This is a genomic window from Burkholderia savannae (assembly GCF_001524445.2).
Taxonomy (GTDB): domain Bacteria; phylum Pseudomonadota; class Gammaproteobacteria; order Burkholderiales; family Burkholderiaceae; genus Burkholderia; species Burkholderia savannae.
This window is the reverse complement of sequence record NZ_CP013417.1, coordinates 3,374,492-3,432,162: the sequence shown is the minus strand read 5'-3', so window position 1 is coordinate 3,432,162 and position 57,671 is coordinate 3,374,492. Positions and strand designations below refer to the sequence as shown.

43 protein-coding genes and 1 pseudogene (1 of these 44 cut by a window edge) are annotated in these 57,671 nt (G+C 67.8%); 12 read left to right on the top strand and 32 right to left on the bottom strand.

Annotated features, from left to right (window positions below):
* Nucleotides 1–222: 222 nt before the first annotated feature.
* Nucleotides 223–1,308, bottom strand: a complete 1,086-nt coding sequence (locus tag WS78_RS16810) for an AI-2E family transporter (RefSeq protein WP_059575826.1) — start codon at nt 1,306–1,308, stop codon at nt 223–225.
* A gap of 218 nt (nt 1,309–1,526) precedes the next feature.
* Complete coding sequence (gene uvrA / locus WS78_RS16805; protein ID WP_059575829.1) at nt 1,527–4,394, bottom strand: excinuclease ABC subunit UvrA; 2,868 nt, start codon at nt 4,392–4,394, stop codon at nt 1,527–1,529.
* Nucleotides 4,395–4,606: 212 nt separating this feature from the next.
* Between uvrA and WS78_RS16795 the strand changes: the two genes are divergently transcribed.
* Entirely contained in the window at nt 4,607–5,794 is a 1,188-nt protein-coding gene (locus tag WS78_RS16795; RefSeq protein WP_038744436.1) for an MFS transporter, read from the top strand.
* A 113-nt stretch (nt 5,795–5,907) separates the two neighbouring features.
* The gene (locus WS78_RS16790) at nt 5,908–6,456 is read left to right on the top strand and encodes a single-stranded DNA-binding protein (RefSeq protein WP_038744435.1); all 549 of its coding nucleotides are present in this window, start codon (nt 5,908–5,910) and stop codon (nt 6,454–6,456) included.
* Nucleotides 6,457–6,550: 94 nt separating this feature from the next.
* Here WS78_RS16790 and WS78_RS38105 read toward each other — a convergent pair whose 3' ends face one another.
* From WS78_RS38105 to WS78_RS16680, 22 genes are all read right to left on the bottom strand, one after another.
* The gene (locus WS78_RS38105) at nt 6,551–6,994 is read right to left on the bottom strand and encodes a MoaD family protein (protein WP_269434498.1); all 444 of its coding nucleotides are present in this window, start codon (nt 6,992–6,994) and stop codon (nt 6,551–6,553) included.
* 29 nt (nt 6,995–7,023) lie between these two features.
* A complete protein-coding gene (gene moeB, locus WS78_RS16780) occupies nt 7,024–8,196 on the bottom strand; it encodes a molybdopterin-synthase adenylyltransferase MoeB (protein ID WP_059575831.1) in 1,173 nt (390 codons plus the stop codon).
* Nucleotides 8,197–8,362: 166 nt separating this feature from the next.
* On the bottom strand, nt 8,363–9,040 hold the full coding sequence (locus WS78_RS16775; protein WP_052145004.1) for an O-methyltransferase: 678 nt from the start codon (nt 9,038–9,040) through the stop codon (nt 8,363–8,365).
* A gap of 35 nt (nt 9,041–9,075) precedes the next feature.
* Complete coding sequence (locus tag WS78_RS16770) at nt 9,076–10,074, bottom strand: methyltransferase (protein ID WP_059575833.1); 999 nt, start codon at nt 10,072–10,074, stop codon at nt 9,076–9,078.
* A 49-nt stretch (nt 10,075–10,123) separates the two neighbouring features.
* Nucleotides 10,124–11,464: an MFS transporter gene (locus WS78_RS16765; RefSeq protein WP_059575835.1), complete on the bottom strand. Its 1,341-nt coding sequence runs from the start codon at nt 11,462–11,464 to the stop codon at nt 10,124–10,126.
* Nucleotides 11,461–12,075 (bottom strand): hypothetical protein, encoded by a 615-nt coding sequence (locus WS78_RS37110; RefSeq protein ID WP_038744430.1) that lies wholly within the window; start codon nt 12,073–12,075, stop codon nt 11,461–11,463. Before WS78_RS37110 ends, WS78_RS16765 begins: the two co-directional genes overlap by 4 nt.
* Nucleotides 12,072–12,680 (bottom strand): TIGR02466 family protein, encoded by a 609-nt coding sequence (locus WS78_RS16760; RefSeq protein WP_161788635.1) that lies wholly within the window; start codon nt 12,678–12,680, stop codon nt 12,072–12,074. The genes WS78_RS37110 and WS78_RS16760 overlap by 4 nt, the downstream gene beginning before the upstream one ends.
* Nucleotides 12,670–13,437: an aKG-HExxH-type peptide beta-hydroxylase gene (locus WS78_RS37105; protein ID WP_038744429.1), complete on the bottom strand. Its 768-nt coding sequence runs from the start codon at nt 13,435–13,437 to the stop codon at nt 12,670–12,672. The genes WS78_RS16760 and WS78_RS37105 overlap by 11 nt, the downstream gene beginning before the upstream one ends.
* Nucleotide 13,438: 1 nt before the next feature.
* A complete protein-coding gene (locus tag WS78_RS16755; RefSeq protein ID WP_059575837.1) occupies nt 13,439–14,089 on the bottom strand; it encodes a TfuA-like protein in 651 nt (216 codons plus the stop codon).
* Complete coding sequence (locus tag WS78_RS16750) at nt 14,086–15,312, bottom strand: YcaO-like family protein (protein WP_059575839.1); 1,227 nt, start codon at nt 15,310–15,312, stop codon at nt 14,086–14,088. Before WS78_RS16750 ends, WS78_RS16755 begins: the two co-directional genes overlap by 4 nt.
* Nucleotides 15,313–15,469: 157 nt before the next feature.
* Nucleotides 15,470–15,784, bottom strand: a complete 315-nt coding sequence (locus WS78_RS16745) for a hypothetical protein (RefSeq protein WP_038744427.1) — start codon at nt 15,782–15,784, stop codon at nt 15,470–15,472.
* Between the two features lie 847 nt (nt 15,785–16,631).
* Nucleotides 16,632–16,907, bottom strand: a complete 276-nt coding sequence (locus WS78_RS16740; RefSeq protein WP_038744426.1) for a hypothetical protein — start codon at nt 16,905–16,907, stop codon at nt 16,632–16,634.
* Nucleotides 16,908–17,072: 165 nt separating this feature from the next.
* Entirely contained in the window at nt 17,073–17,390 is a 318-nt protein-coding gene (locus WS78_RS16735) for a hypothetical protein (protein ID WP_038744425.1), read from the bottom strand.
* Nucleotides 17,391–17,517: 127 nt separating this feature from the next.
* The gene (locus WS78_RS16730; protein ID WP_059575841.1) at nt 17,518–18,486 is read right to left on the bottom strand and encodes a hypothetical protein; all 969 of its coding nucleotides are present in this window, start codon (nt 18,484–18,486) and stop codon (nt 17,518–17,520) included.
* Nucleotides 18,483–18,926 carry a hypothetical protein gene (locus WS78_RS16725; RefSeq protein WP_038744423.1) on the bottom strand — a complete coding sequence of 148 codons (444 nt, stop codon included), beginning with the start codon at nt 18,924–18,926 and terminating at the stop codon, nt 18,483–18,485. Before WS78_RS16725 ends, WS78_RS16730 begins: the two co-directional genes overlap by 4 nt.
* Before the next feature lie 422 nt (nt 18,927–19,348).
* On the bottom strand, nt 19,349–25,447 hold the full coding sequence (locus tag WS78_RS16715; RefSeq protein ID WP_059575848.1) for a toxin TcdB middle/N-terminal domain-containing protein: 6,099 nt from the start codon (nt 25,445–25,447) through the stop codon (nt 19,349–19,351).
* A gap of 21 nt (nt 25,448–25,468) precedes the next feature.
* Nucleotides 25,469–28,750, bottom strand: a complete 3,282-nt coding sequence (locus tag WS78_RS16710; RefSeq protein WP_059575850.1) for a Tc toxin subunit A-related protein — start codon at nt 28,748–28,750, stop codon at nt 25,469–25,471.
* Nucleotides 28,723–28,938, bottom strand: coding sequence for a hypothetical protein (locus WS78_RS38220; RefSeq protein WP_081989341.1), 216 nt, complete (start codon nt 28,936–28,938; stop codon nt 28,723–28,725). The genes WS78_RS16710 and WS78_RS38220 overlap by 28 nt, the downstream gene beginning before the upstream one ends.
* Nucleotides 28,939–29,921: 983 nt before the next feature.
* Nucleotides 29,922–30,263 (bottom strand): hypothetical protein, encoded by a 342-nt coding sequence (locus WS78_RS16695; RefSeq protein ID WP_038744420.1) that lies wholly within the window; start codon nt 30,261–30,263, stop codon nt 29,922–29,924.
* A gap of 58 nt (nt 30,264–30,321) precedes the next feature.
* Nucleotides 30,322–30,699 (bottom strand): hypothetical protein, encoded by a 378-nt coding sequence (locus WS78_RS16690; RefSeq protein WP_038744477.1) that lies wholly within the window; start codon nt 30,697–30,699, stop codon nt 30,322–30,324.
* Between the two features lie 623 nt (nt 30,700–31,322).
* On the bottom strand, nt 31,323–31,502 hold the full coding sequence (locus WS78_RS38215) for a hypothetical protein (protein ID WP_082717533.1): 180 nt from the start codon (nt 31,500–31,502) through the stop codon (nt 31,323–31,325).
* Complete coding sequence (locus WS78_RS16680) at nt 31,499–31,852, bottom strand: hypothetical protein (protein ID WP_059575854.1); 354 nt, start codon at nt 31,850–31,852, stop codon at nt 31,499–31,501. The genes WS78_RS38215 and WS78_RS16680 overlap by 4 nt, the downstream gene beginning before the upstream one ends.
* Nucleotides 31,853–32,120: 268 nt before the next feature.
* Between WS78_RS16680 and WS78_RS16675 the strand changes: the two genes are divergently transcribed.
* The 6 genes from WS78_RS16675 (at nt 32,121) to WS78_RS16650 (ending at nt 41,232) form a co-directional block, all read left to right on the top strand.
* Nucleotides 32,121–33,119 carry an FHA domain-containing protein gene (locus WS78_RS16675; protein WP_052145001.1) on the top strand — a complete coding sequence of 333 codons (999 nt, stop codon included), beginning with the start codon at nt 32,121–32,123 and terminating at the stop codon, nt 33,117–33,119.
* Between the two features lie 10 nt (nt 33,120–33,129).
* Nucleotides 33,130–37,230 carry a TOMM system kinase/cyclase fusion protein gene (locus tag WS78_RS16670; protein ID WP_059575856.1) on the top strand — a complete coding sequence of 1,367 codons (4,101 nt, stop codon included), beginning with the start codon at nt 33,130–33,132 and terminating at the stop codon, nt 37,228–37,230.
* Nucleotides 37,227–37,589 (top strand): BMA_0021/BMA_0022 family TOMM bacteriocin, encoded by a 363-nt coding sequence (locus tag WS78_RS16665; RefSeq protein ID WP_038744416.1) that lies wholly within the window; start codon nt 37,227–37,229, stop codon nt 37,587–37,589. The genes WS78_RS16670 and WS78_RS16665 overlap by 4 nt, the downstream gene beginning before the upstream one ends.
* Nucleotide 37,590: 1 nt before the next feature.
* Nucleotides 37,591–37,950 carry a BMA_0021/BMA_0022 family TOMM bacteriocin gene (locus WS78_RS16660; protein ID WP_038744415.1) on the top strand — a complete coding sequence of 120 codons (360 nt, stop codon included), beginning with the start codon at nt 37,591–37,593 and terminating at the stop codon, nt 37,948–37,950.
* A gap of 94 nt (nt 37,951–38,044) precedes the next feature.
* Nucleotides 38,045–40,357: a TOMM precursor leader peptide-binding protein gene (locus WS78_RS16655; protein ID WP_059575858.1), complete on the top strand. Its 2,313-nt coding sequence runs from the start codon at nt 38,045–38,047 to the stop codon at nt 40,355–40,357.
* Between the two features lie 101 nt (nt 40,358–40,458).
* Nucleotides 40,459–41,232: a class II aldolase/adducin family protein gene (locus WS78_RS16650; protein WP_038744413.1), complete on the top strand. Its 774-nt coding sequence runs from the start codon at nt 40,459–40,461 to the stop codon at nt 41,230–41,232.
* 371 nt (nt 41,233–41,603) lie between these two features.
* Here WS78_RS16650 and WS78_RS37635 read toward each other — a convergent pair whose 3' ends face one another.
* Nucleotides 41,604–41,831, bottom strand: a complete 228-nt coding sequence (locus WS78_RS37635) for a hypothetical protein (protein ID WP_226377159.1) — start codon at nt 41,829–41,831, stop codon at nt 41,604–41,606.
* On the opposite strand from WS78_RS37635, the gene WS78_RS16640 reads away from it, so the two are divergent.
* Nucleotides 41,752–44,091, top strand: coding sequence for a putative bifunctional diguanylate cyclase/phosphodiesterase (locus tag WS78_RS16640; RefSeq protein WP_059575891.1), 2,340 nt, complete (start codon nt 41,752–41,754; stop codon nt 44,089–44,091). The two genes, WS78_RS37635 and WS78_RS16640, sit on opposite strands and share 80 nt — an antisense overlap.
* 200 nt (nt 44,092–44,291) lie before the next feature.
* Here the strand turns inward: WS78_RS16640 and WS78_RS16635 are convergent, their stop codons facing one another.
* The 5 genes and pseudogenes from WS78_RS16635 to WS78_RS37630 form a co-directional block, all read right to left on the bottom strand.
* Nucleotides 44,292–45,560 carry an oligosaccharide flippase family protein gene (locus WS78_RS16635; RefSeq protein ID WP_059575860.1) on the bottom strand — a complete coding sequence of 423 codons (1,269 nt, stop codon included), beginning with the start codon at nt 45,558–45,560 and terminating at the stop codon, nt 44,292–44,294.
* A gap of 76 nt (nt 45,561–45,636) precedes the next feature.
* The gene (locus WS78_RS16630) at nt 45,637–46,833 is read right to left on the bottom strand and encodes a glycosyltransferase family 4 protein (protein WP_059575862.1); all 1,197 of its coding nucleotides are present in this window, start codon (nt 46,831–46,833) and stop codon (nt 45,637–45,639) included.
* A gap of 32 nt (nt 46,834–46,865) precedes the next feature.
* Nucleotides 46,866–48,458: a mannose-1-phosphate guanylyltransferase/mannose-6-phosphate isomerase gene (locus WS78_RS16625; RefSeq protein ID WP_059575863.1), complete on the bottom strand. Its 1,593-nt coding sequence runs from the start codon at nt 48,456–48,458 to the stop codon at nt 46,866–46,868.
* Complete coding sequence (locus WS78_RS16620; protein ID WP_038744408.1) at nt 48,455–49,081, bottom strand: GNAT family N-acetyltransferase; 627 nt, start codon at nt 49,079–49,081, stop codon at nt 48,455–48,457. Before WS78_RS16620 ends, WS78_RS16625 begins: the two co-directional genes overlap by 4 nt.
* Before the next feature lie 17 nt (nt 49,082–49,098).
* Nucleotides 49,099–49,438, bottom strand: a pseudogene (locus WS78_RS37630) (hypothetical protein).
* 18 nt (nt 49,439–49,456) lie between these two features.
* Here WS78_RS37630 and WS78_RS16610 point away from each other — a divergent pair.
* The 3 genes from WS78_RS16610 (at nt 49,457) to WS78_RS16595 (ending at nt 53,599) form a co-directional block, all read left to right on the top strand.
* Nucleotides 49,457–50,746 (top strand): glycosyltransferase family 4 protein, encoded by a 1,290-nt coding sequence (locus tag WS78_RS16610; protein ID WP_038744406.1) that lies wholly within the window; start codon nt 49,457–49,459, stop codon nt 50,744–50,746.
* 27 nt (nt 50,747–50,773) lie between these two features.
* On the top strand, nt 50,774–51,463 hold the full coding sequence (locus WS78_RS16605; protein ID WP_038744404.1) for a phosphatase PAP2 family protein: 690 nt from the start codon (nt 50,774–50,776) through the stop codon (nt 51,461–51,463).
* Between the two features lie 747 nt (nt 51,464–52,210).
* Nucleotides 52,211–53,599 carry a sigma-54 dependent transcriptional regulator gene (locus WS78_RS16595; protein WP_038744401.1) on the top strand — a complete coding sequence of 463 codons (1,389 nt, stop codon included), beginning with the start codon at nt 52,211–52,213 and terminating at the stop codon, nt 53,597–53,599.
* Between the two features lie 49 nt (nt 53,600–53,648).
* On the opposite strand, the gene WS78_RS16590 is transcribed toward WS78_RS16595, so the two are convergent.
* Together WS78_RS16590 and WS78_RS16585 are read right to left on the bottom strand one after the other, a co-directional pair.
* Nucleotides 53,649–55,601, bottom strand: a complete 1,953-nt coding sequence (locus WS78_RS16590; protein ID WP_059575865.1) for an alpha/beta hydrolase family protein — start codon at nt 55,599–55,601, stop codon at nt 53,649–53,651.
* Nucleotides 55,598–57,671, bottom strand: partial view of a glycoside hydrolase family 2 protein gene (locus WS78_RS16585; RefSeq protein ID WP_059575867.1) — the 3' portion only. It continues 446 nt past the right edge of the window; the window shows 2,074 of its 2,520 coding nt (coding positions 447–2,520); the start codon falls outside the window, past its right edge; it ends in the stop codon at nt 55,598–55,600. The genes WS78_RS16590 and WS78_RS16585 overlap by 4 nt, the downstream gene beginning before the upstream one ends.

The window sequence follows — 57,671 nt, the reverse complement described above, 5'->3', positions numbered from 1 at the left end:
GCTTCGCCGCGGCCGAACCGCGACCGAAATAAAGAAGGCCGCGTCCGGTGACGGACGCGGCCTTTGCCTTCTTTGGGTTCGCCGCGGCGCGTTCGCGATGACGCGTTCGCGCGACGCAGCGTCTGCGCGGGCGCGTTCGCGACGATGCGTTCGCTACAGCGTTCGCGCCCGCAACGGAATTCGCCGACGCATCCCGCCGGACGGCCGCGCGGCGCGCGCCGCTCAGATGAGCCGCAAGTAGATCAGCTCGCGCTTGATGTACGCATAGAAGATCGGCGCGGCGATCACGCCGGGCACGCCGAACGCGGCTTCCATCACGAGCATCGCGAGCAGCAGCTCCCATGCGCGCGATTCGATCTGCCCGCCGATGATCCTCGCGTTCAGGAAGTATTCGAGCTTGTGGATCACGACGAGGAACACGAGCGACGCGATCGCCGTGCCCATGCTGACCGACAGCGACACCGCGACGATCAGCGTGTTCGAGATCAGATTGCCGACGACGGGCAGCAGGCCCGCGATGAAGGTGACGAGCACGAGCGTCTTCGACAGCGGTAGCCGCTGATGGAAGACCGGCAGCGCGGCGAGCAGGTAGATCGCCGTGAAGAACGCGTTGAGCGCCGAAATCTTGATCTGCGCGAACACGATCTGGCGGAACGCGTCGGCGAAGCGCGAGATCCGCGTGACGAGCGCGGTCGACAGCGGCTGGCGCGGTTTGTGGCGATCGACGCCGATCGCGATCATCGCGCCGATGATCATCCCGAACAGCACATGCCCGAACCCGCGCGCGACGCTCTTGCCGCCTTGCTGCAGCTGATCCATATGCTTGTTCATCAGGCCCGCCGCCTTCGCGCGCATCTGCTCGGCGTCCACGGGCAGCAGGTTCGCGATCCACTCGGGGGTGCGGGTGCGCGCCTGGTCGATGATCTGCATCACCTGGCCGAGCAGATTCTGCGCGTTCGGCACGGTGTGCTCGAAATGCTCGATGACCGCGATCGTGAGGCTCGCGAGCCCGCCGACGATTGCGGCCGACAGCAGCACGACCGCGAGCCAGCGCGCGCGCTGGCTCGACATGTGGCGTTCGATCGCGGGCGCGATCATGTGGACGAGCTGATAGACGAGCAGGCCGGCCAAGAGGCCGCCGAGCAGCTTCAGGTGCAGGACGAGCCACAGGCCGACGAGGGCGAGGAGGTAGCTGCCGATCTCGATCGCCGAAAGCTTCGGCAGGCTGAAATCGCTCGTCAGCCGGACGCTGCGCAGGTGCGGCTCCCGCGTCTGCGGCTCGCGCGGCGGCTCAGATTGCTTCTCCATGACTATCCCTGTATTCGGAGGCTACTCGGCGCGCTTGTGGCCGCAAGCGGGCGTAACCCTGTATCGCCGCGAAGTATAGCAACGATTATCGACCTAAATATTAGGATCTTGTAAGGAAGAATGTAGCGCCGTATCGGCCGCGCGAGGCCGGCACGGCGCCGCGCGCCGCGCGCGAGCCGGGCGGCCGCCGGACGTTGCGCCCGGCGGCCGCGTCCCGCTTACTTGCCGCGCTTGAGGAGCGGCGCGAGGTACTTGCCGGTGAAGCTCGCCTTCGTCTTCGCGATCTGCTCGGGCGTGCCTTGCGCGATGATCTGGCCGCCGCCCGCGCCGCCTTCCGGCCCGAGATCGATCACCCAGTCGGCCGTCTTGATCACGTCGAGGTTGTGCTCGATGATCACGACCGTGTTGCCCTGGTCGCGCAGCCGGTGGATCACTTCGAGCAAGAGCGCGATGTCGTGGAAGTGCAGGCCGGTCGTCGGCTCGTCGAGGATGTACAGCGTGCGGCCCGTGTCGCGCTTGGAGAGCTCCAGCGACAGCTTCACGCGCTGCGCCTCGCCGCCGGACAAAGTCGTGGCCGACTGGCCGAGCCGGATGTACCCCAGGCCGACGTCGAGCAGCGTCTTCAGCTTGCGCGCGACGACGGGCACCGCGCCGAAGAACCCGTACGCGTGCTCGACCGTCATCTCCAGCACTTCGCTGATGTTCTTGCCCTTGTATTGGACTTCGAGCGTCTCGCGGTTGTAGCGCTTGCCGTGGCAGACGTCGCACGGCACGTAGACGTCCGGCAGGAAGTGCATCTCGACCTTCAGCACGCCGTCGCCCTGGCACGACTCGCAGCGCCCGCCCTTCACGTTGAACGAGAAGCGGCCCGGATCGTAGCCGCGTTCCTTCGACGCCGGCACGCCCGCGAACAGCTCGCGGATCGGCGTGAAGACGCCCGTGTAGGTGGCCGGGTTCGAGCGCGGCGTGCGGCCGATCGGCGATTGATCGACGTTGATCACCTTGTCGAAGTGCTCGAGGCCCTCGATCGACTCGTGCGGCGCCGGCTCCGTGGCCGAGCCGTACAGGTGGCGCGCGACCGCGTTGTACAGCGTGTCGTTGATGAGCGTCGACTTGCCGGAGCCCGATACGCCGGTGATGCAGGTCAAGAGGCCGACGGGCAGATCGAGGTCGACGTGCTTCAGGTTGTTGCCGTGCGCGTCGACGATGCGCAGCATCCGCTCGGGATCGGGCCCGATTCGCTCGTCCGGATACTCGATCGTGCGCTTGCCGACGAGGTACTGGCCCGTCAGCGAATCGCCGTTCGCCTGAACCTGCTTCGGCGTGCCTTCGGCGACGATCGCGCCGCCGTGCTCGCCCGCGCCCGGGCCCATGTCGACGACGTAATCGGCCGTGCGGATCATGTCCTCGTCGTGCTCGACGACGATCACCGAGTTGCCGAGGTCGCGCAGGTGCTTGAGCGTCGCGATCAGGCGGTCGTTGTCGCGCTGGTGCAGGCCGATCGACGGCTCGTCGAGCACGTACATCACGCCTGTCAGGCCCGAGCCGATCTGCGACGCGAGCCGGATGCGCTGCGCCTCGCCGCCCGACAGCGTTTCCGCGCTGCGCTCGAGCGACAGGTAGTCGAGGCCGACGTTGTTCAGGAACGTGAGCCGCGCGACGATTTCCTTGATCACCTTGTCGGCGATCTCGCGCTTCGCGCCGTCGAGCGTGAGGCCGTCGAAGTAGCCGAGCGCGTCGCGCAGCGGCCAGCCGCTCACTTCGTAGATCGCGCGCGCGTAGTCGCCCTGGCCGACGCGCACGAAGCGCGCCTCGCGGCGCAGGCGCGTGCCGTCGCACGACGGGCACGGCTGGTTGTTCTGATATTTCGCGAGCTCCTCGCGCACCGCGGCCGAATCGGTCTCGCGGTAGCGTCGCTCGAGGTTCGGGATGATCCCTTCGAACACGTGCTCGCGGATCGTCGTGCGGCCGCGCTCGTTGATGTACGAGAACGGGATCGTCTGCTTGCCCGAGCCGTACAGCAGGATCTTCTTGATCTTCTCGGGCAAGTCCTCGAACGCGGTGTCGATGTCGAAATCGTAGAACGCCGCGAGGCTCTGCAGCATCTGGAAGTAGAACTGGTTGCGCCGGTCCCAGCCCTTCACCGCGCCCGCCGCGAGCGACAGCGACGGGTGCGCGACGACCCGCTTCGGATCGAAGAACGTGATCTGGCCGAGGCCGTCGCATTCGGGGCACGCGCCCATCGGGTTGTTGAACGAGAACAGGCGCGGCTCGAGCTCCTGCAGCGAGTACGAGCACACCGGGCACGCGAACTTCGAGCTGAACAGGTGTTCGCGGTCGGTGTCCATCTCGAGCGCGATCGCGCGGCCGTCGGCCAGGCGCAGCGCGGTCTCGAACGATTCGGCGAGCCGCTGCTTCATGTCCGGGCGAACCTTCAGGCGATCGACGACGACGTCGATCGTGTGCTTGTCGTTCTTCTTGAGCTTCGGCAGCGAATCGACTTCGTGGATCTTCGCGACGCCTTCGTTCGCCGCGCCGCCGCCCGAGCGGACGCGAAAGCGCACGAAGCCCTGCGCCTGCATTTCCTCGAACAGCTCCGCATGCTCGCCCTTGCGGTTCGCGACGACGGGCGCGAGGATCATCAGCTTGGTTTCCTCGGGCAGCGCGAGCGCCGCGTCGACCATCTGCGACACGCTCTGCGCCTCGAGCGGGATCTCGTGATCCGGGCAGTACGGCGTGCCCACGCGTGCGTACAAAAGCCGCAGATAGTCGTGAATTTCGGTGACGGTGCCGACCGTCGAGCGGGGATTGTGCGACGTCGCCTTCTGCTCGATCGAGATCGCGGGCGACAGGCCCTCGATCAGGTCGACGTCCGGCTTCTCCATCAACTGCAGGAACTGGCGCGCATACGCCGACAGGCTCTCGACGTAGCGCCGCTGGCCTTCGGCGTACAACGTGTCGAACGCGAGCGACGATTTGCCCGAGCCGGAGAGGCCCGTGATCACGATCAGTTTGTGCCGCGGAAGGTCGAGATTGACGTTCTTCAGGTTGTGGGTGCGCGCCCCACGGATACGTATTTGTTCCATGAACCCGGCGGAAGATGAGAGAACCAAACCTGCTACTATAACGACTTTTCGAGTCCGTCGTTTCAGGCTCCCAACCAATTCCCGCGCCACCCGGCAGCGGGCTTTCGCGACGCCCGGGCCGCAGCGAGGCGGCGCGCGGCGGCAGGCGGCCGGCCCGGATCTCCCGCCGCCCGGCAGCGGGCGGACCACCGATTCAATCGAACACACGCCCGATGTCCAATCCGTCCGCTACCTCCACTCGCATGAGCGCACCCGAGCTGCGCGCGACCGCGTCGCTCGCGGCGATCTTCGCGCTGCGCATGCTCGGTCTGTTCATGATCATGCCGGTGTTCTCCGTCTACGCGAAGACGATCCCGGGCGGCGACAACGTCGTGCTCGTCGGCATCGCGCTCGGCGCTTACGGCGTCACGCAATCGCTGCTTTACATTTTTTACGGCTGGGCGTCGGACAAGTTCGGGCGCAAGCCGGTGATCGCCGCGGGCCTGCTGATCTTCGCGCTCGGCAGCTTCGTCGCGGCGTTCGCGCACGACATCACGTGGATCATCGTCGGCCGGGTCATCCAGGGAATGGGGGCGGTATCGTCGGCGGTGCTCGCGTTCATCGCGGATCTGACGTCCGAGCACAACCGAACGAAGGCGATGGCGATGGTGGGCGGCTCGATCGGCATGTCGTTCGCGGTCGCGATCGTCGGCGCGCCGATCGTGTTCCACTGGGTCGGAATGAGCGGGCTCTTCGCGATCGTCGGCGCGCTGTCGATCGCGGCGATCGGCGTCGTGCTTTGGGTCGTGCCGGACGCGCCGCGGCCCGTGCACGTGCCGGCTCCGTTCGCCGAAGTGCTGCACAACGTCGAGCTGCTGCGCTTGAACTTCGGCGTGCTCGTGCTGCACGCGACGCAGACCGCGCTCTTTCTCGTCGTGCCGCGCCTTCTCGTCGACGGCGGGCTGCCCGTCGCGTCGCACTGGCAGGTCTATCTGCCGGTGATGGGGCTCGCGTTCGTGATGATGGTGCCGGCCATCATCGTCGCGGAAAAACAGGGAAAGATGAAGCCCGTGCTATTGGGCGGAATTGCGGCTATCCTGATCGGCCAACTGTTGCTCGGCATGGCAACGCATACGATATTGATTGTCGCGGCAATCCTGTTCGTCTACTTCCTGGGCTTCAACATTCTGGAGGCGTCGCAGCCGTCGCTCGTGTCGAAGCTCGCGCCGGGTTCGCGCAAGGGCGCGGCCACGGGCGTGTACAACACGACGCAGTCGATCGGGCTCGCGTTGGGCGGCGTGGTCGGCGGCGTGCTGCTGAAGCACGGCGGCGCGGACACGGTGTTTTTCGCGTGCTCGGCGCTCGTAGCCGTGTGGCTTATAATCGCGGCCGGCATGAAACAGCCGCCGCGCAAAGCCTGACACGCGAACGCCCTTCGAAGCGCACGGCGTGTTGCCGCTCCGGCACACGCCGGCCGATGAAGCCGTGAACGGTTTTGCCGCGCTGTTTGGCATCGAATCAACTGGAGAAACACATGGCATCCGTCAACAAGGTCATTCTCGTCGGCAATCTCGGCGCCGATCCCGAAGTGCGTTATCTGCCGAGCGGCGACGCGGTGGCGAACATCCGCCTCGCGACGACCGATCGCTACAAGGACAAGGCGTCCGGCGAATTCAAGGAAATGACCGAATGGCACCGCGTCGCGTTCTTCGGCCGCCTTGCCGAGATCGTCAGCGAGTATCTGAAGAAGGGCTCGTCGGTGTACATCGAGGGCCGCATCCGCACGCGCAAGTGGCAAGGCCAGGACGGCCAGGACCGTTACTCGACCGAAATCGTCGCGGACCAGATGCAGATGCTCGGCGGCCGCGGCGGTTCGGGCGGCGGCGGTGACGAAGGCGGCTACGGCGGCGGTGGTTACGGCGGCGGCCGCGATACGGAGCGCAGCGGTGGCGGTGGCGGTGGTCGCGCGTCGGGCGGCGGCGCGGCGGGCGCGCGCAACGGCGGCGGTGGCGGTGGCGCGAGCCGCCCCAGCGCGCCGGCGGGCGGCGGTTTCGACGAGATGGATGACGACATTCCGTTCTAAGACGCCCCGACCGTCTCTCTTCGAAGCGGTAGCCAGAAAGCTCGCAGCCCTCGTGGTTGCGGGCTTTTTTGTTGGCAGTGCGTCGCGGCGCGGGCTAGCCGCCGGCCACGGCCGGCAGGATGGTGATCGTATCCCCGTCCCTCAGACGAGCAGAAAGGCCGCCGTTGAAGCGGATGTCGTCGTCGTTGACATAGATGTTGACGAAGCGATGCAGTTGATCGCCCTGCATCAGTCGTCGTTGTAGGCCCGGGTAGTTCCGCTCGAGGTGGGCGATGGCTTCGATGACGGTCTGGCCGTGCGCTTCGACGTATTTCTGATCGCGCGTCAGCGAGCGCATGATGGTCGGAATCTGAATCGTAATAGTCATGGCGGGCAAGAAAAGGGAATCGGTTGGGCGGGAAGCGGGGGCGTCGGCAACACGGCGAGGTTGCCGACCGATGCCTTCCGCAGTTGTTTCGGCCGCGCGAACGCTCTGCATGTGCCTTCGCGCGCGCCCCGGCCGCAATGCGTCGGCGTCGCGCGCCGGATTCGTCTGCATCGCAACGGTTGCGTCGACGCCCGACGCGCTCAATATGACGGCAGCGACGGATCGATCAGGCGGACCCAGGCGAGCACGCCTCCGTCGAGATTGCTGACGTCCGTGAAACCGGCGCGCCGCATCGCCTGCACGACTTCTTGCGAGCGGGCGCCGCCTTTGCAGTAGATGACGGTTCGCCGAGATTTGTCGAGCGTCGTCATGCCGCCGGCGAGCATCTGCTGTTTCGGGACGAGCCGCGCGCCCGGAATGCGAACGAGATCCCACTCGTTCGGCTCGCGCACGTCGATGAGCTCGAGCGGCGCGCCGGCGTCCAGCAAGCGCTTGAGTTCCGCAACGTCGACGCCGGGCGCGATCGTCTCCCCGTTCGGCGGCTGCCGCACGGCGGGATTGCAGAAGTGCCGATAATCGGCGAGCGCGGTGATCGGCTGGCGCCCGGGCGCACGCCGCAGCGGCAGGAACCGGCAGCGCATCTCCAGCGCGTCGTAGACCGCAAGCCGGCCGAGCAGCGAATCACCCGCACCCGTGATGAGCTTGACGGTTTCGGTCGCCATGATCGACGCGATCGATGCGCACAGCACGCCGAGCACGCCGCCTTCCGAGCACGACGGCGCCAGTTCCGGCGGCGGCGGCTCGGGATACAGATCGCGGTAATTGACGCCGGTGCCGCCCGGCGCCGCTTCCCAGAACACCGACGCCTGCCCCTCGAAGCGATAGATCGATCCCCAGACATACGGCCTGTCGGCCAGGACGCAGGCGTCGTTGACCAGGTAGCGGGTCGCGAAATTGTCGGTGCCGTCGACGACGATGTCGTATTGCCGGAACAACGGCACGGCGTTGTCGTTGTCGAGCCGTTCGTCGTGAGCGCGCACGTCGACATGCGGATTCAGATCGAGAATCGCGTCGCGTGCGCTGTCGGTCTTCAAACGGCCGACCGTCGACATTCGGTGGATGACTTGCCGCTGCAAATTGGAGATATCCACGCGATCGAAATCGACGATGCCGAGCGTACCGACACCCGCCGCCGCGAGATAGAGCAGCACGGGCGAGCCGAGCCCGCCCGCGCCCACGACGAGCACCCGGCTTCCCTTGAGGCGCTGCTGACCTTGCAGGCCGATCTCGGGAAGCAGGATGTGCCGGCTGTAGCGGGACAATTCCTCGCGGGATAACGGCGGGCGTCTCGTGACGAGCGGGGGCAGTTTCATGGGGCGTGGTCCGATTGCGATTGAAGGCGGTGGGGGGCGCGATGAGCGAGCCGATTCGCTGCCCGCGCGCCCGCGATCGCTCCGGACGGGCGAGCTGCCGAGAACCGCGGATGCGGAGGTTCGACGAGCGCATGGGATCGGCGATCACGATGTCGATGGCGGCGTCCTAGTTTTCCCGCTTCAGAAACCAGTCGCTTTGCGACAACGCCGAATCCCCCATGCCGATTTCCATGTACGCCTTGCCGCTTCGGCGGCCGATCTGCAGGCAGGGAAACGGGTATTTCCCGAGCGGGTTGTTCGTATAGAAAAACGGGATTCGGCTGCGATGCGGCTTCAATATGTCGGGCCCGCACACCACGTCGTCGTAGTGATCGAATGCGAATCGCGGGTGCCCGATATCGAAGTCGTCAATGCAGATCACGCCGCGATCGATCAGCTCCAGCTCTTGCCCGAGCGGCCAGTCGTCGTACCAGTGCGCGTCGAGATAGACGAAGGGGCGCTGATATTTCGGCAGATGGCGGCGGAGAAATTCGCGGGAATCCGCATGTGTGGCGGTGACGTTTGCCTGCGCGCGCAACCGGACTTGCGCGAACTTCGCGTTGTCGGGATCGATGTCGCAGGTCAAGACGGGCAGGTCCGGGTAAGCGTGGCTGAGATAGGCCGTTGTGTCGCCGCGGAAGCTGCCGGTTTCCAGTATGGCGTCGCATCGATGGAAGCGAATGAGGTAATCGGCCTGGAGCGCCACGGTGATGTCGAAGCCGAACGGCCCTCCGCCGTCGCTCAGATGATCTCCGCCCGTTCGCTCGACTTTGTAGAAATTGCTGTAGACGTTGGATGCGTTCATGGTGGCAGCCTAAGCAGTGAGTGGATCGATGGGGACTAGCGAGAGAAGAGCCAGGTTCGTTCGTTGATCTGCGTGCGTACCGGATAGCCGGCATCCGAGAAGATCGATCCGATTTCGGACTCGGTGTAGCTTTCCCAGTGCGGCGAGGTGGCGGCCATGTACGCGTTGTCGATGAAGCAGGGGCGGGGCCCGGTGCGCGCGTCGTTCAGGAATCGATTGATGACGAGCATCTTGTCGACGTGCTCGAACGTGTTCCGGGCCCGCTCGAGCAGCATCCGGACTTCGTCGGGCGGAAGATAGTGGAGCGTTTCGCGGAATATCGCCATGTCGACCGCGGGCAGCGGCGCACGGCGATCGTCCTCGCGGGCTGCTCGCCGCAATTCGAACGGATGGCATTGCACGCGCTCGCCGACGCGCATCAGCGACGCGACGCGCCGCGCGACGCTCAGGACGTCGGGCCGATCGAGCAGCACGACGCGGCAGCGCTCGGAAAATTGCGCGAGCGCCATGCCGAATACCCCCGCGCCGCTCGCGAAGTAGGCGACGCGGCTGTCGGGACGCACCTGGCCTCGAGCAATGAGGTCGCTCCAATCCTGCATCGCGAGTCTCGCTTCGTCCGGCCAGGACACCAGGCTCTTTCTCGCATAATGAACCCACTCGGGCTGAAAGGCCGCAGACGTGACGTCGATCGCGGGCGCGTCGTCCCGCAATGCCGAATCGAGGTTGCGCAGCGCTTGGAGCCACTTGTCGTAGATGGCCGCGCAATAGCCCGTCCCGTCCGGATGCAGGAACGTCGCGGCTTCTTCGCTCGCGCTATAGCGCGTGTCCGAATCCCGTTTGACGAGCCCGATCAGGACCTGCGAGTCGAGCAGCACGCTGGCCGCGCGCCGCGATAGCCCGAGCTTCCGCGCGATCGCCTCCGCCGGCGCCGGCGCGCGCGTGAGCGCCGAATACAAGCCGACGCGCAAGGCGGCGAAGAATGCATGAGGCAGGATGCTTTGCGCAAAGATGATTTCCAGGGAGTTCGGGCTCATGGTATGGGTCGATGGAGTGGCGAACCGGATTGCCTGCCAGGCTGATCCGTCAGCCGGCCATCTCGCGGCCGCCGGCGTCAGGCTTGAGGAACGCAGCGGGATATAGCCGCTGATACGCGTTTTCGGCGTCGCGCTCGGTCATCTCGAGAACCTTGCGCGAGTTCGGAATGAAGTAGATCGCGACCGCCGACACGATGCAGATGCCCGCGATCGATCCGAGCGCCGCGTCGATTCCCGCGCGTTGCGTGGCGAACGTGACGAAAGCGATTCCGGGCGTGATCGAAAGAGAGACGAGAAACGATGCGGTGGCGAACATGCGGGTGCGATAGTGCTTCGGCGTGGCCACCGCGCGCAGTCCGCCGATATTGACGAAGATCGTCATCATGAACATCCCGCCGATGAACAATGCGCCGCTCATGACGACGGGCTGACGCGTGACGGTGAACGAAAAGATCATCGCGGCGAGCGCGGCCATCGACAGAAACACGGCATGCTGCTTGCCGACGGCCCGGTTGAGCCACATCACCACGCGCATGCCTCCGACGAACATGCCGGCGCAAAAAATGCCGTCGAAGATGCCGAGCATGCTGGCGGGGAAGTTGAGCACCTGAATGACCAGGTAAGGAAGCGCGACCAGAAAAAACGCGGGGAGCGCGAAGTTCGCCATGCACGTCATGACGCAAAAATAGAAGTCGACCTTCACTTGATAGAAGGTGCGGAGGCCGGCGGCGGTCTTGCGCGCCCATGACGAGAGAAACGACATCGCGCCGGGCTGCTCGGCGCGATTGTCGTCGTCGATTCGAAGCGGAACGAAGATCAAGCAGGAGGCGCCGGCGAATGCCGCCGAGGCGAGCAGGGTTCCGGCCGCGCCGAAGACCGACACCATTGCGCCCGCCATGAGCGGGCCCAGCAGCTTCGTTCCGCTTGCGAGCGCGCCCCGTTGCGCCATGACTCGCGTGACCTGCCCCGCCGGCGCGATGGACGCGATCGCAACGTTGGTCAACGGTTCGATCGCGCCGACGAACAGCGACAGGACGATCGACAAGAGCATCGCGAGCGGGAAATGATACGGACCGAATCCGGCCCACGCCGCGAGGATCGCAATCGTCGCGCCCTGAAGGCACACGGCCGATCGCAGCACCTTCATCGGATTCCACATGTCGCCGAGGGCGCCCACGCCGAGCGTCGACGTGGTCTGGGCGAAGGTCATCGCGGCGAGCAGGCTGCCGAATTCGACCACCGAGCCGTTGATCTTCAGCACCCACCATGCGAACGCGTAACGGAACGCGTCGCTGGCGAGCCCGACGCAGACGAGGCCGATCTGGAGCCGCGTCACGTTGACCGAGATCGATTCGATCTTCAGGATCTTCAGGATTCGATTGGCGTTCATGCCGAGGCGCGCGAACGGTCGGCGCGTTCGATGTCGTTTACGTCCGGGCGCCCGTCGAGATCGAGTTGACGGTGCTCGGGCCGATCGTGCGCGCCGGGCCGCTTCATGACCAGTTTGGCGCGCAACAGGCGGATCTCGTGACCGGCGTTGACGGGGAGAACCGCGCAGCGCAGCCATGCCGGGTAGCAGACGTATGCGCCGGGCCGCGCGACGAATTCGAACGGCCGGCCATACGGCAGGCCGGGAACGAAGACGCTGGCGCAGCCCGCGCGGGGGTCGCGGATCATCAAGGTGCCCGAATAATTCGCCGGTGGCGCGGCCTCGTCGCTCGACACGTCGAGCACGACGATGACGATGTGCGTCGCGTCGGGCATGTCGTCGCACAGCGCTTCGAGGTGTCCTGCGTACCAGGTCTCGATCCGCGGCTCGCGGAGTTCGGCGTCGCCGAGCGCCCGCGCGTGCGGCGCGTCCGCGACGATCGGGCCGATCGCGTCCTCGAGACGCAGGATGCCGGCCGGATCGGCGGCGCGCTTTTGGGCGGCGGCCAGCGCATCCGGCGGCATCGTTCCCGACAGGATGTAGGTGGGCCATTCGAGTATCAGGTCGATCATCGGCTCATCCTCGGCATCAGGTAGATGTTGAACGGCACGCAGATGCGCTCGCCGGCCTCGTAGTGAGGATGCACCCAGTGCTCGAGCCAGCTCGGGAACAGCAGCAGCGATCCGCCGACCGGGCGGATCGTCCGGATGCTGCGCGCGGTCACGGGCGCGGCATGGCGAGGGTCGATGAATTCGATCGCGCCGTCTCGCGCGGCGGATGCGCAGCCGGCCGGGGTGCGAACGTAATACACGCCGGACCAGACCGAGCTGTGGTGGATGTGATGGTTGTGGTGATGCCCCGCGCGATTGATGACGCTCCACCCTTCCAGGATGACGTCGAAGTCGTCGGTGGTGATGCCGGACAGCCGGTTCATCTGGCGCATCGCGGTGGTGATGCGCTCGACGAGGAACGTCCTGTCGGCGTCGTCGTGACCGAAGAAGTCCGCCGCGGATTGCCATGCGTCGGCGTTGCTGGCCTTCGCGCTCGGCTCGGTCGACGCGCGCTTCGAGATCGCGTCGGCGAGCCGCGCGTTGATCTCGGCCGCGTCGTCGAGCACCTGCCGGTAAATGAACACGGGCCAGCACTGCCACAGTGACGGAGCAATTTCACGAAACAAGATCGCCTCTCCTGGGGAATCGTTCATTGGATCGGGCAAGGAGCGACGCGATTTCGGCGCCGGCCGGCAGCAATGAATCGTGCGGCAGCGCGCGCAGAATGCCGACGCAGCCGTCCAGATAAGTGAGCAGGTCGCGGACGCGCCGTTGCGACGGCGCATCGGCCTGCCTCGCGTACCAATGCGCGAGCGTCGCGGCGACGTGCGCCGCGCCGATGACTTCCGTCGGATTGCGATTGGCGGTTCCGGAAGGCAGGACGAAGACTTCCCGGTAGTCGATTCGATGAAACGGCATCAGTTCCTCGAGGAAGTACATCCAGTTATGGCAATGCTCGTGGATGATCTGCTCGCAGAGTTCTCGTGGCGTGGCGAATGCGGCGTCGGAGAGGAACACGCGTTGCGGTGTCGCGTAGCACGAGCACCCGATCACGTCGCTGCTGTCGAGCCGGTGGTATTTCACCGGGAACAGGATCAGCCGCTGCCATTCGGGCGCCGCTTCGACGATGCTCGCGCGCGCCGATCGCACCTGCTGCAATTGCAGGGCGGAGAGCGGGAGCAACGGGAGATCGCAACCGATGCCGGCGGCGCCTCGAAGCTTCAGGGCTTGATCGGGATCGAGCCAGTCGGCGTCGATGGCGGGACCGACGATGTCGTCGCCCAGGATTTTTCGCACCCGGCCGATCAGCGTCAGCAGCAGGTCCGATTTGAACGGCTCGTCGAGGAAAGGGAGTCCGTGAAAAATCTCGTCGATTTTTTTCATGTCAACTTGCCCAGGGCTCGTCATGGAGGAAGTTCTCCAGGTCCCGCGACTTGACCCGGTAGCGCTGCGGATCGCCGAGCGCGCGAAGGAGCGCGCTTCGGTCGACGCCCTGTTGCGCGGCCGAATCGATCAGCGTCTCCCAGGTCCGCTCGCCGAACCATCGTTCGCGCAGATCGCCGATGATTCGCGCTGCCTGTTCATCGGACAAAATTTCGCGGGCGACCAGGTGGCGCGCACCTTCGCGCAAATGAACCAGCGGCTCCGAAATCGGCGCGTACGGAGGGCGAGGCGAGTGAAGCATCATCACTTCGTCATCCGGAAGATCGGGATCGTCGACGAAGCGCTGCGCTACCGAGCCATACGGCGTCATGCCGTACCGTTGCAATTCCGCGGCGCGTATGGCTCCCATCGAGGACAGCCCGAAGACGCGCACGCCGGCGTCGAGCATTTCCAGAATCTCCCAATGGGCGACGGACGGCACGTCTCCAAAGCGGCCGTCGATCAATGCGACGGCCGCGCCGCGCGAAAGCGTGCCGCCCAACGCGCGGATGTCGCCGCGCGCGGCCGGTCCGTGAATCACCAGATCCGGGCGGACCAGGAGCCGATTTGGCAAGCCGAACGCGGTGGGGCCGACGAACACGTGGCAGATCACGGCCGCCCTCCCGTCGAGCGAATGTAATCCAGCAGGCGCCGCCCCACCTTGCCGGTGGCGCGGGAGAAGTGCTCCATTTGCGGAATGACGACGCGCACCACCTGGAGAGGATCGTCCGGCTGCGTGAAACGATGGCGCAGGACCCGCGCAAAGCCGGCCGAGCGGATCTCGTCGATCAGCCGCGTGACGGCGTGCTCGGGCGAGCGCATGCGGATGTCCTGTTCCGTGACCTCGATGCCGCTCGAATACGCGTCGAGGATGTGTTCGATCTCGGCTTTGCTGGCGTCGTACGTCTTGCTTTCCGATGGCGCGAGACGTTCGTCGAGATCGTCGCGGCCGCCGTGGATCACCGTCAGGCGGCTTTGAACCGCTTCCAGCAGGGCGGCGCGAGCGGCCGACTGGAAATCCGAGTGGCACGCCGTCCCGCCGTTCACGTACGACAAGCTGGCGCCCTCCGTGGCCGCCACGACGGCGTCGACGAAAAAGAGGCCCATGTCGTACCGGGAGCGCATCTTGAGCGTCAGTCCCGCCGCGTCGATCCGCTGCGCAAGCCCGGCCGCGTCCCCGGCCAGCAGGCGCAGCGGCGTCGCGCGGGAGCGGGGCGAGACGGTGTCGAACGACTGCTGATGCCGTTCGACCACCTCGCAGATCGCGTGCAAGGTTGCTTGTTCGATCGTCGTTCCGCACGCCATCCCGCAACTGGTGGCCCGCAGGAAGTTCGCTCCGTACGGGGGCGGGCACGGCATGAACACGCACTCCATCGGCACGAATACGTTGCCCGCGCCCGAGAGGTTTTCGAGCGGCACCCAGCCGATGGGTTGCGTGCGCTTCAACGTCGCGCCCAGTTCCGGGCAAAAGTCGAGTATCGAAATGCCGTGCTCGGCCTGCATGGCGGCCGAGGACGCAAAATGCGCGGTCTCGGCCGGTATCCGCTCCGCATGCCAATACTCGATCGCCTCCATGATCGCGCTGATCCTGGCCGCTTCGCGCGTCATGCCTTTGCCGGCATTGACGGCGAGCGTCAGCGACAGCGGGCGAATGGCCGAATACACCGGCACGCCGATGACGTCCATCCGCGTGATATCCGTCACCCGCGTGATTCCGCAGCGTTCGAGATAGGGTTGCGTCAATGCCAGCGTTTCGGCCAGGTCATGTGACGACGGCGGCATGAACGACTGATTCGAAGATGAGGATGTCTCGAAATAGACCGGATGTTCTTGCATCACACTGCCTGTATGAAAAGCAAATGTGGCATGTCAGTCATGCGCAATAAAGATGGAAATCATTGAGGCGATAAATGAATCGATAATCGCCCGACAGTAAATGCTGCACTGCGGGGCGACTTGAATCATTTAGGGGTGATTCGTCGAGACGAAAGGATCAGTTCTTGAAGACCTTTTTCGATTCGATCGTTTCGTCGATGGTGCTGCGACTGACGATTTCCTCGACCCTGGCGCCGTCCTCGCTCTGGATCGGCCGGGACAGGCGGACGGAAACCTCGGCGCGGATCTGGAAGTTGTTTTGCACGGCGGCGCTGTGAAATTGCGCCGTTTCGCGCAGGCCGTCGCGGAACAGATCGACGAGACGTTCGATGTCGCCGTCGTTCAGATCGATGCGTTCGATTTGAGCACGTTCCTCGTCGGTCGTGCGGCGCGTGATGTTTTCATACGGGAAAGGTCCAGCGACGATACTCATATATTGCTCCTCAATGGATAGATCAACATAAGAAGACATCAGTCAGCATGAAGTCGGATTGCCGCCATGGAATTTTTGTAAATAATCAAAAAAATTGATTATCCGGTTTGACAAATATCCAAGGCCTGGGAAGGCTAGCATGTTAAATAAACAAACAGCAAGCTAATTTAAAGGTTCCTGTCTAAGATGACAGGTTATTGATTCGGCGCCTGAATTGAATCGAAAGACATGGCCCTAATTCACGGTAATGGCGAGTTGCACGAAAACCGCGATGTTCGGAGGGCGGCGTGCCGTGTGAAATCGGTTCGACGGCGCTTCGGCGGCGTGCATGGATCGCACGCGTGCGGCCTTGCGCGATACGCGGCGTGAAACGATCGGCCGGTTAGTGAGGACGGGTGGTCCGGCTGGCGCCGCGCGTGCTCGCATGCGGCATTCGGAATATTCCGCGTTTGTCGAGATTGTCGCGTTTATTGCGTTGATCTCGTTGATCGACGCGCATCGGGAACGAGAGATCCTCGGATTTGTGCGACGCGTAACCGGCGACGGCCGAACGTTCAACAGGATGTCGCCGAGTTACGCGGTGCGCGCGGCGCCGCGCCGGGCACAGGCGCGCCGAGCGCATGTTCGATTCAAGTGTCGGCGATGGCCAAGGTTGCCCGTCTGCATTGAACGTTCGCGAATGAGTTTGCTGCGGTCGTCGCGCGATCGATGGCGGCCCGCCGACGGCATGCGGGACGTTTCCGGTTCGGATGATGTCGGAGCCGTCGAGATGCCGGCTTCGCGCATGCAGCGGCGGACGATTTCGGCGTACGCGTTCGGGCGGCAACGCATCGCGTGCCGGTCACGCTCAGGTGTGCTGGCTGTCGTTCGCTTCGTCGAACGCGCCCGTTTCTAAATCGTTCTTGAAGTGCTGGAGCCAGTCGCTCGCGTCGCCGAGCGGATATTCCTTCGTCACGTGCGTCGAGCGTCGGGTGATCGTGACGAAGCCCATCTGGCCGAAGTTTTCGTCGCTCTTCGGGTCCGTCGTGTCCGTTTCGCGAAGCGCGAAATCGCTTCCCGACAGGCCGCGGCCGTGCAGCGCCGCGAGATAGTCCTTGTGTTCGTTCGGTTCGATCAGTCGCATGGTCGTTCTCCCGTGCGTTCGATGTTCAATGAGCGCGCCGCGCGTTTCGCCGCGCCGACGCGATCGGCGTCGCGCGCCTCACGCGCGGCGGGGCCGACGATCGACATACGTCGTCTCGCGTGGCGGGGCGTCGTGCGGGGCGGCTTCGTGGCGCGGGAAGGGGCGTCACCGACGCAGGCCCTTCATGTTTTCCGCTTCCATGGCCGCTCGCCATTCCTCGTTTGCCTCGATGGGGTCCATCTCGTCTTCCACCGACGACATCGCGCGTTCGGCGACCGCTCGCGTCTCGTCCGACAGGAAATCCGCCGCGCCGGCATCTTCCTCCGGCGGCAGCATCATGTCGCGAATCATCGCCTGCAGTTCAGGCGTGTCCCACGGTAAGCCGCGCTGAGTTCGAATCTTGATGTAATGCCTTACTTCAGCGTTCTGCTCGGGCGTCAACGGCAAGCCGCGGAAGGTGCTTTCAGGGTCGGGAGGAATCATGGTGTGTTCTCCGGCTTTGGCGCCTTTAGTTTAGCGCTGTGGGACGGCCGGAGGGGATAGCGGAAGTTGATCCATGCGGAGATTCGCGCCTGTTCGGCCGTCGGTCGGCATGCGCACCGGTGTGTCGTCACGCGCCGTTCGTCGTTCGCGTCTTGCCTTCGTCGCCGGCTTTCGGATGCACGTACGGCAATTCATGGGGAATCCCTTGGCGCAGGAAATTGCTGATCGCCTGGTTGATCCGCCTCTCGGAGGCCAGGTTGTCGGCCATCGGAAAATGCAGCCCCTTGACCATGTCGAACCGGTGGATGTCGATGGCCGCATTCATCACCGCGCCGAAGGCGGCGGCCGATTCCACCGCCGCGCGGTAGCCGAGGCACGCCATCGCGACGAACCCGAAGGGCACCAGAAGCCAGTATCCGTGACGCAACAGGAATCCGAACGACACGAGTGCGCAGACGACGAACGTGGGCACGAGACGAACGGAAACGTCGAGCTGGTTGCGGGCGCTATCGACGAGGCGGCCCAGCCCCTCGCCGATGTGCGGGTAGAGCCTCGGCCAGACGGTCACGGCGTCGAGCCCGTAGCGGCTGGTCGCGAGATCCTCGGCCGCTCGGAGTGCGTTGCCGAGGCTCGTAGGAAGCAGCCGGTCTTCGGCGGGGTAGTACTTGAGCAGCCGGCGCGCCGCCGAGTCGACTTCCGATTTCCGGCTCGGTGTCGGCGGCTGTTCGATGTTTTGCACGATGGCGACCAGCGCGTCTCTTTTCTTCTTCTGCCGATTCAAAAAGAGCTTCCCGAGGCGGCTGGATGACGCCAGTTTTCCCCAATAGCCCTCGAGCACCCGCACCAGCGCTTCCTGCAACGGCATGGTGAGGAGAGACAATACGAGCACGGCGAATATCAGCCCGAGCGATTGGGTCAGGTCCAGTTCTCGTATCGCCTTCGCAAAACTCGCCCATGACGGGGACGCCGCAGGCGCGCCCGACGCATTCAGTCCCACGATCAACACGGCCACCGACAGGATCGGCAGGAACGCGACGAGGAAGAACCTGGCGCCCAGCTCCTTGAATCCCGCTTCGAACAGCGCATCGAACTTCATGCCGGCGACCCCGCCGCGACTTCCATTTCACGGGGCGAATGGCCGTTCTGACACTTGGGCGGCGGCACGCCGTCGAGTGGAATGATGTCCACCTGGCGATGACATTCCGGACATTCGTATGTCCGCAGCACGAATCGGGCGACGCCCGGCAGCGATCCTTGTCCGGCGCCGCCGAAACTGGTCAAGAGAAGCTGAAAGTCGCCGGAACGTTTCGCCTGCGCCATCGATTTCTTCGTCACCAACGCCGAGATCGATTCGAATTTGGGATTGGCTCGGTGGATATAAAGTTTTACGACGAATTCAGGATGGGCGTCCAGGTAGCCGCTTATCCAGTCGAAAGTCGCGGTGACGTCGGTTTTAACCGGAATCCCGATGCGAGCCGATACGGGCTCCACCGTCTCGGCCTGAATGGCGTCGAATATTTGCCTGAACGCTTTCATCGCACTCTCCAGCCTCGCGGCATCTCGCTTCGGCGCCGGCGTCCGGTTCAGTCGGCCGGTCGCGCCTGTCGGGGCACGCTCGAAATCGAGCGCGTGCGGCCTCGCGCGAAGCCACACGCGCCGATCGGAGCGGCGGGCGCTTGCGTCGACGCTCGGTCGCGTGCGCGCGGGTTCAAAAGCGCCGACGCGTCGAGCGCGCGAGGCGACGCGCGCTCAGGAGAGCGAACGGATCTCGGCGATGTTCCGCGTGAGCGAGCTCGCCGCGGGCGAGCATTGCGCGGCGGCAAGCGATCGTCGACATTCGACGCCCGGCGATGCGTGCGATGCGTGCGGCGTCGAGCGCTTCCCATTTCGTTTTCTGTCTCGTTTCCCATGTCGTTCCGTTTGCGAGCACGGCGAACCGCGATCCGGGTTCGTTTGCGTCACCCCGTGTTGCTCGGATTCCCCGATCCGAACGCCTTGTTGAACGCCGTCTCGAAGCTGTTCACGCCGTTCGCGTCGACGATTTGCGCCATCGTCGCCGCGTAGTCGATGAAGTAGGGCGCGGCGCCGAGCAGCAGCGAGATCTGGTGCGCGTAGCTGAGCCCCGCCTGGTCGAGCGCCATCGACGTATCGACGAGCCCCGCGAATCCCGCGTCGTTCAGCACGCCCGGCCCGAGCCATCCGATCGGAATCGAGAACCAGCCCGCCGCCTGTTCGTTCGTCGTCACGAGGTTCGGCAGCAGGCCGAGCATGTTGCTCGCGTTGAAGCCGTTCGGCATCGACAGTTGCGCGAGCGATTCGGTCACGCCCGCTGCGTTGTCGGCCGAGTTGATCGCCGTCGACGTGCTCGTGAAATCCGCGAACTTCTGGCCGAACGCGCCGATGTTCAGGAAGTTGTCCGGCTTCGCCGCGCCGCTGATGCCCGTGCCCGCGATCGCGCCGATGCCCGCGCCGAGCAGCGTGCCGAGCACCGCGCCCCATGCGGCGCCCTTCGCCATCGCGATCAGCATCGATTCGGCGTTGCCCTTGCCGCCCGCATAGCCGATCGCGAGCCCCGTGCCCGCGCCCGCGAGCGTGCCCTGGATCGCGCCCGCCGCGACGAACGACAGGAATGTTTTCGTGCCGCCGATCAGCGTGTCGATGCCGGCCGCGGCCGCGCCGCCGAGCGCGCCGCCGATCAGCGACGTCGCGCCGCCCAGGAACGCGCCGAGGAACGCGCCCGCCCACAGATTGCCGCCCGCCTTCTGCGCGGCGAGCTCGCCCGCGATCGCGCCGCCCAGGCTGCCGAGCGCGACGCCCGCGAGGAGCCACCCGCCGATGTTCGCGGACAGCACGCCGAGCGCGACGAGCGTCGCGCCGCCCGTGAAAATCGCGCCGACGACGCAAGCCGCCGCGAGGATCGCGACGCCGATGATCTCGAGCACGCTCAGGAAGCTGCAGCCGTTCGGGTCCGCGAGCAGGATCGGATTGCCGAGGCAGTACGCGTACGGGTTCCACGAGCCGACCGTGTACACGCTCGTCACGACGGGGTCGGGGCTGATGAACTGGCCTGCGCGCGGGTCGTACCACCGCAGGCCGTGGCAGACGAGGCCCGTCGCGTCCGTCGCGCCGAGCGCGAGCGCCACCACGGCGACGCCGCCCGCAAGCGCCGCGCCGTCGGCCGGGCGCGCGTAACCGAACGGCGTTTGCCGCACGCGCGTGCCGTACGCGCCGTTCGAATCGGTGACGAGATCCATCACGCCGAGCGCGTTCGGATGCACGAAGGTCAGCGCGCCGCCGATGTCGGCCGCGATCCGCTGCCTGCCGAACGTGATCCATACGATCGCCGCGTCGCCCTGGAATTCGATGTCCTCGGTCGGGCTGAAGTAGGTTTGCGCGCCGTTCTTCGTCGAGCGCGCGCGGCGGCCCTGGTAGTCGTAGGTGTGCGCGATCTGCGTCGCGTCGGGCAGCGTCACGCCGCTCAGATGATCGGCCGCGTCGAACGCCGCCGCGCCGAAGCGGCCCGTCGTCATCCGGCCGGCGGCGTCGAACGCGATCGCCGCGCCGCCGATCGACGCGAGCCGGTGCGTGCCCGGCTCGTACGTCAGCGCGCCCGCGTCCGTGGCGGCCGTCGCGTTGAACGCGTCGTCGAAGGTCCAGCCGTGCGTGTCCGCGGCCGTCGCGCCTTGCCGGTAGTTCGCGCTCGTCAGGCGGCGCAGCGCGTCGTAGCCGAAGTCGACGCTGTCGTCCGCGGCGTTCGCGCTCGCGAGCGTCGTGGCGAGGCCGTCGCGGCGCGTGAGCGTCGTGTCGCGCAGTACGTTGCGCGATGCGTCGAGCACGCGCACGCGCGCGATGCCGCCCGCGTTCGCCGCGTAGTCGATCAGCGTCGACGCGCCGTTCGCGTAATCGATCGACGTCAGGCGTCCGAACAAATCGTAGGCCGCGTCCTTCACGACGCCCGATGCGCTCACGAGCCGCCCGTCGGCCGCATAGCCGTAGTCGATCGTACGGGCCGCGCCGCCCGGCGCGGTCGCGGGCAGCGTCGCATTCGCGAGGCGACCGAGCGCGTCGTACGCGCGCCGCGTGACGAAGCTTTGCCCGGTGGCGGCGACGGTGCGCGCGGTGGTCGTCTTGCGTCCCGCTTCGTCGTATTCGAAGACGACCGCGCCGATCTCGTCGGTGATGCGCCATACGCGCGTGAAGCGATTCGCGGTAATGCCGTCGGCGGGCGGCGCGCCGCTCGCGTCGGCATATTCGTAGCGCACGCGCGGCGTCGCCTCCGCGTCGTGATACACGTTCGTCACGCGGTTCATCGCGTCGACGTCGGTGCGCACGATCTGGCCCGCCGCGTTCGTGCGCGCGCGCTGGTTGTCCGATGCGTCGAGGAAGAACACCGTGCGGCCCGTGTCGGGGCTTTGCTGCGCGAACACGCGGCCGAGCAGGTCGAGCGTGAACGCGACGTGCGCGCCGCCCGGCAGCGTCACGTCGCTGACCTTGCCCGACGGCGCATAGCCGTAGCGCTGCTCGACCCAGTGATCGCCCGCGTTGCGCGCGACCGACACGAGCTGGCCCGCCGCGTCGTACACCTGCCGCTCGACGTCGGCCGCCGCGGCGCCCGGCCATGTCTCGCTCGTGATCACCGTGTCGCCTTCGCGGCGGCTCGTCACGACGAGCCCGTCGGGCCGCGTGAGCTGCACGAGGCGGCCGAGCGCGTCGTAGATCGAGGTGGTCGCGCCGGTGCCGTCGGGCGGCGGCTGCCAGCCCGCGCCCGTCGCCGCGTACGGCAGGAACGATGCGGCGACGAGGCCGCGCGCGTTGCGCCGCACCGCGTTCGTGACGGTCCATTGGCCGGGCGCGGCGGCGGGCGTGCCCTTGCCGAGCACGTTGCCCGCGCCGTCGATCCACGTGACGGCGGGCACGGTGTCGTTGCCGCCGTGAGCGCTGCGCGTGGCGCTCGTGATCGTCGAGATCGCGCCCGCCGCGTACGCGAACGCGATCGTCGGCAGCGCGGCCGTGTCGAGCGGGCCGATCGTCGCGACGACGCGGCCGAGCGCGTCGAATGCGTCGGTCGTCAGGTGGCCGTTCGCGTCGGTGAGCGACGCGGTCTGGAACACGCGCGCGTCGGTCGTCGCCGACACCGCGTTGCCGAGCGCGTCGATCACCTTGACGACGCGCTGCCCGTTCGCGTCGTATTGCAGCGTCTGCTGCGCGCCGAGCGGGCCTTTCGTCGCGAGCGTCGGCCCCGTCGCGTTCGACCCGCGGGCGTGCGCGCGCCGCGTCTTCCACCAGCCGGACGCGTCGCCGCTCAGCCGGTGGTAGCCGTACTGCGTGAGATCGGGCGGATGGTCGCCCCAGACCGACGCGGCGAACGCGTCGTCGAACACGCGGTCTTCGATGCGTGTGACGAGGCCTTGCGTCGCCTGGCCTTCGGGTAATCCGGTGAACGCGTCGCCGTCGTAGAAGCAGATCGATGCGGACACGATGCCGCCGCCGGGCGCGGTCTGCGTGATGCGTGCCGGCAGCCTCAGGTTCTTGCCGCCCGTCGCGAGCGTGGTCGTCGTCGTCACGTCCTGGTCGGGCGCGGCGACGCCCGTGCGCTGCGCGCGCGTGCGTTGCGACGTGACGTCGCCTTCGTTCGTGATCGCGAGATAGTCGACGGTGCGCGTCGACACGATCGCGCCTTGCCGCTCCCAGCGCTCTTCAGTCGACGTCGTGCAGTACGGCACCGCGATTTGCTTGCCGTTGCCCGCCGTCGACGCGACGAGCAGCGCATCGTACGCATGCCGCGTGATCGAATACGGCCGGCTCTCGAGCGGCGAGCCGTCGAGCCCGTACGTCGCGGTGACGAGCGGCTTGCGGCGCAGCGCGCCTAACTTGAGCGCGTCGTCGTTCGTGAGCGGGCGGCTCGGATCGGCCGGATCGAGCCCGAGATGAAACGTCGTCTCGACGCGCAGCGTCGGGCACGACGCGTCGCCGAGCTGTTCGCTGTCGACGCGGCCGAAGCCGAGGAACGTGCGCGTCGCGGGATCGTAGCGCGCGTCGTGATAGGCGTAGCGGGTCGACGTCGTCGCGCCGGTGCCGTGGTCGGTCTGGTCGGTGCGCGCAACGCACTGGATCGGAAACGGATGATAGGTTCGCCACGGCGCGCCGGCGGTGGCGTCGTCGCGCGCGTATTCGGTGCTCGTCCGGTAGCCGATGTGCGTGCTCTGCGCCGCGCCGTGCGTGAGATCGGTCAGCAGATACGGCTTCGCGCCGCCGCCGAGATCGAGATAGGCCTGGCGCGACGCGCCCGCGATCGACGGCAGCTGGAAATGCACGCCCGCCGTGCCCGAGCCGAGCAGGTCGACGACCCGGTAGCTGCCCGGAACCGCGACCGGCGTGCCGGGAATCGCGACGGGCGCGGCGAGCCGCGTCGCGCCGACGTTGCGCCATAGCGTGACGGATTGCAGGCCGACGTAGACGAGGTCCGCGCAGCCGTCGCCGTCGACGTCATACAGCGCGAGCCGGCGCGGATCGAAATCGCGCGCGAACGCGGGCGACGGCGTCATCGCGATCGCCGCGTCCCAGCCGCCGTCCGCGCGCGCGGGCCAGTACGTGAGCCCGCTGCCCGTCACGCGCACGATGTCCATCAGCCCGTCGCCCGTCATGTCGGCGAGATGCACGTGCGGATCGGCGAGCGATACGGGCGGCGTGCGCGCGGGCGGCAGCACGCGCGGCGCGTCGGACCACGTCGTCGGGCCGTCGCGCAGGTACATCAGCCAGCCGCGCCCGGTGTCGAGCAGGATGTCGGTGATGCCGTCGCCGTTCAGATCGAGAAAGCGCAGCCGCACGTCGCTCGGCGAGACGGCGGGCGCGCGCTCGAACACGATCGGCCGGCCGAAGCCCGCGGGCTCCGAGCCGCCCGGCGCGGATAGCGGGTAGTAGCCGGAGAACGGCTCGTCGAGCACGAGCACGTCGACGCTGCCGTTGCCCGACATGTCCGCGAACGCGACGGACGGCGCCGACAGGCGCAGCGGCGCGGCCGTGCGCGCGAGCGGGCGCGGCGCGCCGAACCGGCCGCCGCCGAGGTTCGGATGCATCGTCGGCATGCCGTCGCCGAGATGGACGATGTCCGGCAGCCCGTCGCCGTTCAGGTCGACGAGATCGGTGTTCGGATCGGACAGCGGCGTCGTCCAGCCCGTTACCGGCACGAGCGCGGGCGCGCCGGGCTTCGAGTACGCGAACGTGCGATCGGGCGCGGCGAGGATCGAGCCGTCCGCCGCGTGGCCTTGCTCGCGGATCGTCGCGAGCAGCGAGCGGCCGTGGCCGTTGTCGTCGTCGTACAGCAGCGTCCAGCTGCGCACGAGGCTCTGCGCTTCGGTTCTCGCGTGCAGCTCGATGCGGCTGCAGCGCTTGTCGAGCGTGACGGGCGCGCCGTAGCCGCCGTCGACGAGCACGTCCGGCCGGCTCTCGTAGACGAACACGAGCTGGTACGTGCCCCACGCGATCGTCTGCGGCACGCGGTTGCCGCCGTCGGCGAGCCACGTGTACGCGATCGCGTTGCCGGCGCTGTCGGTGCAGCGATCGACGAGCCACGCGGCGGGCAGCGCGCCGCCGTCGCCGATCTGCGCGTTCGCGCTCGTGCCGAGCGTGTACTGCGTATCGGTCTTGTCGGTGGCCGTCCACGACGCGCCGGTGAATTCGATCAGCAGTCCTGTCGCATCGACGATCGGCCGAAAGCGCCGCGCGCCCATGTCGACGAGCTCGCCGACGCCGACGAGCGTGCACGCGCCGGGCGGCGCGGGCTCGGCCGCGCCCGTCGCCGGCGTGATCCTGCGGCGGATCGTCATCAGCCCGAGCGACCAGCCGAGGCCGAACGGCCCGTCGCCCGTGCCCGCCGAATACTGCAGCGTGTGCGGCGGCGTGATGCCGTTCGGGCCGGCCGGCACCGTCAGATCGAACTTCAGCGTCGCGGTGCCCGTGTTCAGATCGACGCTGAAGTCGCCCCCATCGCCGCTGACCGATCCGCCGCCGGAAGGCAGGTTCAGGATCTCGTCAGCGGTACCGCTTGTCTTGGCCACGGTTCGCCTCCCGATCGGAATTCAGCTGCGCGGCTTGAACGCGTAGTCGATGACGAGCACGAGATTGATGAGCGACGACAGATCGAGCTTGCCGCCCGGCGCGAGCGACGGATTCGCGGCGGCGCCGAGCGTGAGCGTCCAGTCGCCGAGCGCGGAGCCGCCGACGGCGCCCGCCCACGCGCTGCCCGCGCCCTGCGACGAGATCGCGCCCGTCGCGTCGGTCACGCCGGACAGCGCGCTCTTGCCGGGCGCGGCCAGCGCGATCGTGACGTTCGACGCGGACGTGCCCGGCTTCATCGCGACGAGCAGGCTCGCCGCAGTGACGCTCGGCGCGGTCTGATCGATCGGGAAATCCGCGGCGGACAGGTTGAGCGTCAGCGCGCCCGTCGACACGAAGCCGTAGAACAGGTCCGGATACAGCCATGCGAGCGGAATCGAACGCTCGCGGTTGTAGAAGCCGGGCCGGCTCGCGAGCTGCGCGAGCACGGGCTGCACGAGGCGCGGATCGAAGCGCGCTTCGTAGATGAACGTCAGCACGACGTCGGTCAGCGTGCCGTAGTTGATGTCGTTGAGCGCGGGCGGCAGGCTCAGTGTCCAGCTGCTCGCGACGCCCGCGCCTTCGAAGATGCCCGTCTGGTTGTCGGGCGGCGGCGCGAGCACCGCGTCCTGCACGGGATCGTAGTCCGAAATGATTTGCGTCTCCGCGCTCTGCACGCGCACCTTGCTCGGCGCGGCGGGCGTCGCGACGTCGGCGGGCAGCCGGTAGAACGAGATGCCGTCGTTGCCGAGCGTGCCGGACACGCCCGTGGGCGGCACGATGCCCTGCACCGACACGAGCACGCGCCGGATGCGGCCCTGGTAGGTGCCGGGGTAGGCGGAATCGAAATCGTCGAGCGTCGTCTCGAACGTCATCGTGCCCGTCTTGCGGAGCTGCGTCTCGAACAGGTAGCCGTAGCGGCTCGCGAGCGAGATCGACTGCTTCAGGTACTGCTTCTTGCCGCGCTTCGCGTTGACGAGATCGTCGGTGAACGACTGGATGTCGGCCATCAGCGCGTCCGCGGCGAGCAGCCCGTCGACGACGCCCTGATACGACGCCTTGATGAACGACACGCTCGTGTCGTTCTCGAAGTTGTACGCCTGCTGCATCAGCTTCGCCGCGCGCAGCGCCATGTCCATGTAGCGTTCGTAGATCTGATCGACGAAGTTGCCCATCGCTCGCCAGACCTGCGGCGTGAACGTGTCCGCATCGAACACGCCGAGCGTCTGCGCGGCCGCTTGCGCGTTGAGCTGAGCGACCGCGAGATTCGCGCCGGCCGCGCTCACCTGCGCGTTCGCCGCGGCGGCCTGCGCCTGGGCCTGCGCGAGCGCCTGCTGCATTTCGCTCGTCGTGCGGTTCATGCTGTCGATCTGGAACTGCTGGCTCAGGCGGTTCGCGGCGAGATTGGTGGCGGCCGCGACGGTCGCCGAATCGCCGGAGATCCTCTGGCCCGACAGATATTGGTTTGCCATCGCGCTCACGCCGTTGTAGTCGCCGTCGTCGCCGCCCGACACCTGCTGGCCCGTCGCCTGGATGATGATCACCTGGCTGTTGAGCGATCCGTACTCCTGCGCATTCTTCGCGGCGTTCGTCGCGCGCGTCTGCGCGACCGTCACGCCTGCCTGATACGCCTGCGCCTGCGCTTGCGCGACGGCGAGCTGCTGCTGCGCGGCGTTGACCTGGCCGTTCGCCTGCGACACCTGGTTCGCGAGCTCGGTGCGCGTCAATGTCGCCTGGTCCGCCTGGTTCCAGAAGTTGATGACCTGGTTTTCCGCCTGCTGCGCGAGCTGCGCGAAATTGATCGCGACCTGCTGCAGATAGCTGAACGACCAGATCGGCACGGCCGCCGCGTAGGTGCCCCAGTAGTCGAGCCCCGCGCCGATCTGCACGAGTTTCGCGTAGACCTTGAGAAGGACGGCCGCGATCGCGACGTCGTCGGCCGACACGCCGCTCGTGCCCGTTTGCGCGAGCGTCGCGAGCTGCGGCAGCAGCGCGGTCGCGCTCTTCGCGGCGCTCGCGAGCCCCGCGATCTGGTAGAGCGACGCCGCGGGCGCGGCCGGGCTGCCCGGCGTGACGACCTTGCTGTAGATCGCCGTCGCACCCGCGCGGTCGCCCTGCTGGTAGAGGCTGTCACCCCAGGCGCCGTAGAGCCCCGCGAGCGCGACCCACACGTACGGGCCTTCCGTCGTCGTGTTGATGTACGCGTAGGCCGCCGCCTGCAGGTAGTAGGTCTCGGCGTTCGCGTAGTCGCCGAGCGCCTGGTAGCACTGCGCGATCGCGAGCGGGATCGTATAGAAGTAGTCGTGCGGGAGCAGCACCGAGCGCTCCCAGAGGCTGTTCGCGTTCGTCAGCGCGTCGGGCAGCGCGGTCGCGGCTGCATGCGGCGCATAGAGGATCGTCTTGATCGACGCGATGTCCGGCGTGCCGCTCGCCGCCCACTGGATCGTCTTGACCGCGGTTTGCGCGCCGCTGCCCGTCAGGAGTCCGACCTGCTTTTGCGCGAGCAGCGTGATCGGCAATTTCGGTATCGGCAGGATCTTGATCGGCGTGAGCGCCGCGGGCGCGAGGTCGATGCCGCGTTGCGGCAGCGCGCCTGTCACCGCCGGATGAAAGGCCGGCGTCGCGCCCGGCGCGGCCGGCGGCGCGACGTTCGGATTCGCGGCCGGATGCACGGTCGGGTTAGGCATCTGCGGCGGCGAGAACGCGCCGGCGACGGTCGCGTCGAGCGCCTTCGCACGCGCGACGGCCACGTTGCTCGCGGCGCTGTTGCCTTGCGCCGTGTAGACCGATGCGAGCTGCATGTCCGACAGCGCCTGCGCGGTCGCGGCCGGATTCGCGCTGACGGGCGTGAGCCCCGCGCCGTGCAGCGCGGCGGCGCCGGCGAGCGCCTGCGCGGGCGGCGGCGTCGCGGGCCGCACGGGGCTCGCGGGCGCCGGCACGGACAGCACGTTCAGCCATTGCGACGTCGCGGACAGCAGCGAATCGAAGAGCGCGGGATCGCGCGGCAGCCGCGAGCGCAGCCTGCCGCCCAACTCGGGGTCCCATTGCGGATCGAGCTGCGAGTAGATCAGCGATTCGCAGGCGAAGTAATCGTCGAGCGCGTCGTCGTACGCGCGGGCCTTGAACGACGCGGCGGCCGACGCGAGCAGCGCATCGATCTGCGCGAGCAGCGCGGCGTCCGTGTTCGACGTGCCGACCGCGCGCGGATTGACGGGCGGACGATCGATGAAGCTGTAGGTCAAAACGCGCTGTGTGAGCGAAAGCATCGTGGCGCCCCCCGGCAATGGCGCGCGGCCGCGTTCGATCGCCGGATGGCGGTCGGCCGGCCGAGCACCTGGTTCACTGTTGCAACTTCGTTCGCGCGGACAGCGATGACGGCGTCGAGCGGTGCGCGCCGCTTTTGCCGAGGCAATGCGAAATCGAAAACCGGCGTGTCGAGACAATGGGAGTGCATGCCCGTGTGCATGCGGGCGCGTCGTCTCTTTAAATGATTCCTTGTCTCAATATCGTTATTGTCAGATCAATTCGACTGTCGAAATTTTTCCAATTCGCCCGAAAAGACAAACCGCCGACAGCCAGGTCGAGACGCGCCCTGTTCTTGCGCGGATGCGTGGGGACCCCGTCGTGGCGTGCGCCGCGCACCGCGAGCAAGCGGTTTCTTTCTGACTTCGCGCGCTTGCCGGAACGTGGCTTGCTCTACTTTAGGCGGATATTCGGTTAAGTCAATTCGCAACTTTGAAGCAATTCGTTCGCCATTGGATCGGCTGGCCGATTTCATTTAAAAGGCCATTCAATTGCGTCGGCAATTAATTAAGAATTACATGCCGGCATGAAAGGGCGAGCAAGCGGGCGCTGCCGGTTCGATGCGAAGGCGCACGGCGCTTGCGCCGCCTGTGCCGCCTGCGGCCGGTGCATGACCGGTGCGCGGCCGCCGCTCGCCTCGAATGCGACGTGCGCCGCCTGCGGCCGATCACGTTCGGTCACGCTCGACCCTTCGGCGCGCACGGAAACGAGACGGCCGATTCGCCGCGCGTCATTCGGCATCCTGACAGAACAATTTCAATCCGATGTCGGAATCGTCGACGACATAGCGGGCGCGCCGCGTCGCTCATGCTCATGCGTCGTGTCGCTTCGCCCGCCGCGCGAAAAACAAAACCCGGCGGGCCCCACCGGACCGCCGGGTTTTTCGTTTGCGCGTTGATTGTTCTATCGATCCCGCCGAATTTGGGCGAGAACGCTTGTGTTATCGCGCAACGACTCCAAGGTGCCACCGAACGCGTTTTTATTCCGGACGGGCGATGCGTTGCCCGCCGGGCGCCGTTTCGAATCGACGACGCACGATTTGCCGCAGCCGATGTCCGTCGCGCGTGCTCCGCTCGCCGCCGCCGCGGTTCGCCGCGGCGGCCGGTTCGCAGTCAGCCGGCCCTCGTTCGACGGTCACAGGCCGAGCGTGCCGCTCTTGCTCGTCCCTCCGATGATCGGCGCGCAGACGGTCAGCCGGTAATCCAGCTTCTTGCCGGGCACGTCGAGCGTCAGATCGACTTCGGACTTCAGCTTGTCGACCGCGCCGCCGAACCTGCCGCTCGGATGCGCGGGGTTCAGCGTGCAGCCGCCGATCCACTGCCGGGCGATGTACAGCTCGGCCGTCGCGGAAGCCGGTTCCCCGCTGACGCGAAACTCCAGCGTGACCGGGCCGATCGTCACCGAATGGCCGGACGCGTTGAAGATACTCTCGTCGAGCTGGTCGGCCCGAATGTGTGCGAGCAGGTCCTGGTTCATGCCCGTTCTCTTGTTGTTGTCGTCAGGAGATCGAAGCGGACGAGCGGCGATCGTCCGCTTACTCGGCGTCGAGCGTCGCCGCGGCGGCCGACACGGCCTCGTGACGAAACAGCCCGACTCTCACGGGGATGATCCCGTTCGCACCGCGAATGAAGATCTCCTTGTGATACTGGCTCTCGAACGAGCAAGTCGGCGTGCGGTACTTCTTGACGGTCGGCGACGGGCGCCCCGCGATGCCCGCGACCTCGAGCAGCACCCCGCCGATGAAGCCGGGATCGTGCACGAGATGGATGTTGCCGACGTTGAGCGGCGCCGCGCCTTCCGCGACGATGTGCAGGAACCCCGGCGTATGCGGGCTCAGGGCCGTGAACGTGGCCGTTGCGCTCGTCACCGAGACGAGGACCCGGCGTGGCTCGATGATGTCCGACGAACTCATGTTGGTCTCCGCGCGCTGCTTGTCCGCAGCGTCATGTATCGAGAGAAGCATCGTTGCCGGCATGCGGCGGTGCCGGTGAAACGAACGATACGGCGGCGGCGGAGCGAAATCCATTACATGCGATTACGCGCGGCGAGTCATGCGACGGATCGTTCGTCCTTCCTGCGCTCGCGTGCCGCAGGCGACATGACGGGCCGTCGAGGCGGCGGCCCGCGTTTCCGTTTTGCGTTCGATTGCATTCGAGCCAGGCGACGCACGCGCGACGTCACGACGTCACGACGTTCGGCGCTGTCACGGCGCGGCGCCATGCGCGATCGATCCGCGGCGCGCGCGGCTTGCATCGATGCGCGCGGCCGTCGCCGACGCCGGGGTTCGACGCGCAATCGATTTCGTCGCCGCCGCCCGTTGCCATGCAGGCCGGCGTGCGCGTGTGCGCATGCACGCGTGAAAACATCCTGTTTCCGACCGGCGCTTATATCGACTGTAACAGTCGACGATGCATTCGATTCGACGGCCGCGTGCCTATTGCGCGGCGTCGCGATGAAGCGCATTCGACGCGCCGCGTTTTCGCATCCGCATATCGATAATCGCGACGCATCGCGCGCGTTTCGAGCGGCCGTCGGTCATTCGATAAAAAAGGCCCGGCGATCCGTCGCCGGACGCCGGGCTCGTTCGTTCGCTTGTTGTTGTTCGACGATTTTCTGGCTTTGACGGAATTCGTCGTCTGTTGTCATGCAAACGATTCGGAATGCGGTGCGGTTCGCCGCCGGCCGGTTTCGATCCGGCCGGCGCGCCGCGCTCACGCGGCGTCGAGCGACTGCAGGAATGCGTCGGCTTCTTCGTGCGGGATCTGCTTGACCTCGACGACTTCGGTCTTGTTGCTGCCGTGCACGACGATCGTCGGGTGGAACACGCCCTGGAACGTATGTCGCACGCGATACGGCCGCGTGCCGTTCGTGAGCGGTCCCGTCCAGCCCATCACGTCGATCTTCAGTCCGCCGACGAAGTGCGGATCGCGTACCAGTTGAATGCCAGTCGTGAAGCGCGGCGCGTTGCCTTCCACCTCGACGATGAGGGCGCCGGGCACGCGCAGACCGAGCCACACGTAAGTGGCGGTCGCTTTTTCGAATGGTTCGGGTCCATAGAATCCCATGGCGGTCTCCAAACGCTAGATATCCGTAACATTTTCGAAATATTGAATCGTGACCGGCTTACGGCCGCGCCGGTGAAACAAAAAATAGGCAACGCGATCGGCGAAATCCATTACACCCAATTACGGCTTGTCGGCGATGCGGCGCTTGCCTATGATTCAACAGAATCTGATATTCGACCGTCAATCATTCACATAAGACGCGCACGACGTCCTAATCGGGTGCCGCCGGACGCCGCGCATTTTTCCGCAGGTCGACGAAATGGCGTTATTGGAAAACGGTCTTTCCGGGGAAGCCAGTCTGCTGCGCGCGCACCACGTATTGGGTCGCGATCCGCAGCGTTGCGACACGGTCATCGCCGATCCCTACGTGTCGCGCATCCATGCCAGCATCTGCTGGGCGGCGGGGCAGTGGGAACTGCACGATCACGGTCGCAACGGCACGTTCGTATCCGGGAGGTTCGTCGGCGAAGGCGAGTGCGTGGCGTTGCGCGACGGCGACCTGATCCAGTTCGGCAGCAGCGGCTCGGTGCGCTGGCGCGCGCGCCAACTGAGCGAGCCCGTCGACATGCTGTGGCCGCTGCGCGCGCCCGCGCAGCCGATCGCGCTCGATCGCGCGCAGGCGCTGCCGGGCGCGGCGATCACCGTGAGCCGCTCGGCGCAGGGCGACTGGCTTTGCAACGACACGGCGCCCGCGCGCGTGCTGCGCGACGGCGACGCGGTGATCTGCGGCGATTTCGCGTGGCAGCTCGTGCTCGCGCATCGCAACGTCACGGCCGCGCTGCCGCGCGTCGTGCAGGCCGCGACCTTGCCGCAGCGCGTCGACTTCACTGTGAGCCGCGACGAAGAGCACGTGACGGCGACGCTGCATACGCGCGGCGGCGCCGTCGACCTTGGCGCGCGCGCCCATCATTACTGCCTCGTGACGCTCGCCCGCGCGCGCTTTGCCGATGCGCAGGCCGGTTACGACGCCGCGTCGCAGGGCTGGATCGAGCTCGACGTGCTCGCGCGCATGCTCGGCCTCGACGAATCGCACGTCAACGTGCAGATCCATCGCGCGCGCACGCAGTTCCTGCCGCTCCTGTCCCCCGGTTCTCCCGAGCTCGTCGAGCGCCGCCGAGGCGGCGTGCGCTTCGGCGCGCTCGCTTTCCGCGTCGTGCGCGGCGACCGGCTCGAATGCCAGTCGGCCGAGTCCGACGCTTTCACGATACCGCCCGATCCGGTCGCGCGCGGCGCGTCGACGCTCGTCTCGCCCGCCGCGCTGGGCTGAGCGGCGCTTCATGTCTGCTTCCGCACGGGCCGATCGCGCGCGCGCCTGCGATCGCGGCGCGCTGCGCGCGATCGCGCCGCCGCTGCCCGGCGACGGCGACGAGCTACAAGGCGAGCACCGTTACCGGCTCGGCGCCGTGCTCGGCGAAGGCGGCGCGGGCCGCGTGCACGAAGCGGTGAGGCTCGACACGTCGCAGCGCGTCGCCGTCAAGCTGCTGCGCGAGGACGCGCCGCGCGGCGCGCGCGAGCGCACCCGCCTGCGCGCGCGCTTTCGCCGCGAGATGGCGCTGTGCGCGCGGCTGTCGCATCCGAACATCGTCGCGCTGCTCGACAGCGGCGAGACGGCGGACGGCGTGCTGTTCGCGGTGTTCGAGCACGTTGCGGGCCGCACGCTGCGCGCGCTGCTCGCGGCCGACGGCGCGCTGCCCGCCGAGGCGACGGGCGCGCTGATGGCGCAGGTGCTCGACGGCCTCGCGCACGCGCATGCGAACGGCGTCGTGCATCGCGACCTGAAGCCGCAGAACGTGATGGTGACGACGCGCGACGGCGAGCCGTGCGCGAAGATTCTCGATTTCGGCATCGGCGCGCTGCTGCCGGACGCGCATGCGGGCGACGAGCTGACGCTCACCGCGACGACCGAGGTGCTCGGCTCGCCGCAGTATTGCGCGCCCGAGCAATTGCGCGGCGAACCGCCGACCGCGAAGAGCGACTTCTACGCGTGGGGCCTGATGGTGATCGAATGCCTGACGGGGCAACCGGTGATGCAGGGCGCGAGCGTCGCGGACGTGCTGTATCAGCACCTGAGCCCCGTCGACGTCGCGCTGCCGCCCGCGATCGCCGCGCATCCGCTCGGCGACGTGCTGCGCGATGCGCTCGGCAAGGACCCGCGCCAGCGCGCGGAATCCGCGCAGACGCTTGCGAACCGGTTTCGCGCGATTCATTTTCCGGCGCTCGTCGGCGGCTTGCGCTACGGACGGCGCGCGCAGGCGGAGCCGGGCGTCGCGTATCGCGACCCCGGCGGGACGATCGCGGTTGACGCGCCCGTCGGGCGGCGGCAGATCACCGCACTGTGCTGCCGTGTCGCGGTCGCCGCGAACGGCGCGCAGCCGGACGACGCCGCGGCGGCCGAGGAAGCGCTCGACGTATTCCACGCGCAGTGGCTCACGCGCTGCTCGGACATCGCGGTGCGCTATGGCGGCCACGTCGCGGGCGCGCTCGGCGATACGCTGCTGTTCTACTTCGGCTATCCGGAAGGCATCGATCGGCCCGCTCAGCGCGCGTGCCGCGCGGCGCTCGAAATGACGCGGCACGCGGGGCAGACGGCGCTCGCGCCGCAACCGTCCGCCGACGGCGCGAGCGCGCCGGCATGGCGCATCGAGATCGCGGGCGCGATCCACGTCGGCACCGCGCTTGCGAACGCACGCGGCGCGTCGGGCGGCGCGATCGCGAGCGCGGCCGTCGGCCTGCAGCGCATCGCGCAGCCGGGGCGCATCCTGTTGAGCGACGAAGCGGCGCGCGCGCTCGAGCGCCACGTCGACGCCGCGGCGACGTCGCTCGCATTCGCCGCGCCAGGCGCGGCGCCGCAGCCCGTGCGCGAACTGCTCGGCGAGCGCTACGAGCGCGGGCCGTTCGAATCGCTCGAGCTCGGCGACGCGGCGCCGATCGTCGGGCGCGATCGCGAGCAGGCGGCGCTCGCGCGCGCGTGGCGCGATGCGGTGCGCGCGGCGGCGGGCGGCCCGCGCGCGGCCGCGCGGCGCGCGACGCTCGTCGTCGGCGAGCCTGGAATCGGCAAGTCGCGGCTCGTTCACGCGCTGCGCGAGACGGTGCGCGCACAGCACGGCGCGTGCGCCGCATGCGTGTGCCTGCCCGAGCAGACGAACCACGCGCTCTTTCCGATCCTGCGCTTCGTGCGCGCGCACTGGCAGCTCGACGCGGGCGATCCGCATGCGCTCGACCGGATGCTCGAAGCGTTCGACGGCGATCGCGCGTCCGCGCGCGCGACGCTCGCCGCATGGCTCGGCCTGCCGGGCGGCGCGGACAAGCTGCGCTGGTCGGGCGCGCGGCAGCAGCAGGCGCTCTTCGACGTGCTGTGCCAACTGCTCGGCTCGCTCGGCGGCGGCGGCCCGGTGCTGCTGATCGTCGACGACGTGCAATGGGTCGACAGCGCGACGGGCGATTTTCTCGACGCGCTCGCGCGCCACCCGGCATGCGCGGCGGTGTGCGTCGTGCTGACGTCGCGGCCGGAGCAGCTCGAGCGGTGGCGGCGCGGCGCCGAGCGGCTGATGCTGCGCCGCCTGTCGGCCGCCGCGACGCGCAACCTGATCGTGTCGCTGATGCCCGACGCGGGCGCGGACCGCGCGGCGCTCGACTTCCTCGTGAAGCGCACGGGCGGCGTGCCGCTGTACGTCGAGGAAACGATTCGCGCGCTCGTCGAAGGCGGCATCGTGCCGACTGCGGGCGCGCGCCTGCCGGATCTCGCGGAAGCGGGGCGCTGCCCGCTGCCGGGCAGCCTGCGCGAGACGCTCGAGCTCGCGCTCGAACGCGCGGACGACGCGCTCGACACCGTCCAGCTCGCCGCGACGATCGGCCTCGAAGTCGACGCGCGGTTGCTTGCCGACGCGTCGCCGCGCGCGGGCGCGGAGCTCGACGACTGCCTGCGGCGTTTGCTCGAAGGCCGCGTGCTGTACGCGCAGCACCGCATCGGCGGCGCGACGTACGTGTTCCGTCACGCGCTGCTGCGCGAGGCCGCGTACGAATCGATGCCGGCCGCGACGCGCCGCGAGAATCATCGGCGCGTCGCGCAGGCGCTGCTCGCGCGTCCCGCGGGCGGTGATCCGGCGGCGCGCTCGGCGAGCATCGCCGATCATTTCGCGCGTGCGCATGCGTTCGCCGATGCGGCGCCGCACGGCATCGAAGCGGCGCGCCGCGCGCTCGAGCGCGCGCTGCACGACGACGCGATCCGCTATGCGGGCGCGGTGCGCGGCTGGCTGCTGCATTGCGACTATCCGGGGCGGGACGAAGACACGGTCGCGATCGATTTGACGCTCGCGCACGCGCAAATGGCGCGTGACGGCTGGGGCGATCCGCGCGTGCGCGAGCACACCGACCGCGTGCTGTCGCGCGTCGGTGCGCTGGGCGACGCGAAGGCCGCGGCGAGCGCGCTGTGGACGATCGCCGTGTATCACCACGTCGCCGGCGATCGCGCGGCGGTGCGCCGCATCGGCGCGCAGCTGTCCGAGCTCGCTCGCGCGTCGGCGCGTGCGGATCTCGGCGTCGCCGCCGATACGCTGCACGGAATGAGCCGCTGGATCGACGGCCACTACGCGCTCGCGCTCGGCGCGTTCGACGCGGCGCTCGCCGCCTACGATCCGCGCCGCGACGGCGATCATCGGCGCACGTTCGGCCTCGACACGCGCGCGTGGGCGCTGTCCGCGCGCGCGAGCGTGCTGTGGGGCATCGACGACGACGTTGCGCGCACGCTCGCGCTCGCGCACGACGCGGTTCATGTCGCGACCTGCAGCGATCATCTTCCGACGATCGGCGTGACGATGATGTACCTCGCGCGGATGCAGCAATGCGCGGGCGATCGCGACGGCGCGCGCGCGACGTCGGACGCGGTGCTGCGGCTGTCGCGCTGCTACGGGCTCAACGCGGTCGAGCGCTACGCGGCCGTCGTGCGCGCGTGGTGCGACGGCGATCGTGACGCGGCGCGCGCGAACGTCGACGCGTTGCGCCAATCGGGCTGCATGCTCGGACTCACGTATTACGCGTCGGTCGTCGCCGACATCGACGCGGCGCGCGGCGACGCACGCGCCGCGATCGCGACGCTCGACGAATGTCTCGCGCTCGCCGAATCGACGGACGAGCGCTATTACGTTGCGGAACTGCTGCTCAAGAAGGCGCGCTGCTTGTGTGACGCGCAAGGTCGAAGCGCGGCCGACGTGAGCGAAGCGGCCGGCGCGGCCGAATTGGCCGAAGCGGCCGTCGCGCTATGCGCGCAGGCGGCCGCCGTCGCGCGGCAGAGCGGCATGGCGCGAATCGAGAAGAAAGCGCAGACGGAGCTGCGCGAGTTGCAACGAGAACTCCGTTCAACCACGGGAGAAAAGCGATGATGGACCGAAGCCCCAGTATGCCGTCGTACGACCAGTTTCTCGAATACCGCGCCGTGATCGTGCAGGCGATCGCCGTGGCGTGGCATGACTCGAAGTTTCGCGAGCGGCTGGTCGCCGATCCGGTCGGAACGTTGCATGAGTACTTCGACTATCGGTTTCCGATGAAGATGCATTTGGAGGTGCACGAGAACAGCTCGGCGTGGACGCCGCTCACGAACGGCGGCTGGACGACGAACGAGGTCAACCGGCTCGCGCTCATGCTGCCGCCGGCGCCGCCGCCGGAGCAGCGCGCGGCCGCGCTCGCCGCGTACAACGCGAAGCACATTAGTCTGTTCGGACCGGACCGCAAGGAGATCTGACATGGCCGACAACAACGCAGTCCCCACTCAGGAATCACTGCTCGAGTTTCAGGAAGTCTATCTGCGCGCAATCGCGCTCTCTTGGGAGAACGAAGCGTTCAGGCAGATGCTGCTCGCCAATCCGTACGATGCGCTCGAACGCTATCTCGACTATCGCTGCCCGTGGATTCTGGATCTCAAGATCGTCGAAGTCGCCGCGAAGGACGGGTACGGCTGGCATCGCGAAACGCAGCGCTGGCATCTGCCTGTCAACACGATGAGCGTCGGCATTCCGACGCGGCCCGCCAACATCGCCGAGGAAGGCATCGCGCTCGCCGAATACAACGACGCCGGGCCGGCGTATCTGTTCACCTGCTGCTGAGCCGTCCACACGGCGACGCGCGGCGCGGCCCGAGGCGCTTGGTTCGCGGGCCGCGCCGCCCACTTCGATCGCGGTGTCCGATACCGGGGGGACGATGCTCGACGACTTCTCGCGCGTGCTGCGTTTCAAGCCGCATCTGCTGGTGCGTGACGCCGGTCCCGGCGCGTTGTATGTGGTGGACGAATTCAGACGCTCGGTGCTGCCGGGCGACGTGTTTCCCGCGCTGGCCGCGTGCATGCGCGATGGCCTGACGATCGCGCAGACCTTCGCGGCGCTCGCCGCGCGCTTTTCGCAATGGGAGTTGCTCGGCGCGCTCGATCATCTGGCGCGGCGCGGCTACGTGCGCGCGGACGCGCCGGGCGAGCGCGACGCCGCGATCGGCTTCTTCGAACGAACGGGTGTGGACGGGGATGCGGCGGCCTGCATCGCATCGCGGCTCGCGGTCGCCGTCGAGGCGTTCGGCGTCGATCCGCGCGCGCAGCTCGACGCGTTCGCCGCGTGCGGCATCGGCGTGGCGCCGGATGCGGCGCTGACGGTCGCGTTGACCGACGGCTACGATCGCGCCGAGCTGACCGATGCCGCCGAACGCGTGACGGCGCGCGGCGGCGCGCTGCTCGTCGTCGCGCCCGATCGTGTGGAGCCGCTGATCGGGCCGCTGCTTGGGCCGCTGATCGGGCCGCTGTTCGGGCCGCTGTTCGGCGCGTCGATCGGCCAGCCTGCGGCAGCAGCGGCATCGTCGGCGGCGTCCGGCGAGACCGACGCGCCGCCGTGCATCGAATGCGTGCGCTACTGGACGGCGCTGAACCATCCGGTCGAGACACTGCTTGCGCGCATGCACGGCAGCGGCGCGGCGCGCCTGCCGAGCGTGCACAGCCGCGCGAGCGCCGCGGCCGTCGCGGCCGTCGTCGCGTCGTTCGTCGAGCAGATCGCGGTGAACGCGCAACGCCGCCGTCATGCGGGCTCGCACATCGTGTCGCTTCGCATCGATACGCTCGCGACCGCCGCGCACCGCGTGGTCAGGCGCGCGCAGTGTCCGCGCTGCGGCAATGCGGCGTGGATGCGCGAGCAGGCGGAGCGTCCGGTGACGCTCGCGTCGGCGCAAGCCGGGGCGCACCGCGAAGGCGGCCATCGGACGCTCGCCGCCGGCGATCTCTTCAAACGCTACGGACATCTGATTTCTCCGGTGAGCGGCCCGATCGCCTATCTGCATCCGATGCCGGGGCGCAACGCCGGCATGCGGCACGTGTACGTCGCGGGCTATCTGGTGTGTCCGCAGCGCGCGCCGCGCGAGAACCGCTTCGACAAGCTGTGCTCGGGCAAAGGCGCAAGCGATGCGCAGGCGCGCGCGAGCGCGCTCGCCGAAGCGCTCGAACGCTTCAGCGGCGTTTATCAGGGAGACGAAGCGGCGTTGCGCGGCAGCCTCGCGGAGCTGTCCGCGCACGCGCCGCCGCATGGCGCGCCGATCGACGTCAACGCGCTGCAGCAATACAGCGATCGCCAGTTCGAGCGGCGCGAGCGCCACAACGCGACCACCGACGATCCGCGCAAGCAGGTGCCGCAGCGCTTCACGCCGCAAAGCGTGATCGACTGGACGCCCGCGTGGTCGATCGCGACGGGCGCGCGGCGGCTCGTGCCGCTTGCCTATTGCTACGCGGAAGCGCCCGCGTCGAGCGGCACCGCGTATTGCGTGCACAACCCGAACGGCTGCGCGGCGGGCGCGTGCATCGAGGAAGCGATCCTGCAGGGCCTGCTCGAGCTCGTCGAGCGCGATGCGGTGGCGATCTGGTGGTACAACGAACTTTGCCGGCCGGGCATCGACATCGCGAGCTTCGGCGATCCGTATTTCGACGCGCTCGTCGCCGAATACGCGTCGCTCGGCTGGCGCTTGTGGGCGCTCGACATCACGCACGACCTGCGCATTCCGGTGTTCGTCGCGCTCGCGCGCGAAACGGCGACGGGACGCTTCTCGATCGGTTTCGGCTGTCATCTCGACAGCCGGATCGCGCTGCAGCGCGCGCTCACCGAGGTGAACCAGTTGCTCGACGTCGGCGCGTCGGCGCCGCCGCCGTGGGACGCCGACAAACTGTCCGGCGAGGCCTTCCTGCATCCCGATTCCGCGCTGCCGCCGATGCGCGCGCCGTTGCGTGCGACGGGGACGGCCGCCGATCTGAAGAGCGACGTCGAACGCTGCGTCGCGCGGCTGTCGGCCGCGGGCATCGATACGCTCGTCGTCGACAAGACGCGGCCCGACATCGGGCTGCCGGTCGTGCAGGTGATCGCGCCCGGCCTGTGCCACTTCTGGCCGCGCTTCGGCGCGCAGCGGCTGTATTCGGTGCCCGTTCTCGAACGTTGGCGCGAGCGGCCGCGCGACGAAGACGCGCTCAATCGCGCGCTGCTGTTTCTGTAGCGGCGTGGCCGGCGGCCGCGGCCGCCGGGCTTTCGGGCGCCGCGCCCGTTGCGCGCGCGCGGCGCGTTCGCATCGATGCCATTCGACGAGGAACGCACGTCATGACTCAAGCACAGAATCAGCCGTTCGCCCGCCCGTCGCGCATTGCCGAAGCGGAGTGGCAAGCGCGCGTTCAACTGGCGGCCGCCTATCGGATCTTCGACCATCTCGGCTGGAGCGAGCTGATCTACAACCACATCTCGCTGCGCGTGCCCGGCGAGGCCACCCATTTCCTCATCAATCCGTTCGGGCTGCATTACCGCGAGGTCCGCGCGTCGAATCTGGTGAAGGTCGACGTCGACGGCCATCCGGCCGGCCATGCGGACTGGCCGGTCAACCCCGCCGGCGTGACGTTTCATGCGGCGATTCACGCGGCGCTGCCGGATGCGCACTGCGTGATGCACGTGCACACCACGCCGACGATGGCCATATGCGCATCTCGGCGCGGGCTGTCGTTCTCCAATTTCTATGCGGCGCAACTGCACGGCCGCGTCGCCTATCACGATTTCGAAGGCATCACGGTGCGGCCCGACGAAGGCCAGCGGATCGTCGACAGCGCGGCGGGGCGCCCGGTGCTGCTGTTGCGCAATCATGGGCCGGTCACGATCGGCCGCACGCTTGCGCATGCGTTCTCGCTGATGTGGCTGCTCAATCGCGCATGCGAAGTGCAGGTCGCGACGCAGGCGGTGGGCATGCCGCTCGAGATCGACGCGCCGATTCTCGACGCGTGCGCGCGCGATTCGCTGAATCTCGATCCGCGCTACGGCGCGGGGCAGGATGCGTTCGATGCACTGCAGCGAATCGTCGATCGGCTCGATCCGAGCTATCGGAGCTGAATGCGCGGGGCGCGATGATTGCGCTCGAAATCGTTCACCGGATCGACTTCAAATATTAAGAATCAATTGATCCGGAACGTCGTCATTCGGAAGCAAAATTTGATGGTTTATTGTTTGAATTTAGATTTCAATAGATTATTTTCGCATGCTGTCGATGCGGCATGCATACGAATGTATTTTCGTCCGATGTTTGGCCGAACGGCATGCCAGAAGAGCCAAAGCAGGAAAAGCGGATGTCGCGTACGGAGAGCCTTAATTTGAAATGAATTGCGTCACCCAGCCCACACACTCGCGTCACGATGTCGTGGATGATCGCATCAAGTCGAATGGGCGCAAATCAAAATCGATTTGGTATCCGAATTTCGGATCGATTAATGGAATGCGTCCTCGAAATGATCGCGGCCTGCCGCTTCCGGTGATGCATCGATGGCTTCCGTCCCCAGTCGATTGTTTTGCGATCCGATCGCACGGCGCGTTCGGCGCTCGCGCGCGGCCATCGCGATCGCGCTGACGGCGGCCTTGCTCGGCACGGCGCTGCTGTCGGCCGAGCTTCGCGAAATTGCGCGCGGCCGCGCGTATTTCGCGATGCCGGCGAACATTTGCGCGCACCTTTCCCGTCGCGCGTTCGGCGCGGGCGGCATCGTCGCGGCGCCGTCATGGCACGCGGCGCAGAGCGGCGCGGCGGCGTTCGTCCACGCGCCGCGTGACGATGCGGCGCCGGATCTCGACGCGATCGAGCGCGTGCTCGGCCGCATCGGCGTGCACGAGCGGCGCTCAAGCGGCACGACGTGCACGGCGGATGCGGCGAACGCGATGGCCTCGGACGAATTGCTCGGGTGGCGGCTCGGGCCCGCGCGCGCATGCACGCTCGCGCAGTCGGCGTGGGGCGATGCGCCCGACCGCAGCGCCGACGCCGTGCCGCGCACCGCTTCGAACACGATGCCGCTACGGTCCCAGGCGGGCGCCGCGGCAGTCCCACAATTTCGCTCGCACTCGAACATGATTCACTCGACGTTTCGCGAACCGCTCGCCATCATGCTTGCCCTCGGCGTACTCGGCATGATCGCGCTCGCACTGCTGCCCGTGTTCCGGATCAGACGGCTCGCGCTTCGCCTCGGCGAAGCGGAAGGGGCACTCGCCATGAGCGAGGCGCGCGCCCGCGCGGCGCTCGTCGCCGTCGGCGACGGCGTGATCTTCACCGGCCGGGCCGGGCGCGTCGAATGCCTGAATCCCGCGGCCGAGCGATTGATCGGCATGCTTGCCGACGATTGCCGGGGCCGCCCGCTCGTCTCGGCGCTGCGCTTGTCGCGCGCGGACGGCGAAGCGGCCGATTCGTCGGGCTCGCCCGTCTCGCCCGACGCATCGCTCGGCGATCTCGAGGAGGGAGGCAGCCGCGATGTGATGCTGCATCGCACCGACGGCGGCGCGATCGCCGTGCGCGCGACGGCGTCGTCGATCGCGCCGCCGTCCGGGCACGTGCCGCGCGCATCCGGCAGCGGCCGCGTGCTCGTGCTGAAGAGTCTCGCGACGGAGCACGACCTCGTGCGCCGCCTTGCATGGCAGACGACGCACGATCCGCTCACCGGCCTGCCGAACCGCGCGGAGTTCGAACGTCACGTTCACTTCGCGCTCGCGGCCGATGCGTGCGGCCCGGTCGCGCTGCTGTTCGTCGATCTCGATCGCTTTCGGATCGTCAACGACACGTGCGGCTACGCGGCAGGCGACGCGATGCTCGCCGCGCTCGCCGCGCGCCTCGTCGCGTGCGCGGCGTCGGCCGGCATCGTCGCGCGGCTCGGCGGCGACGAATTCTGCGTGCTGCTCGACGCGCACGACGAAGCGGGGGCCGTATGCGCGGCCGAGCGCTTGCGCGCGAGCGTCGACGGCTTCGTGTTTGCGTGGGACAGCCAGCCGTTCTCGGTGACGGCGAGCGTCGGCGTCGCGCTGCTCGGCGCGCCGGAACGCACGCGGCGCGTCGAGGATGCGGTGCGCCTCGCGGGCATCGCGTGCGACGTCGCAAAGGCGCGCGGGCGCAATCGCGTGCAGCTCGCCGATCCGCACGATCGCGAGCTCGCGCATCACATCAGCGATGTCTCGTGGTGCGCGCGCGTGAGGCAGGCGCTCGAATTCGACGATTTCTGCCTGTACGTGCAGCCGATCGTCGATACCGCGACGCACGGCGAGACGGGCTTGCCGCCGCGTGCGAGCCGAGGCGAGCTGCTGCTGCGGATGGGCGCGCTCGGCGAGCGCGACAGCGTCGCGCCGCCCGGTCTTTTCATACGCGCGGCCGAGCGCTACGGGCTCGTGACCGACATCGACCGCTGGGTCGTGCGCACGGTGCTCGACGCGCTCGCGCGCACGCGTTACCGGCGCTTTACCGAATATGCGATCAATCTGTCCGGGATATCGATCGGCGACGAACGCTTCCTCGGCTACGTGCTCGAGCAGTTCGCGCGCACGGGCGTCGCGCCGGCGCTGATCTGCTTCGAGATCACCGAGACGGCCGCGATCGCGAACCTCACCGGCGCGCTGCGCTTCATGCACGAGCTGAAGGCGCTCGGCTGCCGGTTCGCGCTCGACGATTTCGGCGCGGGGATGGCGTCGCTCAGCTATCTGAAGCAACTGCCGGTCGAGTATCTGAAGATCGACGGCAGCTTCGTGACGGACATCGCGAACGATGCGGCGAGCCTCGACATCGTTGCTTCGATCAACGACATCGGGCATGCGATGAACTGCAAGACGGTTGCCGAATACGTCGACAGCGCGGCGACGCTGCAGAAGCTCACCGCGCTCGGCGTCGACTATGCGCAAGGGTATTACATCGGGCGGCCCGTGCCGTGGTGCGAGGCGGCGTATTCGTAGCGGCGCAGGCGGCGATCACGGGCGGCGATCGTCAGCCGTGCGCCGCGTACCGTTCGTCGTGCTTCGCTCGCCAGTCGCCGGTCGCCAGTCGCCTGTTGCCCGACGTCAGACATCGGCCGTCAGCCACCAGCCACCAGCCACCAGCCACCAGCCATCAGCCATCAGCCATCAGCCATCAGCCATCAGGCTCAGGCTCAGGCTCATGCATCCGCCGCAGGCCGCGGCGCAGGCCGCGCGAAGATCGACACGCGGCGCCGGTACAGCACGTACGCGAGCGTCGCGGCGACCGCCGTCTCGGCGATCAGCACCGCGGCGGCCGCTCCCTGCTCGGCGAAGAACTTCGCGAGCAGCGGCAGCAGCGCGACGTTCAGCACGCCGGACGAAATCAGCACGCGGCTGAACGCGGTCTTCATGCCGAGCGGAAGCATCGTCTGCACGCCGAACAGATCGGTCATGCCGGCCATGAACGGAATGAACGCCATGCAGCGCAGCACGCCGACGGTGGGCTCGTAGGTCGAGCCGTACAGGATGTGCACGGCGAGCGGCGCGAGCGCGAAGATCGCGAGCGAGATCGTGAGCACCATCGCGCTCTGCACGACGAGCAGCTTGCGCAGAAACGACATCGCGTCCTCGCGCGCATGGTGCATCAGATAGCTGACGTGCGGATATGCAGCCGCCTTCAGCGGCTGCAGCAGGCTGATCGCCGAGCGGATCAGCTTGTCGCCGGCGGCGAAGTAGCCCGCCGCGACGTTGCCCGACACGAAGCCGAGCAGCACCGTGTTCGTCGATGCGTAGAACGCCACCGACGTCGACGCGAGAAACACCTGCCAGCCGCCCTTGAGCGCCGCTGCGACGTCGGCTGCGCCGATGCGCACGAACTCGACTTCGCGTTGCACGATCAGATAGCCGAACACGAGCACGCCGCAGACGAGCGGCACCGCCGCGTTGATCGCGACGGCGTCGATCAGGTCGGCGGGCGAGCGCACGAGCAGATACATCGCCGGCACGCTGAGCGCGCGGCACGCGAACAGCGTCATGCTGTAGATGCGCAGCTTCTGGATGCCCTGGAAATACCAGCCGGGCGTGAGCGCCGCGCCTACCGTCATCCCGAAGCCGATCACGAGCAGTGTGCGATCGATCGCGAAGCGGTCGATCACGAACGTGAGCGCGAGCAGGATCGCGAAGCCCGCCGCCGTGATCGCGGCCTGCGCCGCGAACGTCGCCCAGAAGATCTTCGAGCGCGCCGCGAGATCGTCGTGCGCGAGCGCGACGCGCGGCGTCGCGGTCAGATCGAAGCTGTAGTTCGTGAAGTTGATGAAGTACGTGATGACGGCGAGCACGAGCGACAGCTGTCCGTAGGCTTCCGGCCCGAGTACGCGCGTGAGGAGCGGCAATGTGACGAGCGGCACGACGTAGGTCGAGATCTGCAGCGTCATCAGCAGCAGAAAGTTCTTGCGGACGGTCGTCATGCGTGGCCTTCGCGTCGCACGGGCGACATCGTGTCGCGCGCGCTCGTGGCGCGCGCGATGGGGTAAATCGGGTCGATCAATCGCATTGCGGCGCGAGTTCCCGGGCTTCGTCGGCGCTCAGCTGCAGCAGCGCGCTCAGGCGTTCGGCGTAATGCTGTCGCGTGTAGAGCGACCAGTCGTAGCGGCGCTGCGGGTCGCGCAGGTGCGCGCGCAGCGCGTCGAGCGCTTGCGCGAGGCTCGCGTCGTTGCGCGCGTAGCGGATCTTGTTGCCGATCTCGTCGCCGAAGCTCGACAGGCTGCCGACGTCGTGGACGAGCACGGGCAGCCCGATCATCGCCGCCTCGACGATCACGAGCGGCGCATTCTCCGCCCACACCGACGGCAGCACGAGCGCATCGTGCTCGCGCAGCGCGACGAAGAGCTGCGCGTGATCGAGGCGGCCGGCGAAACGCAGCTGGCCCGACGCGAGCAGCTCGGCGTACTTGCTTTCGAGCGCCGCGCGCTGGCCGCCGTCGCCGTAGACGGTCACGCTCGCGATGCGTTCGAAGCGCGATGCGCGCGCGAGCTCGAGGAATTCGTCGAGCCCCTTTTCGGGATCGATGCGGCCGACGAACGCGAGATCGAGCCGCTCGCGATCCGCGCATTTCGGCTCGCGCGCCGTGAGCGCGGTGCTGACCGGATTGTGCAGCAGCGCGGTGCGCGTGATGCCGCGCTGCGCGAGCGCGTCGCGCATGTACGGACTCGGGCAGAGCAGCAGATCGAACACGTCGGCCGGCTGCACGAGCGCGTCGATCGCGTGCCAATGCAGCTTCTTGATCGCGTCGTGCAGCGCGCCGCGCGGGCTCGAGCGCTCGAAGAGCCGCGTGCGGCGCGTGAGCGCGTCGAGCGGCAGCGGCGTCGCGCGGCCGCCCGGATACGTGAGCAGGTTCGGGTTGTAGAAGACGAGATGGTAGTCGTGGCACGTGAGGTACACGCGACAGCCGGCGCGCCGCTTGTAGCGTGCGATCACCGGCACGACGGAAGGCGACAGCAGGTTGTGGTAGTTGTGCACGAGCACGCGCTGCGGCGCTTCTCGTTCGAGGGCGGCCGCGAGCGCGCGCGCGGCGGGCGCGTTCCATGCGCGCGCCGCGCCGTTCGACGCGCCTTCGAATGCGCTCTCGTCGAACGTCGCGACTTCGACGCCCGGCTGCGCGCGCAAGACGTCGACCGATGTCCGGTAGACCTCTTCGGCGCCGCCCTTGCGGGCGAAATCGTTGATGACCAGTACTTTCATGCGAAACGACGCGGGCGGTTCGCCCGCGTTTGTCAGTGCTCGCCGAGCGCGCGGACGGGCTCGGCGGTGGGCGCGAGCTCGGCTGCGGCCGGCTTCGCCGCTTCGGGCGCGGGTTGCGCGCTCGCGCGGCCGTAACGGTCGTCGAAGCGAACGATGTCGTCTTCGCCGAGATAGTCGCCCGATTGGACTTCGATGATCTCGAGCGCGATCTTGCCCGGATTCTCCAAGCGGTGAACCGCGCCGACCTCGATGTACGTCGATTCGTTCTCGCTCAGGAGGAACGTCTCGTCGCCGCGCGTGACCTTCGCGGTGCCGCGCACGACGATCCAGTGCTCGGCGCGATGATAGTGCATCTGCAGCGACAGCTGCTTGCCCGGATCGACGACGATGCGCTTCACCTGGAAGCGCTCGCCGCGATCGATCGAATCGTAGTAGCCCCACGGGCGCTGCACCTTGCGGTGGTCCCGCACCTGCTCGTGCTGGCCGGACTTCAGGCGCGCGACGACGGTCTTCACGTCCTGCACGCGATGCTTGTTCGCGACGAGCACCGCATCCGGCGTTTCGACGACGACCACGTCCTTCAGCCCGACGCACGCGATGAGCCGGCCTTCGGAGCGCGCGAAGCTGTCTTCGGTGCCTTCGAACAGCACCTCGCCGCGCGCGACGTTGCCTGCTTCGTCCTTCGGCAGCAGTTCCCAGATCGCGTCCCACGAGCCGACGTCCGACCAGCCCGCCGCGAGCGGCACGATCACGCCCGGGATGCCGAGCGCGCGCGCGCCCGTCAGGCGCTCCATCACCGCGTAATCGATCGAGTCGGACGGGCATGCGGCGAATTCGGCCGCGTCCGCCTTGAAGAACTGGCCGTCGTTCGTGCCGTTGCGCCACGCGGCTTCGCAAGCCGCATGCATGTCCGGCTGCAGCGCGCGGATCGCGGCGAGCCATGTCGACGCGCGCACGACGAAGATGCCGCTGTTCCACCAATAATCGCCGGATTGCAGGTATTGCTGCGCGAGCTCCTGATGCGGCTTTTCGACGAAGCTGTCGATCGCGTGGCCGCTTGAGGCACCGTGCGAATCCGCGAGCGGCGCGCCCACCTTGATGTAGCCGTAGCCCGTCTCGGCGCGGCGCGGCAGCACGCCGAGCGTGACGATCGCGCCGTCTTGCGCGTAGCGCGCCGCTTGCGCGACCGCATCTTGGAACGCGCGCGTGTCGGACACCGCATGATCGGCGGGCATCGCCGCGAGCACCGGATCGCCGTGATGCGCGAGCGCTTCGAGCGCGGCGAGCGTGAGCGCGGGCGCCGTGTTGCGCGCGGCCGGCTCGAGCAGGATGCGCGCGCGCAGCCCGCGGGCGCTCACTTGCGCGGCGCTTGTGAAGCGATGCTGTTCGCCGCAGACGAGCAGCAGCGTGTCGGCGAGCTCGGCATTTGCAATGCCCGTCAGGCGGCGCGCGGTCGAGGACAGCGGCGATTCGTCGGCGATCAGGTCGATCAGCTGTTTCGGATGGTGTTCGCGCGACAGCGGCCAGAGGCGCGTGCCGGAGCCGCCCGCGAGAATCACGGGCAGGATGCGCGGCGGCGCCGGTTGCGGCGCGGCGGAAGTCGGGTTCGTAGCGAGATCGGTCATCGGTTCATTCCGGAATCGGCCGGAAGGCGGCCGGCGAGCGCGTAGCGCTCGTTGGTGGAGTCGGCGTCGGCTTGGCGCGTCGTGCGCGGTGCAGCCGTTGCAACGGCGCCCGCGCTCGTCGCGGTGCCGACGCGATCGAGCAGATCGCGCACGGCCTTCGACGGGCTGCTCGCCGGGCGCAGCATGCCGATGTACGGCGCGCCGTGCTCGAGATACGGCCCGTCGACCTTGCGGAAGCCGAAGCGGCTGTAAAAGTCTTCGCGGTGCGCGCTCACCTGCACGCGCACCGGCGCATCGGGCCAGCGCGCGTGCGCGGCGGCCAGCACGTGTTCGATCAACGCGTCGATCGTGCGGTCGTCACGATGCGCGGCGCTCGTCAGGATCTTGTCGATCGTCGTTTCGGGATCGATGTCGTCACCCGGCAAGAGACGCGCGTAGGCGGCGATCGACGGCCGTTCGCCGCGCTTGTCCGTTGCGAACACGTGGATAGCGAATTCGTCCTTGCCGTCGATGTCGAGATACGTGTGCGCATCCTCGACGACGAGGACTGCATTGCGTGCGCGAAGGATCATGTAAAGCTCGTTCGAATTCAGATACCTGAATTCGCAGCATGTCCAGTCCATGATGGAGATTCCTCGGTTCAGGGCCGCGTGCCGCGTCGTGCGGCGCGGGTTTGGTGCGCCGCGACATGAGAAGTTTCCGATGCGGCCTATGGACGCAACGATACGAGCGGACCTCCGGCCGTTCTGTTCGAAAGCGTACCGTGCGCGTTGCGAGCGGGACGCGGTGTGCGGCGCGCCGCCGATGTGTGCGGTGCACACGAGGCGCGGCGCCGATCCCTGCGTACTGTGCGCTTCCGCACATAGGGCGTGCGAGCTTGTTCGGATAATGGCCGCGATGCGATGACGACGCGCCACCGTGCCACCCGCGCCGCTCGCTGACGACGCGACCTGCGTTCGATTCGACGCGCCTTTGCGCACATCAAAAGGACTTCCTGTTTGAAGGTAGCAATCGTTCACGACTGGCTGGTGGTGTATGGCGGCGCGGAGCGCGTGCTTGCGCAGATGATCGACTGTTTTCCGCAGGCCGACATCTACAGCCTCGTCGATTTTCTCGACGACCGCTCGTGCCTGCGTGGCCGGCCGGTACACACTTCGTTCATCCAGAAATTGCCGTTCGCGCGCAGCAAGTACCGCAGCTACCTGCCGCTCTTTCCGCTCGCGATCGAGCAGTTCGATCTGTCCGGCTACGACCTGATCCTGTCGAGTTCGTATGCGGTCGCGAAGGGCGTGCTGAACGGCCCGGACCAACTGCACGCGAGCTACGTGCATTCGCCCGTTCGCTATGCGTGGGATCTGCAGCATCAGTATCTGAACGAGGCGGGGCTCGCGCGCGGCGTGAAATCCGCGCTCGCGCGCACGCTGCTGCATTACATCCGCAATTGGGATGCGCGCTCCGCGAACGGCGTCGATCTGCTCGCGGCGAACTCGCACTTCGTCGCGCGCCGCATTCGTAAGACGTATCGCCGCGACGCGACGGTCATCTATCCGCCCGTCGACGTCGATCATCTCGCGCTGCGCGACACGAAGGAAGATTTCTATCTGACCGCATCGCGCCTCGTGCCCTACAAGCGCATCGACCTGATCGTCGAGGCGTTCTCGCACATGCCGTCGCGCCGGCTCGTCGTGATCGGCGACGGCCCCGAGGCAGAGAAGATCCGCGCGCTCGCGGGGCCGAACGTCACGCTGCTCGGCTATCAGTCGTTCGACGTGCTGCACGATCATCTGCAGCGCGCGAAGGCGTTCGTGTTCGCGGCGGAAGAGGATTTCGGCATTTCGCCCGTCGAGGCGCAGGCATGCGGCACGCCCGTGATCGCGTACGGCAAGGGCGGCGTGTGCGAATCGGTGCGCGCGGCAGGCCCGGTGCCGACAGGGCTTTTCTATGCGAAGCAGACGTGCGACGCGCTGATCGATGCAATCGACCGGTTCGAGGCAATGCCCGCGGGTACGTTCGATCCGCACGCGTGCCGCGCAAACGCGCAGCGTTTCAGCGCCGCGCGATTCCGCTCGGCATTCTCGCGTTTCGTGCTCGAAGGCTACGCCGCGCTGCAAGCGGAATTGGGCGAGACTTCCGGCGCCGCGCCGGCGCACAACGCCTCGATCGTCGCCTCGGCGCAGGCCGAGCCGCTCGCATCGGGCGTCGCGACGGACGACGGCGCGTCCGTCGAGCGCGCCGCGCCGACCTCGCCGCTCGACGCTTCCCGAAGCGACACGCTCGCGCGCATCTGAGCGCGAGCGTTTCCTCGATCCGACGCAATGCGACTTCTTTTCCTGCTGACCAATTTTGGCGATCCGTTTCTCACGGCGCCGCTCGCCGTCGCGGTGCTGAGCTGGCTCGCGGCGACCGGGCGCCGTCGCGCCGCGCTTTATTGGGCGTTCGGCTTCGCTTGCGCGGCGGGTCTCGTCGCGTTGACGAAATTTGTCTATGCGGGCTGGGGAATCGGCATTGCCGCGTGGCGTTTCACCGGTGTAAGCGGTCACACGATGCTCGGCGCGGCGGTGTATCCGCTCGTCGCGGCGATCTGCGTGCGCGACGCGCACGTGCGGCGCGCGATCGCGGCGGGCCTCGCATTCGCGCTCGCGATCGGCGTTTCGCGCGTGCTGCTCGGATTTCATTCGTGGTCCGAAATCGCATCGGGCTGGCTGGTCGGCGCGGGCGTCGCGCTGCTGACGGCAAGCCGTTTGCGTCGCGCAAGCGCCGCACAAGCCGATCCGGCGGGTTCGGCACCGCTACGCGCACGCCGCATTGAGCGCGTGCGCGCCGGCGCCATCGCGGTACGGCGTCCGGCAAGCGTTTCGCGATCGACGATCCTGTTCGTCGCGGCTGCCTGCACGATCGCGGTGTCGTGCTATGGGCGCAGCGCGCCCGTGAGCGCGTGGATCTCGCACGCGGCGCCGAAAATCGCGGAATGGAGCCGCGTCTGGCTCGACGACGATGCGCGCTGAACGCGCGAGGCACATTCAAGCGGCATAAACGAGGTACACGGACAACTCGAAGAGACTTTCAATGAAACGATCGAACGGAATTGCACACATGTCTTATCTCAATAATATCGGGCGCAAAACGGCGGATCTGGAGGAATTTGTTTCATTCATACACAAACATTACGGCGCGACTGCGCGACAATGAACGGGCAGGGGTGAAAGTGTCCTATTCGGGCCGTGTCAATTGCCCAATAAATGGTCAACGATGGTCAAATCACGGTTGGAAATCGATCGCAAAAGAGCGCGAATGGTAGAGTAACTTCGACAGTCGGCTTCACGAGCACGACGCTGTAAAGCCATCCTGAGAGCGAGGTGAAAAAGATCACGCGGCATGCCGCGCGATCCGACCGGACGAGTTCAACGAGCCCGGCCAACGGGCGATTCGACGTGTGCCTCGGCTTTCGGAGCCGGCCATGCGTCGCTCGTTCAGGGCCGCTTGCCGATTGCGCGGCGCGCCGCATGAATGAAAACGCGGCCGAAACGATACGTCGCCGCTTTCTTTGCGAAATCTAACCATCAATCAGAGACCAACGAGGCATCTGACGTGCGCTCCCGAACGATACGAACGGGTGCGTCCCGGCATCGTGTACGGGCGGGGCGCGACACCCTCCCATCTCGCACTGTATTGCCGGTAGGCGGACGATTGTCGGCTTTCGCCCACACACGAATTCGTCGAGTCACACAGTCAGTTCATGATCGGAGGCACCAATGACGACTAGCGCGATCATCGGGGGTCTCTCCCGGGGATCTATCCGACAGCGACCGCTGATTTACTGGACGCATCAGCCATCGACGCTGCTGCGCAAGGAGCTCGCGCGCCGCGACTGGAAGATCTCCATGGTCACGAGCGCGAACCAGGTGCGCACGACGGCGGGCGAAGTGACGGGCGGCATCCTCGATCTGAGCGCGGTGTCGAGCGGCGAGATGAACGCGGTCGCGGCCGTGTGCGCGTCGCTGCGCAACGTCGCGTGGGTCGCGCTCGTCGAAGCGCATCAGGCGAACGTGCCGGAAGTGCGCGCGCTGCTGCGCGATTACTGCTTCGACTACATCACGCTGCCCGCGTCGCACCAGCGGATCGCGGACGCGGTCGGCCACGCATACGGGATGGAGTGCCTGTTCGCGCCGAGCACGGCGCCCATCGCGTCCGCCGATCAGGGGATGATCGGCACCTGCGATGCGATGCTGCAATTGTTCGACACGGTGCGCCGCATCGCGCGCACCGACGCGCCCGTGCTCGTGTCGGGCGAAACGGGCACCGGCAAAGAGCTCACCGCGGCCGCGATCCATCAGCATTCCGCGCGCCGCACGGGGCCGTTCGTCGCGGTCAACTGCGGCGCGATTCCGCCGCATCTGCTGCAGTCCGAACTGTTCGGCTACGAGCGCGGCGCGTTCACGGGTGCGAGCACGCGCAAGATCGGCCACGTCGAATCGGCGAACGGCGGCACGCTGCTGCTCGACGAGATCGGCGATCTGCCGCTCGAGAGCCAGGCGAGCCTGCTGCGCTTTCTGCAGGAGCGCACGATTCATCGGCTGGGCGGCAGCGATCCCGTGCCCGTCGACGTGCGCATCGTGTCGGCGACGCACGTCGACCTGCGCGGCGCGATGAACGAAGGGCGGTTCCGCGCGGACCTGTATCACCGTCTGTGCGTGCTGCGCGTCGATCAGCCGCCGCTGCGCGCGCGCGGCAAGGACATCGAGCTGCTCGCGCGGCACATGCTCGAGCGTTTTCGCGCCGATGCGCGGCATCGCGTGCGCGGCTTCTCGACCGACGCGATCTCGGCGCTCTACAAGCACGACTGGCCGGGCAACGTGCGCGAGCTCATCAATCGCGTGCGCCGCGCGCTCGTGATGGCGGAAGGGCGGCTCGTCACCGCGCACGATCTCGAACTCGACCATTGCACCGAAGTCGCGCCGCTGTCGGTCGCGGCGATTCGCAAATCGATCGAGCGGGAAGTGATCGAGCTCGCGCTGCTGCGCAATCGCGGGCGTCTCGCCGGCACGGCGCGCGAGCTCGGCATCTCGCGCGCGACGCTGTATCGATGGATGGAAGCGTACGGCATCGAGCGTCCGCGCAGCACCACATCGACCGCCAACTGACGTGCCGGCGAGCCGAGGCGAATGCGGCGCGCTTGCGCGAGCGTCGTCGTCAGGGCGACGCGGCGGCATCGGCGGAAGCCGCGTGCGGCGCGCCGTGCCGTGCGCCCGTCGGCCGGGGTCGCAATTGCGGCCCGCGCGTCCTGTCTCCCCAGCCCGTCAGCGTGTCGATGCAGAGCTCGATGACCATCTCGGCGGCCGACGTGCCGTACACCGAATGATCGAGCAAGCGGATCATCTCGACGCTCACGAGCGGCGAGCGCTTGAATGCGCGGCGCGGCGAGCCGAAGTAGCGGGTGAACTCGTCGACGCCCGGATCGAAATCGCCGTAGACGAGCATCGTGTGGATGCTCCGGTCGGTGAGCGCCCTGATCAGGCCGCGCGGCGTGTCGGGTTTCGGCCGGCGGCCGAGCCGCTCCGCGAGGCGTCCCGCCGGCGCGCTCAGGCGCGCGGTGACGTGGCGGCGCAGCGCGCTCAGCACCGGGCGCAGATCGCGGCCCTCGCGCAGCAGACGGCGCCATTTGCTCCAGTCCCGCATCGATGCGAGATAGCCGCGCGCGGAATTCGTCTGCTGTTTGCGCGCCTCGGCGATCGTGAGCCCGCGCGGCCAGATGAAGCGCGGCAGATTGACCGCGATCACGCCGGCCGCCGCGCGCGCGTGCGCGGCCGCATGCAGCGCGGCGAACGCGCCCGAGCACACGCCGAACGCGACGACCTGCCGCCGGCAGCGCGCGCCGAGCCAGTCGACGGCCGTGGCGACGTCCGCGATGGCCGGATCGGAATACAGCACTTCGGCCTGATCGTCCGGCGCGTGCGCGCCGCTGTCGCCGATGCCTTCGATGTCGATCCGCAGCGACGCGATGCCGCGCTGCGCAAGCGTGCGCGCGAGACGCACGCCGATGCGGCCGTCCGCGCTTCGCGGGTTCGCCGCGGTGTTCGCGATCAGCAGGCAAGGCGTGCCGGCGCGCGCGGGCGCGACGGGCTCGCACAGCGTGCCGACGAGCCGCTTCGGTCCGATGTGGACGAGCGTTTCGGCGATGCCGTCGAACGCGAACGTGATGGGTGACGCGGCATTCGGCGCGGGCGCATGATGACGCGCGTCGCGAGCGTGCGCGATGTCGGGCTTGCGCGCGGCGCGCGATGCAATGGTGATCGCGTCGTCGTGCGCATGCGCGGCGGCCGCGCGATCGGCGTGGCCGGCCGCGATCGGTTCCGCTGCCGCCGCCTGTTCGCCGAGGCCGATCCAGCGCGCGACGGATTCGAGCGCCGCGTGCGGCACGCGCGAGCGCGCGCCTTCCTGCAGCGCGTTCGGCCACCCCGGGAACGATTCGATGTGCGTCGACACGCCGCGCGCGACGAGCGCGGCGCGCAGCGCGGGACTGTCCCCATAGTCGGTGTCGACGAGCAACGCGGCGCGCGGCAGCGCGATCGTCGTCGCGACCGCGTTGCTCAAATCGACTTGCTTCAGATCGGCGACGAAATCGGCCGGGTAGCGATGGCCGAGAATGTTGAGCCACGGTTCCACGTGATGCTGCTCGCGGATCGCGGGCGGCGTTGTATCCAGCCAGCGCTTTTGGACGATCGACAACTCACGCAGATACGCGCGGCCGCGCACCACGGGCGCGAGCCCGACGAACGCATCGACGGCGGGCGCGTCGTCGCCCGCGAGCGCGAGCATCGCGAACGCGGCGCCCGCGCGCAGGCCGACGAGCGTGACGCCATCGACGCTCGCTTGATCGCGCAGCACGGCGAGCGCGCGGCGCACGCTCGCGACGCTCGCGGGCAGCCGGCCCGGCGCGAGATCGTCGCCCGCCGAATCGCCCGCGCACGGGTAATGAAAGCGCAACACCCACATGCCGTCTTCGGCGAGGCGCTCGGCGAGCGCGCGGACCACTTTGTGCGTCCACAGCGCTTCGTGCCCGAGCGCCTCGCAGATGAGGACGCCGCGCCGCGTGCGTCCCTCATGCAGCCATCCTAAGCAATCGTCGAATCTGACTGGTCTCAATTTTCTATCCTCGGGCGAATGGTCTTGTTGGAATTCAGTGCTCGCACCTCGATCGCGGGCGGCGCAGCGAGGGCGGCGGACGCGTCGGGCGGATTGTCATGGGAATGGGGAGAGTGAGGGTCGGCGGCGAGCTCGATCCGCGCGGCGGCACCCGGCGCGAGATGAAACCAGTCGATGTCGGGCAGCAGCCCGGGCGCGGACACGTGCACGTAGCGCGCGAACGTACGCGTCTGCACGTCGACGCACCAGCGGCCGTCGCGATAGGCGGCGCTCGCCTCGAGGCCGATGTCGGCGCGCTCGAACACGGTCGGCGCGGTGCGTTCCGGGAAGTGGAACGCTTGCGAAAGCAGCGCGCCGTCGGCCGCGTGCAGCGATGCGATCACGACGTCGTGCTCGCGCGGGCCGAAACGGTATGCGTACGTGAAGTCGAAGAAACGACCCAGCAGGTCGGCGGAGTTCACGCATTCGCCCGCGTGCGCGTCGATGCGCAACGTGCGGCCGGCGCGCGCGATCGGCGTCTTCCCGTCGCGCAGCGCGACGAGCTCGATGCGCGCGTCGAGCGGCGTCGGCGCGTCGTTGAGCACATGCACGTCGAGGCCGTTGAGTCCCTCGTCGGTGAGCAGGATCTGCCGCGGCTGCGACACGCGCTTCAGCGCATGCCACGCGGATTTCGGCCGTCCGTGCGCGTCGACGAGGCCCCAGCCGGCGCCCGGCATCACATCCTGGAACTGCCAGACGAGCGCGCCCGCGCACGACGAGCCGACGCGCCGCCACTCCGACAGCGTCTGCGCGATGAGGTCGGCGACGATCGCGCGCGACAGCGTGAGATAGCGCGCCGGGTCGCAGCTGCGCAGACGCGCGGGCTCGACGCCGTACAGCGTGCGCAGATAGTGATCGCGCACGTCGTCGAAATCCCACGGCGCGCCCGGATCGCGCGGCACTGCGCGTTTCCAGCTGGGCTCGTGCGCGGCGGGCGAGCCGATCGACGCGAGGGTTGCGTCGCACGGCACGTTCGCGAACGCGAGGCACTCGCTCGCGAAGCGCACGCCGGCGCGGCGCGCGTCTTCAGGCGGCCGCAGGTACGCGCCGACGCCGTAGTAGTGCGCGACGCCTTCGCGCGGCGCGAACGGCAGCACGCCGCCGTGCGGCGAATCGGCGACGTAGATCGCATCGGGCCGATGCGTGGCGCACAATTCGGCAAGCAGTTGCTCGGTCGCGGGCACGCGGCGCTCGTCGGGCGCAAGTCCGACCATCGCCGCCTGTTGCGCGATCTCACTGCCGCCGCACAGCACCGCGATCGACGGCCGCGCCGCATGCCGGCCGAGAAACTGCTCGGCCTCACGCTTCAGCGATTCGGCAAAACGCGGATCGGCGCTCGGATAGTCGAAGTTCGCGAGCATGAAGTCCTGCCAGACGAGGAGCCCCAGCTCGTCGCACAGCGCGTAGAACGCGTCGGCTTCGTAGGTCATCGTGCCGCCGACGCGGATCATGTTGCAGCCGGCGTCGCGCGCGAGCGTGAGCGCGCGGCGGTAGGCGGCCGGATCGGCCTGCAGGCCGAGCGGGTCGGCGCTCGTCCAGCATGCGCCGCGCGCGAAGACGGGCGTGCCGTTGACCGACAGCGCGAAGCCTCGGCCGTCGCCGCCGCGTTCGACGGCGATCGTGCGAAAGCCGGTTCGCGCGAGCGGAATCGTCGCGTCGCCGATTTCGACGCCGACGTCGTACAACTTCGGTTCGCCATGCGTGTGCGGCCACCACGGCGTGACGTTCGGAATCCTGAGCGTTGCGCGCGCGGTGCGCGGGCCGGTTGTCTCGAGCGTCGCCGCGTGCGCGCCGCACACGAGCCGCGCACGCATCGTTTGCGCGAGCGGCGCGGCGAATTCGAGCGTGGCGTCGAGCACGCCGTCGCGGCCGTCTAGCGTCGCGCGCAGCGTGTCGCGCACGATCGTCGGCGCGCCGGCCGGATTCACGATCTCGATCGAGCGCCACGGCCCGATCGGTTCGATCGCCGGGAACCAGCCCGGCATCCGGCCGAGAAACGTCGTGCGCACGCCGCGCAGCGCGGGCGTGTCG

Coding starts and splice junctions, on each gene's coding strand:
- WS78_RS38220 (WP_081989341.1), bottom strand. CDS start 28,938: ATGCACTCCCATTGTCTCGACACGCCGGTTTTCGATTTCGCATTGCCT.
- WS78_RS16655 (WP_059575858.1), top strand. CDS start 38,045: ATGCTCGACGACTTCTCGCGCGTGCTGCGTTTCAAGCCGCATCTGCTG.
- WS78_RS16725 (WP_038744423.1), bottom strand. CDS start 18,926: ATGAAAGCGTTCAGGCAAATATTCGACGCCATTCAGGCCGAGACGGTG.
- WS78_RS16740 (WP_038744426.1), bottom strand. CDS start 16,907: ATGCGACTGATCGAACCGAACGAACACAAGGACTATCTCGCGGCGCTG.
- WS78_RS16690 (WP_038744477.1), bottom strand. CDS start 30,699: ATGAGTTCGTCGGACATCATCGAGCCACGCCGGGTCCTCGTCTCGGTG.
- WS78_RS16735 (WP_038744425.1), bottom strand. CDS start 17,390: ATGATTCCTCCCGACCCTGAAAGCACCTTCCGCGGCTTGCCGTTGACG.
- WS78_RS16665 (WP_038744416.1), top strand. CDS start 37,227: ATGATGGACCGAAGCCCCAGTATGCCGTCGTACGACCAGTTTCTCGAA.
- WS78_RS16680 (WP_059575854.1), bottom strand. CDS start 31,852: ATGGGATTCTATGGACCCGAACCATTCGAAAAAGCGACCGCCACTTAC.
- WS78_RS16660 (WP_038744415.1), top strand. CDS start 37,591: ATGGCCGACAACAACGCAGTCCCCACTCAGGAATCACTGCTCGAGTTT.
- moeB (WP_059575831.1), bottom strand. CDS start 8,196: ATGAAACTGCCCCCGCTCGTCACGAGACGCCCGCCGTTATCCCGCGAG.
- WS78_RS16710 (WP_059575850.1), bottom strand. CDS start 28,750: ATGCTTTCGCTCACACAGCGCGTTTTGACCTACAGCTTCATCGATCGT.
- WS78_RS16635 (WP_059575860.1), bottom strand. CDS start 45,560: ATGACGACCGTCCGCAAGAACTTTCTGCTGCTGATGACGCTGCAGATC.
- WS78_RS37110 (WP_038744430.1), bottom strand. CDS start 12,075: ATGATCGACCTGATACTCGAATGGCCCACCTACATCCTGTCGGGAACG.
- WS78_RS16770 (WP_059575833.1), bottom strand. CDS start 10,074: ATGAGCCCGAACTCCCTGGAAATCATCTTTGCGCAAAGCATCCTGCCT.
- WS78_RS16795 (WP_038744436.1), top strand. CDS start 4,607: ATGTCCAATCCGTCCGCTACCTCCACTCGCATGAGCGCACCCGAGCTG.
- WS78_RS37635 (WP_226377159.1), bottom strand. CDS start 41,831: ATGTTCGCCGGCATCGCGAAATACGCGCGGCCGCGCGCAATTTCGCGA.
- uvrA (WP_059575829.1), bottom strand. CDS start 4,394: ATGGAACAAATACGTATCCGTGGGGCGCGCACCCACAACCTGAAGAAC.
- WS78_RS16695 (WP_038744420.1), bottom strand. CDS start 30,263: ATGAACCAGGACCTGCTCGCACACATTCGGGCCGACCAGCTCGACGAG.
- WS78_RS16730 (WP_059575841.1), bottom strand. CDS start 18,486: ATGAAGTTCGATGCGCTGTTCGAAGCGGGATTCAAGGAGCTGGGCGCC.
- WS78_RS38105 (WP_269434498.1), bottom strand. CDS start 6,994: ATGCAGACGAATCCGGCGCGCGACGCCGACGCATTGCGGCCGGGGCGC.
- WS78_RS16670 (WP_059575856.1), top strand. CDS start 33,130: ATGTCTGCTTCCGCACGGGCCGATCGCGCGCGCGCCTGCGATCGCGGC.
- WS78_RS16650 (WP_038744413.1), top strand. CDS start 40,459: ATGACTCAAGCACAGAATCAGCCGTTCGCCCGCCCGTCGCGCATTGCC.
- WS78_RS16605 (WP_038744404.1), top strand. CDS start 50,774: ATGCGACTTCTTTTCCTGCTGACCAATTTTGGCGATCCGTTTCTCACG.
- WS78_RS16775 (WP_052145004.1), bottom strand. CDS start 9,040: ATGAACGCATCCAACGTCTACAGCAATTTCTACAAAGTCGAGCGAACG.
- WS78_RS16595 (WP_038744401.1), top strand. CDS start 52,211: ATGACGACTAGCGCGATCATCGGGGGTCTCTCCCGGGGATCTATCCGA.
- WS78_RS16620 (WP_038744408.1), bottom strand. CDS start 49,081: ATGGACTGGACATGCTGCGAATTCAGGTATCTGAATTCGAACGAGCTT.
- WS78_RS16745 (WP_038744427.1), bottom strand. CDS start 15,784: ATGAGTATCGTCGCTGGACCTTTCCCGTATGAAAACATCACGCGCCGC.
- WS78_RS37105 (WP_038744429.1), bottom strand. CDS start 13,437: ATGAAAAAAATCGACGAGATTTTTCACGGACTCCCTTTCCTCGACGAG.
- WS78_RS16765 (WP_059575835.1), bottom strand. CDS start 11,464: ATGAACGCCAATCGAATCCTGAAGATCCTGAAGATCGAATCGATCTCG.
- WS78_RS16630 (WP_059575862.1), bottom strand. CDS start 46,833: ATGAAAGTACTGGTCATCAACGATTTCGCCCGCAAGGGCGGCGCCGAA.
- WS78_RS16790 (WP_038744435.1), top strand. CDS start 5,908: ATGGCATCCGTCAACAAGGTCATTCTCGTCGGCAATCTCGGCGCCGAT.
- WS78_RS16625 (WP_059575863.1), bottom strand. CDS start 48,458: ATGACCGATCTCGCTACGAACCCGACTTCCGCCGCGCCGCAACCGGCG.
- WS78_RS16810 (WP_059575826.1), bottom strand. CDS start 1,308: ATGGAGAAGCAATCTGAGCCGCCGCGCGAGCCGCAGACGCGGGAGCCG.
- WS78_RS16750 (WP_059575839.1), bottom strand. CDS start 15,312: ATGCAAGAACATCCGGTCTATTTCGAGACATCCTCATCTTCGAATCAG.